The following is a 57,671-nucleotide window of genomic DNA, read 5'->3' as shown; positions in this document are numbered from 1 at the left end:
AAAAGATAAAAACATCCAACTCAAAGAAACCGAAGCCTTACTGCGACTTTCGGGCGGCGACGGACGCAAACTGTTGAATATTTTCGAATTAGTTATCAATGCATCTGCTGCAGAAGAAATTATCATTACCAATAATCGCGTTTTAGAATTAGTACAGCAAAACACGGTGTTGTATGACAAAACAGGCGAACAACATTATGACATTATTTCGGCTTTTATCAAATCCATCCGTGGAAGCGATCCAAATGGAGCTGTATATTGGCTGGCACGAATGATTGAAGGCGGCGAAGATGTAAAATTTATCGCCCGAAGATTGCTTATTTCGGCCAGTGAAGACATTGGAAATGCCAATCCAACAGCTTTAATTATGGCCAATAATACCTTTCAGGCAGTAACTACCATTGGTTATCCTGAAAGCCGAATTCTGCTCAGTCAATGCGCCATTTATCTCGCGACTTCTCCAAAAAGTAATGCTTCTTATATGGCTATCAATACGGCGCAACAAATTGTAAAACAAACCGGCGATTTGTCGGTTCCAATTCATTTGCGCAACGCACCAACCAAATTAATGAAAGAATTGGGTTATGGCGAAGAATACAAATATTCACACGATTACGCCAATAATTTTGCCGAACAGGAATATTTGCCTGAAGAAATAAAAAATACAGCTATCTATGTCCCCGGAAATAATTCCAGAGAAAATTCTACCAGAGAATTTCTCAAAAACCGTTGGAAAGATAAATATGGTTATTGAAGAAGTTGGAAGCAGGGAGTTAGAAGTTAAAAGTTTAAAAAAAATCAGATTCCAGACTAGATGAGTAACATTCTTAATCTGAAATCTGAAATCTGAAATCTGTCCCGATAACTATCGGGACTGAAATCTGAACTAAAACTTAACGTTTATTTTTTCAGAAACTAATTGGTCATTTTGATAAAATTCAAAAAACCACTGATTGTCTTTTTTTACTAAAACCCCTTGCTGACTTCCTTTTTGTGCTAAAAAAGAATTCGCATCCGAAGTTTTGAAAATTTTCATAATCACACTTGGTTTACTGTCAATTAACTGATAATTTCCACCTGCCAATGGTTGCGCAAAAAGCATTTCGTTTGGATCGACCACCGGATTAACAACTGCTTGAGAAGCCACTACCACTGCCGGAACAACTTCTTTTACTTTCTCCACTTTTTGTTCTACGGCTGCATTTTGACCTCCATTATATTGATATTCCAATTCATAAATAGAAGTAAAAGCCTTATTCAGGGCATCATTGTAAGCTACCTGAAAATCCTTCTCACGACTCATTCCTATTTCAGACTGATACACAATTTTGCCATAACAATCTTTAAAAGTCACATACAATTTAGTTGCTAAAAAAGCACCTTCTTTTACAATATCATAATTCAAAACCGCACAACGATTAATCCCATCCGGAACAACCTGATTAGAATAATACACATCAAAACCTACTTTATTCAAATTATATTTAGACAAAGTGGACATTCTATATTGATTTTCCGATTTTAAGAAATCAAATTTTAAAGGAACAATTACCGTTTTGTAATCATTTAAAGATTGGGCAAAGCTAAAGCCAGAAACCAGCAATAACAGTAACAAAAAATGTTTTTTCATAATTTATAAATAATTTTTAAGTTCTAACAAATGGTTGATTTGTTTAATATTGCTGTCTACAGCCTGATGATTTTCATTAAAATAAATCGCATCGATTCCAAATTCCAAAGCGCCTAAAACATCGGCTTCTATAGAATCGCCTATCATGATGCTGTTTTCTTTTTTGGCCGCAGCCAAATCTAAAGCATACTCAAAAATAATCGGATTTGGTTTTTTAACCCCCGCCATTTCCGAATTGGTTATCGTAGAAAAATAAGCATTCAAATTAGCATTTTTCAATTTCTTATCCTGAACCTGAGCAAATCCGTTGGTAATTAAATGCAATTTATATTTTCCACCCAAATAATCTAAAATTTCCAAAGTTCCGTCAAAAAGATGGTTATGTTCCGCGAGCAAATCGATATATTCCTGCGAAATAAAATCAATTTCCGAATCGGAAATCATGTAACCCAAAGCATCAAAAGACAATTTCAACCGATCGTATCGCAGCTGCTGATGAGTGATTTTATCATACTGATACAATTTCCAACAGGACTGATTTATTGGAATGTAATGCTTAATAAAATCATCAATGGCAACTTCAGGATGATTCTGAGCAAAAATTTTCTCAAAAGTAATCTTTGAATTTTTATCAAAATCCCAAAGTGTATGATCTAAATCAAAAAAAACATCTTTTATATTCTCAATTTTCATTGTTCTTCTTTAAAAAATCCCTTCATCAGCAAAGCTAAAATAGTTTCTTTCGGTCACAATCAAATGATCCAAAACTTTTATATCCAAACTATCTCCGGCGGTTTTTAGTTTCTTTGTAAGTTGCCTATCGGCATCGCTGGGAATCAAAGTTCCCGAAGGATGATTGTGGCACAAAATCAAAGCCGTTGCACATTTTTCTAGCGCCATTTTAAAAACTAACCGAACATCGACCAAGGTTCCGGTTATTCCTCCCACGCTCATTTGCGCTTTCGAAATGACTTTATTGGAATTATTCAGATACAAAATCCAAAATTCTTCGTGTGGCAATTCGCCAATAATAGGCTGCATGATTTCAAAAACCGACTTACTCGACGTAATTTTATCCAACTCCTGCGCTTCCTCTGCCCTTCTCCTTCTTCCCAACTCCATCGAAGCCATTATCGAAATAGCTTTAGCTTCTCCAATTCCTTTAAATTGCATCAGTTGCACCATCGACAATTTACCTAAAGCATTCAAATTATTCTGAACACTTCCTAAAATTCTTTTACTTAAATCGACTGCCGATTCATTCCGGCTTCCGGAACCAATCAAAATAGCAATTAATTCGGCATCGCTTAACGCAGCCTTACCTTTAAGCATTAATTTTTCTCTGGGCTTGTCGTCTTCTGACCAATTTCGAATGGGAAAATGATTGTTTTCCATAACAAAAGATTTAGTTTACAGCAAATTACTTTACGAATATAAGACTAAATCCTTTAATCAAAAACAAGTTTTCTTACACCAAAAATAAACGAATGAGATTTATTTATGCCTAAAAAAATCTTAATTTACTGCACTAATCCCTTTACTTCATCAAAATTTAATCCACCGTAATTTCCGGAACTCATCAACAATAAAGCCGAATTATCTAAATTTCTGCTGAACAAATAATCCTTAAATTCCTTTGGATTGGTATAAATAATCAAATCTTCACGATTAAAAGCCTTCGCAATTTGCTCATAAGTGACTTCTTCGAGTTGCTTAATTTTAACCGCATCCGGCGAATAAAACACAACTGCCACATCGGCATGATTTAGCGCACCTTCGTATTCTTTTAAAAATTCGGCGTTCAAACTACTGTAAGTATGCAATTCTAAACAGGCAATCAAAGTACGGTCAGGATACTGTTCTTTTACCGCCTTAGTTGTAGCAGCTACTTTGCTTGGCGAATGTGCAAAATCTTTATAAGCAACTTTCCCTTTTCCTTCGGCAATTTTTTCCAAACGTTTAGAAGCACCTTTAAAACTGGCAATCGCCTCGTAAAAATCAGCTTCATCAACTCCCATATTTTGACAAATCCATTTGGCTCCGGCCAAATTATTCAAATTATGCGCACCAAAAACTTCAATTGGCATATCGCCTTCGGGAGTTTCCAGCAAAGTTATACCGTTTTCAACTTTATAATTTGGCGTATGATAGGCTATTTTTCGAATTGGATTCGTCGCTGCTTCAGCTACGCGTTTTACTTCCGGATCATTTTCATTATAAACTAAAATTCCTCCATTTGTAATTTTGCCAATAAAAATTTCAAACTGTTCCACATAATTTTCATAGGTTGGAAACACATTAATATGATCCCAGGCAATTCCCGAAATCAAAGCGATATTAGGTTGATACAAATGAAATTTAGGTCGTCTGTCAATTGGAGAAGACAAATATTCATCCCCTTCCAAAACCATAAAATCATTTTCTTCAGTAAGGTGCACCATTGTATCAAATCCTTCTAACTGTGCACCCACCATATAATCTACTTCAATACCGTGATAATGCATCACGTGCAAAACCATTGAAGTAATAGTGGTTTTTCCGTGCGAACCACCAATAACTACGCGGGTTTTATTTTTAGACTGTTCGTATAAAAACTCCGGATAAGAATAAATTTTCAATCCTAATTCCTGTGCTTTCAACAATTCCGGATTATCGGCTTTGGCATGCATTCCTAAAATTACCGCATCAATATCGGCTGAAATTTTCTCCGGAAACCAACCTAATTCAGCCGGTAAAATTCCTTTTTTTTCTAAACGCGATTTGGATGGTTCAAAAATTGCATCGTCACTACCCGTTACCTGATACCCTTTATTATGTAAGGCTAAGGCCAAATTGTGCATGGCACTTCCACCAATAGCTATAAAATGTGTTTTCATATTAGTTATCGCTTATGCGCATTAATTATCATTTTTCTTTTTAAATTCATCTAAAACTGCTTGCGCCTTATCGGGTGATTTCATTTTATTGGCATACAAATTAGCTAGTTTTTGATAGGTTTTCTTTGAATTTCCCACGGCAATAGCCTTTTTATATTGTTGCTCGGCAGCGGTATATCTTTTAAAATATTCTTCAATATGACCTCTGGACAAATAACCGTCAACGGCTGAAATTTTAGACAACTCATTCGAATATTGAATGGCTTTTTTTTCACTTCCGCCTAAAATTCCCGGCAATTGTAAATTCAATTCAATCAAGGCCCATCTGGCTTCAATGTGTTTAGGATTTAATTCTATCGCTTTTTCAAAATTAGATTGTACTTCATCAATCATTCCTAAAGCTTTGAATTTACTAACTTCTAAAGCTTTCATTCCCAAAACCCCACCGTATTTAAAATAAAAATTAGCTTCTGAAGGTCTGGCTTTTTTTAATTTCCCATAATACAACAGCGCTTCATCCCAGTCTTTACTGCGTCCTGCAATATCTCCTAAATATTCGATTATTTTTATATTGGATGGATTTTTCTTCAGAAGCACTTCAAACATGGGCTTAGCTTGTTCTAATTTTCCTTCTTCAAATAATTGCTGGGCTTTCTCCAAATTTACCTGAGAAAAAACCAACATTGGGAACAAAAAAAATACCAGCAAAATATGTTTCATTTTCCAAAAATAAGCAAATTTAAAAGCATTCTACAAAATTTTATCTCTTATAAAAAACTTAAAAAAATAACGAATTAGCAATCTTAAATCAACTTTACCATAACACCGGCTTTTTAGTTTTGTATTATAAAAATGGGAAGCTGAATTTTAGCTTTCGCAAAAAGTACAAAATGTTAATTCTTGCATTTTAAGCTACATCTATGAAAATATTCTATGCCATTCAGGCAACAGGAAACGGCCACATTAGCAGAGCCACCCAATTGTATCCTTATCTTCAAAAATTTGGCGAAGTCGATTTTTTCTTAAGTGGCAGTAACGCCAGTTTAGACCTCAAATTACCTATTCAATACAAAAGCAAAGGTTGTAGCCTGCATTACAGCAGATGTGGCGGATTGAATTATTGGGAAATAGCCAAAAACATTCGACCACGCCAAATATATAAAGATGCCGATGCACTTCCGTTAAAAAAATATGATGTTATTATCAATGATTTTGATTCCATTACGTCTCTGGCCTGTAAGATACAAAAGGTTCATTCGGTGCAACTGGGACATCAGGCGAGTTTTATTTCCCCGAAAACTCCCAGACCGGAAAAAAAGAGCATTATGGGCGAAATGATTTTAAAACATTACGCTTCGGCTCCCAAAAATATTGGTTTGCATTTTGAAAAATATGATTCCTTTATACTTCCTCCTATCATCAAAGATGAAATCGTTCAGGCCCAACCTACTAATTTAAAACACATCTCCGTCTATTTACCTTCTTTTGACAAAGATTGTCTGGAAAAAGCTTTTAACAAAGTTTCTGATATTCACTTCCATTGGTTTTTACAGGGAATTGAATTCAAACACACCATAGGCAACATCACCTATTTTCCGGTAAATCAAAAAAAATTTAATGAAAGCCTTATTTCATGTGAAGGAATTATTACCGGAGGTGGATTTGAAACACCGGCTGAAGCTTTACATCTGGGCAAAAAAGTACTTTCAATTCCTATAAAAGATCATTACGAACAGGAATGTAATGCTGCCGCTTTGAAAAAAATGGGAGTTCCTGTTGTTTATGAAGTTGGAAAAAATTTCGACGAAATCATTAAAAACTGGCTAAACCAAAATATTATTTATCCTGAAATGGCTGCCAATAATATTCAAGAAACATTGGAATATTTATTTGACACCTATCGTAATTAAAATTGCAAAAAACTTATTTTAAAAATAAACCTACAAAAAAGAAGGCTTTTTCAAAAAAATAATTATTTTTAATGCTATTTTTCGCATTATTACCAACTGCTTGGGGAAAAATGTGCTCTATAGTATAAAAAGTTATTATGAAAAAAATCCTGTTACTCATCGTACTTATTTCAACATCTGTTTTTGCTCAAAAAAATCAAAAATCTTGGAATAAAGTAATCACCTTAGAAAAAGATGGAAAAATAAAATCGGCTAAGGAAATTGTAGATAGAATTTATGAAAGGTCAATTTCAAAAAACGATGAAGAACAATTGATAAAATGCTTTTTTTATCAATCTAAATACTTACAAACATTAGACGAAAATGCTCAATCCAAAATCTTAAACCATTTAAAAACGGATATTAGTAGAGTTTCTGCTCCTTCAAAAGCGATTTTGAATTTAGTTTACGCTAAATGCCTGAATGATTACCTTAATCAAAATAGGTATAAAAGAGAAAATATAACCACTACCAGCAATCCTGACAACAATTACCTTTTGTGGTCTAATGCTGAATTTGAAAACCAAATAGCAAAGTATTACAACAATAGTTTAATTGACAAAGCAAGTATAAAAAATACTTCTCTTGCGCAGTACGAAGCTATATTTGATTATTACAATCAGGAAATATTCAAAAGCGAAAATTTGTATGAATATTTACTGGACGAAAACATCAATTATTACAATTCAAAAATACAGCATTGGAATTTTAAAAAAAGTGACTTCAATTTCTTAAAAGAAAATTTATTTGGCAATTCTGTCTCTTTTAAAGAAATCAACTTCGACTTTGTCAAAGAAAAAAATCTTCAAAAAACCTTGCAATTATTTCAGGAGAGAGAACAAAACAATCCATCTGTAGAAAATCAGTTGAATCGAATTATTTTTTGCAAAAACCATCTTGTAAATGACAATGAAGCTTATCTAAAAGCGTTAACTAAGCTGCAAAAGCAATCAAAAACGGCCATCAGCCTACAAAAAATTCAATTCGAGAAAGCTACAATCTTTAACAATTTGGCTTCCAAAGAAACACATCCTGATTATAAGATAAAATCCATAGCTTTATTTGACAGTATTATAGCGATTCAAAATCATTCGAATACTTACAAACAAGCTCATCTAAGCAGACATAAATTATTAGAAAAAAACCTCAGCATCCAACTGGAAAAATACATTTATCCTAACCAAAATCACCGTGCTTTTATAAGTTTTAAAAATATAGACAGTGTAAAGATTAGCTTTTATAAAATAAAGCAAAGTGAGATGCAATTTTTGAATTTCAATTACACTAAAAAAGACAGTATTCTAAATGAATTTATATTACATCACATTCCAGTACAAACCGAAAATTATAGTTTAAAAAATCCAAAAGACTATTTTGACCATACAACAGAACTACTTTTACCTCAACTAAAAACAGGAATGTATCTTGCTATTTTTGAAAGTACTAGTACCAAAAAAGATGATAAAGCATATGGATTTGAAACAATTATAGCTACCAATTTCAGTCTGCTGTCCGAAACAAAAAAAGATAGAGACTACTATCATGTTTTAGACCGAAAAACCGGAACACCTATTGAAAATGTACAAATAGATTCGGAAGATTTCGTGGGTAAAACCGATAAAACAGGAACTCTTTTTAACACAAGAGGAAAAGACGAAAATTTTCAAAGAAATATTGTTTTAACTAAGGATAATGATACTCTTCCACTCTACACCAATTATATTAATATCTTAAATGAATTCGAAAAAAATAAAACAGTAAAAGCAAAAGTTCAATTCTATCTGGACCGAGCCATTTATCGCCCTGGTCAAACAGTTTATTACAAAGGCATCGCTTTACAGCAAAAAGCTAATGTGACTACAGTTGTTGCGAATACTTCTTTTAAAATTAATTTTGAAGATGTTAATAACAATACAATCAAAGAATTTGATGTAATTACAAATGAGTTTGGTTCCTTTTCGGGAGAATTTAAGTTACCCCAAACAGGATTAACCGGAAATTTCACTATTCAGGCAGAAGAACCTGATGATTATGAAAAAGACAGCATTTATGATAAAACAAAAGAGGAACATCCGTTTTGGGATAATGTAACTTTTGAAAATTCATATCTTTCTTTTCGCGTAGAAGAATACAAAAGACCTAAGTTTGAAATTACTATAAATCCTTTAACAGAGACTTATAAAGTCAACCAAAAGTTAACCGTTACCGGTAATGCAAATTCTTTTTCCGGAGCAAATGTCACTGATGCAAAAGTTACTTACGAAATTACACAGGAAACCTACAATACTGACCATTATAACTCTTATCAATGGTTCGGAGGAAAACAGGAAAGAATAGTTAAATCTGAAACCAAAACTGATAACCGAGGAAATTTTAGTATTGATTTTATTGCAAAACCCGACACATTAGCTATAAAAGAAAAATTACCCATTTTTAGCTATCGCATCAGAGTCACCATAACTGATATCAATGGCGAAACACAAACTAAGGAAGACTTAATTACTAATGTGGGCTATCATGCTCTAAAACTAAAAGCAGATTTTCCTAAAACCATTGAAACCAAAAACAAAACCAGTATAAAACTGGAAAGTAATAATCTCAACGACATCTCGGTTCCGACAAATGGAGAAATTAAAATTTACCGTATTCGAAATGCTGAAAATAAATTCAAACCAAGAGTTTGGCAAAAACCAGAAATAGAAATAATCTCAGATTCTGAATTTGAACAACTCTTTCCTTTTGAAAAAAATGAAAAACCAATTTCTGAAAAAGAAACCAGAGTTTTAGTTCATTCTTTGAAAGTAAACACTATAAAAGACAAAGAAATACCACTGGACTTTATGACGGATTATCCATCCGGAAACTACAAGCTTGTATTCTCGGCTAAAGATGCATTCGATAATCTCGTTGAAAACAGTTCCCATTTTGATTTGATACAGAGTAAGGACAAAATAAACCCTAACCAACTTATCACCCTGGAACAATTAAATTCAAATCCAAAAAAAGATGGTTTTGTAAAAATTAAAATTCAAAGTATCATTCCTGAACTCTATATTAATACAATTGCTAATTATAAATACTGGAATTTCTTAGACGAAAACCACTTCTTAAAAGACAACGAAATAACACTAAACATCCCACTCAAAGATGAATTTGAAAATACAGTAACTATAAATTGCACAAGCATTTATGAGAATACTGTTTTTAATCAAAGTCTAAATGTTACTCTAAAAAAAGAAGAACCTAAACTGGAATTTGAAATTGAAAGTTTCAGAAGTAAAATTGAACCTGGAAAACTGGAAAATTGGTCCTTTAAACTCAATGCTACCAACACAAAACTGGAATCTGAAATTTTAGCTTCGATGTATGACAAATCTTTAGATCAATTTGCTAATAAAAATTGGGATAATTTAGATTTCAATGACTACAATAATTATTATCCAACAAATTTTAAAAGCCCTTTTGGTTTCCAAAAAACCTTTACAAATATTAAAAACTTAAACAGCTATTTAGGCTATTTCAAAACAGAAAATGAGAAAATTAAATTAATGTGGTTTGGATTTAATTTCAACAATTCTCAAACTTATTTCTCTCAAAATGAATACCAAAAACACCTCCATAAAAACAGCAGTAGGCCACAAAACGCCAAACTAATTTCTGGAATTATCTCCAGTAAAAACGAACCATTGGCCGGAGTTAGTGTTTATATAAAGGGAACTAATCGAGTAACGACTTCAGACTTTGAAGGTTACTATCAATTAGAAGCAGCAGCAGGTGAAATACTTGTTTTCAGCTATGTTGGTTTCCTTGACAAAGAACTAAAAATAACTTCTAAACAAATAGACATTGAACTGGAAGAAGATCAAAATGCATTACAGGAAGTAGTTGTTGTAGGTTATGGCACACAGAAAAAGAGTAACCTTACAGGAGCTATTACGTCAATTAAAGATAAAAAAATAGGAGCTCAAACTATAAAAGGCGATCCAAACAATGTTATTGAAGAAGTAGACGACCAAGTTTACAATACAGCCGGAATATCAATTGCTTTACAAGGCAGAGTTTCTGGAATGATCGCTAATGACAGTTTAGCAGGAAAGAAATTATCAACAATTAAAGCGAGAACTAATCTTTCTGAAACTGCTTTCTTTTTCCCTAATCTAAAAACAAATTCCAAAGGAAAAATCAGTTTCAATTTTACTTCTCCTGAAGCTTTAACTTCTTGGAAGTTGAGATTATTGGCACACAATAAAAATGCTGTTTCAGGTTATTTAGAAAAAAATGTGATTACCCAAAAAGAGTTAATGGTTGTACCTAATTTCCCAAGATTCTTTAGAGAAAAAGACAGCATTACAATTAGCGCTAAAATTGCCAATATGACCAATGAAAGTAAAACAGGAATTGCCATGTTACAGTTTTATGATGCAACAACCATGCAGCCGATTGATAGCAAAATGCTAAATAGTAAAAACATCAAAAACTTTAGTATTTCCGCTTTTGGAAATACTACTGCAACTTGGAAAGTTTACATTCCCGAAGATTTACAAGGCGTACAATACAAAATAGTTGCCAAAGCAGGAAATTATTCGGATGGTGAAGAAAGCATTCTTCCTGTATTAACCAATAACATACTCGTTACAGAAAGCAGAGCGATTTGGGTTCGGGAAAATTCGACCAAAATTTATACTTTCGAAAATCTAAAAAACAATACGTCAACTACGCTCAAAAACCATCAATTTACTTTAGAATATACGTCTAATCCAACTTGGTTAGCCATTCAATCGTTACCGTATTTAATGGAATACGAACACGAATGCGCCGAACAAACTTTTGCCCGTTTTTATTCAAATGAACTAGCTTCTAAAATTATTTCAAGTAATCCTAAAATTGCTGCTTTATTCGAAACATGGAGAAAAAACGGAAAATTAAATTCCAAATTAGAAGAAAACGAAACCTTAAAATCGATTATTCTGGCTGAAACACCTTGGCTAAAAGATGCGCAAAGTGAGGAGGAGAAAAAGAAAAATCTAGCTTTATTATTTGATTTAGAGAAAATGAAAAATGCACAAGAGGCTACTTTCACGCTTCTAAAACAAAAACAAGATGTTTCAGGAGGATTTGCATGGTTTGAAGGCAATTATACAAACGAGTATATTACTCGTCATATACTAGCTGGTTTAGGGCATTTAGCGAAACTATTTCAGAGCGACGAAACTAATGATAAAGTAGCTGAAATTTCGAAAAAAGGAATTCCTTATTTAGACAATAAATTTTTAAAAAATCATGCTAACAGAATCAAAAACCTGAGCCCAACCGAAAAATTTATTTGGATCAATCCCTATTCTGATTTGCATTATTTATACACTCGTAGCTTTTATTTGGACAAATATCCACTTACGGATACTCTAAAAAAAGTAAGCAAGATCTATCTAGAAACTGCCAAAAAAGATTGGTTGCATTATTCTCTTTACGAAAAAGGACTAGCGGCTTTGACGTTAAATCGTTTTGGTGAAAAAGAAGCTGCTAAAACTATTTTAACGAGTCTAAAAGAAACAGCATCTAACAATGAAGATTGGGGAATGTATTGGATCGAAAACAAAGCAGGTTGGTATTGGTACCAAGCACCTATTGAAACCCAAGCTTTGCTCATTGAAGCTTTCTCAGAAATTTCAAACGACAACAAATCCGTAGATGCCATGAAAGTTTGGTTGTTAAAAAACAAACAATCTAAAAACTGGCCAACCACCAAGTCAACGACCGAAGCGGTTTATGCATTGCTACTACAGGGAACAGACTGGCTAAGTGTCAAAGACAACACCGTTTTCAAAATTGGTAATGAAAATATTTTAACGAAAAAATTATCTGAAAATGAAAAAGAAGCTGGAGCTGGTTATCTAAAACTCAACTGGCAAGCAAATGAAATACAAAAAAACATGGCTACAATTACTATTCAAAACAAGTCAAAAGTTCCTGGTTTTGGTGGTGTATATTGGCAATACTTTGAAGATTTGGATAAAATAAAAACAGATACAACTAAGGTCCTTGCTGTATCAAAAGAATTGTATCTTAAAAAAATTAACGCAAATGATGCTGTTTTGACAAAAATTGACTCAGAAAATCAATTACAAATTGGCGATTTAGTCACCGTAAGAATTTTGATAACAGCCAAAGAAAACATGGAATTTGTACATCTAAAAGACTTAAGAGCTTCCTGTTTTGAACCCGAAGATGTAATATCAGCTTATGATTACAAAGACGGTTTAGGCTTTTACAAAAGCACTAAAGATGCCGCAACTCATTTCTTTTTCGATAAAATAAATAAAGGAACTTATGTTCTGGAATATGATGTTCGAGTAAACAACAGTGGACATTTCTCAAACGGAATTACAACTATCCAAAGCATGTATGCTCCGGAATTTTCCAGTCATACTGAAGGAATAAGAGTTAAGGTAAAATAAAACCGAAGCACCTTTCTGATAAAAAAAACCACTAAGAAAATCTATTCCTTAGTGGTTTTGTATTTATTGTAAAGTAAGCTTTACTCGTTCAGCATTTTCCAAAGTTTATCTTTCAATTCCGTTAATCCTTGTTGAGCAACAGAAGAAATAAACATATATGGTATATCTTTAAAAGCTTCGTCTAATTCTACTTTCAATTCTGCTTTCAATTCGTCATCGAGCATATCACATTTGGTAATAATCAAAAGACGTTCTTTGTCGAGCATTTCCGGATTATACTTGGTCAATTCGTTAACCAAAATATCATATTCAGCCCTGATATCCGGCGTATCTACCGGAACCATAAACAACAAAGTCGAATTACGCTCAATATGTCTCAAGAAATAATGTCCTAACCCTTTTCCTTCGGCAGCTCCTTCAATAATTCCCGGAATATCGGCAATTACAAAAGATTGAAAATCGCGGTAAGAAACAATTCCAAGATTTGGTTTTAAGGTTGTAAACGGATAATCGGCAATCTTAGGTTTAGCAGAAGTCAAAACGGAAAGCAAAGTCGATTTTCCTGCATTCGGAAATCCAACCAATCCTACATCAGCCAAAACTTTCAACTCTAAAATCACGTCCATTTCCATTCCCGGCAATCCCGGTTGCGCATAACGTGGCGTTTGGTTCGTAGAACTTCTGAAATGCCAGTTTCCTAATCCACCTTTTCCTCCTTTGGCTAAAATTTTACGCTCGCCGTCCTCAGTAATTTCAAATAATACTTCTCCGGAATCTTTATCCCTCACCACAGTTCCCAGCGGCACTTCAATATATTTATCCTCTCCGTCTGCTCCGGTACTACGATCGCTACCTCCATCACCACCGTGTCCGGCTTTGATGTGACGGGCAAATTTTAAATGAAACAAAGTCCAAAGTCCTTTATTTCCCACTAAAACCACGTGTCCTCCTCGTCCTCCGTCTCCACCGTCAGGCCCTCCTTTTTCAATAAATTTCTCTCTATGTAAATGCGTAGAACCCTTTCCTCCTTTTCCGGACGAAACATATATTTTTACGTAATCTACAAAATTTCCCTCTGTCATTTCTTTTAGTATTCAGTTTACAGTGGTCAGTAGTCAGCTTGTTTACTGGACACGACCATTGATTACTATTTTTTTATTGCTTTTACCAGCACTTTATCAATCTTTACACCATCCATATCGATAACTTCCAACTCAAATTTGTGCCAAACCAATTTTTCTCCCTGTTTTGGAATATGTGATAATTCAGTCATGATTAAACCACTAACAGTAGTCACCTCATAATCACTTAACAATTCGTCTAATTCAAAATAAGTTAAAAAGTCATGTAAGGAATAATGTCCGTCAATCAGCCAACTTCCATCTTCTCTTTCAATCAACTGAAAATCTTCTTTATAAAAATCAGATGCATTTCCAACCAAAGCTTCTAAAATATCATTCAAAGTAATCATTCCCTGAAAAATACCATATTCATCTGCCACAATAGCATAATGAACTCCTGTCTTTTTAAAATTTTCCAAGGCGTTGTAAGCCGTGGTATGTTCCATCAGATAAGGAGCCTCGGTCATAATTTCCTGCAAATTGAAATTTTCCTGATCAATTTTTGCAAAAATATTTTTCAGGCTAACCACTCCTACAATTTCATCCAAATCATCCTTATAAACCGGATAAACCGAATGTAATTCGCGAAGCATAGATTCTTTAACCTGATTTTTATCGGCTTCCAAGGGCAACATCACCACCGATTTTCGGTGTGTCATCAACGAATTTACTTTGCGGTCCCCAATATGGAAAACACGCTCCACAATATCCTGTTCTATTTCCTGAACTTCACCTACTTCAGTTCCTTCTTTGATTATGGCCTTAATTTCTTCTTCGGTTACTTTACCGTCTGCCGTTGGTTTTATCTGAAGAATATCCAGTAAAAACTCTGTAGAATGTGTTAATAACCAAATAAACGGAGCTGTAACAATCGACACCATTTTCATGGGCATCGCCACAGCTTTCGCAATCGCTTCCGGATAATTTAATCCAATTCTTTTAGGTAATAATTCGCCTAATACTAAAGAGAAAAATGTCAAAATCACCACCACAATACCCACGGCTACTGAATGCGCATAGGATTTTAAAAATTCGAAACTTAAAATATAAGTTTCTACATCGGCAGTAATCTTATCCCCACTAAAAATACCGGTCAGAATACCTATTAATGTAATTCCTATCTGAACAGTTGACAGGAATTTATTTGGCGAATTGGCCAAATCCAATGCTATTTGCGCACTGCTGTTTCCTTTTTTAGCCGAACTTTCTAATCGGGATTTCCTTGCCGAAATCAACGCGATTTCCGACATCGAAAAAAGTCCGTTGAGTAAGATTAAAAAAAGAATAATAATTAGCTCCATGCTTATTTTGTTTGTTGTTTATGGTCTGTAAAAACTACAAACCATAAACTTAAACTTTTACAAATTATCAATTACACTGCTTAAACGCTCCGTGATTTCGGCAATAGAACCAATTCCGTTTACAGCATAAAATTTATTTTGTCCTTTGTAAAAATCAATCAAAGGTGCTGTTTTTTCGTTATATTCCTGATAACGGTTACGAATTTTCTCTTCGTCCTGATCATCGGCTCTTCCTGAAGTTTTTCCTCTTTCTAGTAATCTTGCAACAAGAATTTCATCATCAGCTTCTAAAGCTACGGTTGCAGTAATCACTTCGTTTTTAGTTGCTAAAAAAGCATCCAAAGCCTGAGCCTGAGCAATTGTTCTTGGAAAACCATCAAATAAAAAACCTGCCGAATCCGGATTAGCTTCCACTTCACTTTGCAACATTTTAATGGTTACTTCATCAGGAACTAACTCTCCGTTGTTGATATACGTTTGAGCCAATTTTCCTAATTCCGTTTCATTTTTGATATTAAATCTAAAAATATCACCTGTAGAAAGATGTGTCAAGTTGTATTTTTCTTTTAAAAACTCAGCCTGAGTTCCTTTTCCAGCTCCTGGTTTCCCAAATAAAACAATGTTAGTCATTTTTAATCTTTTAATTTTTATTTTTAATCTTTTAATTGATACACTTCCGGTAAATTTCGGCCTAAACCATCATAATCTAAACCAAAACCAACTATAAATTTATTCGGAATCTGAATCCCGATATAATCAATTTTTACATCTTTTTTATACGCATCAGGCTTGAAAAAAAGAGTCGCTATTTTAAAATGTTTTGGATTTTGCTTCTTAATTAACGTTTTTAGCTCCACAATGGTATGTCCCGTATCGATAATATCTTCAATGACCACTACCGAGCGTCCTGTTAAATCCTGATTCAATCCTATCAATTCTTTAACTTCATTGGTAGAAGTCAGTCCGTTATAAGAAGCCATTTTCAGGAAACTCACCTCACATGGTTTTGAATATTTTTTTACAAAATCAGAAACCACCATGAAAGAACCGTTCAAAACTCCAATAAAAACAGGAATTTCATCGGCAAAATCATCTTCAATTTGGGCAACCATTTTTTGGATGGCAAAGTCAATTTCTTCGGCAGAAATAAACGGAACAAATTGTTTATCGTGAAGTTGAACCATTATTTTTTATTTTAAAATAATGCGCAAAGATACTGAATTGAATTTTGAGTTTAACAATTGATTTCTAATTTGTACTTTTAAGGCTCTTTCTTAAAAATCCATGAACGAATTAGACACTATTATTAGCCAAACCACAGGATACAAAAAAAGTCGTCAGGTCACTGCCGATTATTTACTAACACATCCTGAACTTTTGGATGATTTTATGAAAATTTGTTTCGAAAATCAAAACCCCGACCATTACAAAGCTTGCTGGGCAATGGAATTAATAGCTTTAAAAAAGCTGGATTATTTAGAAAGACAACTCGCTTTAATTTGTTCCAAAAGCAAAATATTAACAAACGAAAGTGCTATCAGACCTCTTTCAAAAGTTATTTTCTTACTCATTGAAGCACATTATAAAACTTCAAAAAAAGAAATTAATTTCACTCAACACCAACTTCAGGAACTCATTGAAATTAATTTTGACTGGCTGATTACCAACACCAAAGTAGCTTCAAAAGTCTATGCTATGCGTAGTTTACAACTTTTAGGAAAAGAATTCGATTGGATTCATCCCGAATTAGAAATCATATTAGTAAAAGATTTCAGCTCACACACCGCAGCTTACAAATCGGTTTCAAAGCACATTTAGAAGAAAATAAAATAGCATTTTCCAAATCCATCATTAAAAAGTATCTTTGCGCCAATAAACTTTCGAGACAATGAATTATTTTTCTTCTGATTTTAAATTAGGAATTCTGGGAGGCGGACAACTGGGAAAAATGCTCCTATTCGACACTAGAAAATTTGATATACAAACTTACGTTCTTGATCCAAGCGATGAAGCCCCATGCAAAATTGCCTGTAACCATTTCTTTCAAGGTGATTTGATGGATTTTGACACGGTTTACAACTTTGGAAAAAAAGTCGATGTACTGACTTTCGAAATCGAATTGGTAAATCTGGAAGCCTTAGAAAAATTAGAAAGCGAAGGTTTAAAAGTATATCCTTCACCAAAAACGCTGAGAAGTATTCAAAACAAAGGAAGACAGAAAGATTTCTACACCCAACATGCAATCCCTACAGCTCCTTACCACCGTTTTAATGATTTAAAAAGTCTTGTTGTTGCCTTTTTAGATTCCAAGTTAAAATTGCCGTTTGTATGGAAATGCACTGAATTTGGTTACGATGGAAATGGCGTAAAAATCATTCGTCAGGCTTCCGATTTAGAAAGCCTTCCAAATGTAGAATGTATTGCCGAAGAAATGATTCCGTTCAAAAACGAATTGGCCGTGATTGTTTGTCGCAATCCTTCGGGCGAAATCAAAACCTATCCGGTGGTTGAAATGGAATTTCATCCGGAAGCCAATCAGGTGGAATACGTAATTTGTCCTGCCCGTATTAACGATGCTGTTGCCGAAAAAGCCAGAGCTATTGCCTTAAAAGTTTCTCAAAACTTCAACCACGTTGGTCTTTTAGCTGTGGAAATGTTCCAAACTCAAGATGATGAAGTGATTGTAAACGAAGTTGCGCCTCGTCCGCACAATTCCGGACATTATTCAATCGAAGCCAGTTATACTTCACAATTTGAGAACCACTTACGCGCTATTCTGGATTTACCTTTAGGAGATACGGATAGTAAAGTAGCGGGAATCATGGTGAATTTAGTGGGTGCAGAAGGTCACTCCGGAAATGTGGTTTATCAAAATATCGAAAAAATATTAGGCTGGAACGGAGTTACACCACACATTTATGGTAAAAAACAAACGCGTCCTTTTAGAAAAATGGGACATGTAACGATTGCCAACGAAAATATGGCCGAAGCAAGAAAAATTGCTGAGGATGTAAAAAATACAATTAGAGTAATTAGTGAATAATTAAAAAATTTAAAGATTGAAACATTTAAAGATGCAATTCAAATTTTTAAACCTTTCAATCATTTAATCTTTAAATAATAAAAAATGAAAGTAGCCGTAATTATGGGAAGCATCTCTGATATGCCAGTCATGCAGGAAGCCATCAACATATTAAAAGAATTTGGAATCGAAACGGAAGTAGATATTGTTTCGGCTCACCGTACACCTGAAAAACTTTTCGATTTTAGCAATAACGCTCACAAAAGAGGAATTGCAGTAATTATTGCCGGAGCCGGTGGAGCAGCGCATTTACCTGGAATGGTTGCTTCGATGTCGCCACTTCCTGTAATTGGAGTTCCTGTAAAATCAAGCAATTCTATCGATGGTTGGGATTCGGTTTTATCTATTTTACAAATGCCGGGCGGTGTTCCTGTAGCCACTGTAGCTTTAAACGGAGCAAAAAATGCCGGAATCTTAGCCGCACAAATCATCGGAAGTTCAAATGCTGACGTATTAAACAAAATTGTTGCTTACAAATTAGGTCTGAAAGAAGCCGTTATTAAAGCTTCTGAAAGTTTAAAATAACAAATTAATTTCACAGAGATTCGCAAAGAAGACACAGAGACTCAAAAAAATTTAGCGTCTCTTCGTTGATTTCCTTTGCGAATCTTTGCGTAACAAAACATATCAACATGAGTATTTTAACACAGCACTTTAATACCAAACACAATACAGCGCCTTTTTCGCAAATCAATATCGAAGATTATTTCCCAGCTTTCCAGGAAGGAATTGCTTTGGCAAAAGCCGAAATTGATGCGATTGTTAATAATCCTGAAGCGCCAACATTTGAAAACACCATCGAAACGATGGATTATGCAGGAGCTACTTTGGATAGAATATCAAGTATTTTTTTCAATCTGAATTCGGCCGAAACGAATGAGGAAATGCAAAAAATCGCTCAGGAAATTTCACCATTATTGTCTGAATTCAGCAACGATATTACTTTAAATCCGGAACTTTTTGCCCGAATCAAATCGGTTTATGAGCAAAAAGAAAGCCTAACCTTAACTCCGGAGCAAAGTACTTTATTAGATAAAAAATACAAAAGTTTTTCCCGTAACGGAGCAAACTTAGTCGAAGATCAAAAAAATCAGTTGCGCGAAATCGACAAAGAATTAGCGAAGTTGAGTTTGCAATTTGGCGAAAATGTTTTAGCAGAAACTAATGCTTTCCAAATGTATCTAACGGATGAAAAGGATTTGGCAGGACTACCGGAAGGAACAATCGAGGCCGCGCGCACTTTGGCGAAAGCCCAAGAAAAAGAAGGTTGGATTTTTACCTTGGATCATCCAAGTTATATTCCATTTATGACTTATGCGGATAACAGAGAATTGCGTAAAAAAATGGCAATTGCTTTTGGTGCCAAAGGGTTCCAACAAAACGAATTCAACAATGAAGCAATCGTTTTGAAAATTGTCAAATTACGTCAGCAAAGAGCTAATTTATTAGGATATCAAACACATGCTCATTTTGTTTTGGAAGAAAGAATGGCCGAAAGTCCGGAAAAAGTGATGGCTTTTGAAAATGATTTATTGACGAAAGCAAAACCGGCTGCAGTAAAAGAATTTGAACAATTAAGCGCTTTCGCAAAAGAATTAGACGGAATCGAACAATTGGAAAAATGGGACGGTGCCTATTATTCTGAAAAATTAAAACAACAATTGTTTAATTTGGATGATGAAAAATTGAAACCTTATTTTCAATTGGAAAAAGTCTTAAATGGAGCTTTTACCATCGCTGGAAAATTATACGGCCTGACTTTTACCGAAGTATTTGACATTGACAAATACCACGAGGAAGTGATGACTTATGAAGTGAGTGACGAAAACAATAATTTGGTTGCCATATTCTACGCCGATTTCTTCCCAAGAAAAGGAAAACGCAACGGAGCTTGGATGACATCCTTCAAATCACAATATGTGAAAGATGGTGTAAACGAAAGACCGCATATTTCCAACGTTTGCAACTTTACCAAGCCTACTGAAACCAAACCATCTTTGTTAACTTTTAACGAAGTAACGACCTTATTCCATGAATTTGGACATGGCTTACACGGCATGTTGGCTGATACAATTTACCCAAGTTTATCCGGGACATCGGTGTATTGGGATTTTGTAGAATTACCATCTCAAGTGATGGAAAACTGGTGCTACGAACCGGAAGCATTGGCTTTGTTTGCCACACATTATCAAACCGGCGAAGTGATTCCGCAGGAATATGTAGAAAAAATAAAAGAAAGTGCCAGTTTCCAAGAAGGTTTAGCTACACTTAGACAACTAAGTTTTGGCTTGTTAGACATGGCTTGGCATGGACAAGACCCAACAGCCATAAGCGATTTAAAAGCATTTGAAACTGAACAATTCAAAAATACCCAATTGTATCCTGATGTGGCCGAAAATGCCATGAGTACAGCCTTCTCTCATATATTTCAAGGAGGTTATTCATCTGGTTATTACAGCTATAAATGGGCAGAAGTTCTGGATGCTGATGCTTTTGAATACTTTAAAGAAAATGGTATTTTCAACAAAGAAATTGCAACCAAATTTAAAGACAACGTATTGTCCAAAGGTGGTACCGAACACCCGATGACTTTATACAAACGTTTTAGAGGTCAGGAACCAAAACCAGATGCTTTATTAAGAAGAGCTGGGTTGATTTAGAACGTAGAAAACGCTCTTCAGAATACAGATAAAAACCGTCACGTTTTACAACGAGACGGTTTTTCATTTTCATATTGTATCGGAAAAATAATATGCATAAATTTGACCAGAAATGTACGCTTAATATTCCATTAAAGAATATAACTAGTTCAATTTATACGTATATAAACGGGTTAGTAGTAATTGCTCGGAACGCAAAATAAATTAATGAAAAAAATCAATAATATCACTACAGAAAGTGCTAAAAGTATATTTTCAGTTGACAAAGTAGTTGCTGGAATTGATGAGTTAAAAAACTACAATTGGCCAAAATTTACTGAAGAAGATGATATTGATTATTTTGTTGAAAAAATCCACAAAATTATTACCTCAAAACTTGGTCCATTCCCAAATTTAATACGCTCGATTTCACAAGAAAAAATTGACTTTCCAATTTTCAGAGCAAGAGAAGTCGAACAAGTAAAAAACAACCAACTTTTTGCTGAATTTTCAAATCCACCAATCCCATTCACAACTATGGGTAGATGTAATTTCCCAAAACATCCTGTTTTTTATGCATCAAACAGCCCATTAGTTGCAATGCTTGAAGTACTTCGAACATCTGACTTTAGTAATCAAAAGATTTATCTTTCTTCATGGAGTATTATTCCTAATGAAGATAATTTTTATTTCGAAACGTTCTTAAAAAATGGCTTAACAAAAGAGAGTCTTTATCATGGTTTCAATAAAGACTTAAAACAAAATATAGACAAAACATTTGAGGGACTAATTACTGATGAACAAGTATTAGGAACAATTGAATATTTAAAGTTCTTAGACCAACAATTTATTTCAGACAATAACTATTCATTATCTGCAGCATTAGCTCATAGACGACTTTATGTCAAAGGTAACTTTGGTAGTGATATCATAATGTATCCTAGTGTACAGAGCAAAGGAAATGAAGTTAATATGGCAATAAATCCAAATTTTGTCATGAATAATATGAAACTTAATAGGATTTATGTCGTATCTCTCCAAAATTACAATTTAACAACAAAACAATATTCTCTAACTTTTCACCAATATGGCCAAGTGAGCAAAAATGCAATCTTATGGAGTAATGACATGAAAGATGAAAATTTTAAAGAAGCTGCAGCTGCAGATTTTGGAAAATTTGAATTGACTGAAATTTAACGCGATTCCTTTCGCATGAAGATTATGCACGAAACACCCAATGACGCTATACAAACGTTTTAGAGGTCTGGAACCAAAACCAGATGCTTTATTAAGAAGAGCGGGATTGATTTAGATTGCAGATTTTAGAATTCAGATTTCAGATATAAACCGAAGTAGTAATGCTTCGGTTTTTTTTTATTTTACAGCAAAACCACCAAAAGCCACCAAATAACAGGAATACTTTCCACCCAAAAAGACGAATAATATTTAGACCTTTTTTCATTGGAAAAAACCAAAAAGACAGAAAGCATTAGCACTAAAATCAAATTGACCAACAGCTGTTTTTCGACAAAATTAATTTTTAAAAACTCCAGAAAATAAAAAGGAACAAGCAATAGCAATCCTAATAATTTGGTGCGCTTCACGCCTATTTGCTGTGGAACGGTTTTAAGATGCGGATCATCGTTATTCAAATCGATAATTTCGAAAACCAAAATCAAATCGAAAACCAATATAAAACGCTGCACACACTTAATAAAAAAATCCTGACCTAAAGCATGATGCGCATTAACCAATGGCAACATCAAAGTGACTCCTACCCAACACAAAGCAACTATGTAAATTTTCACCCCAGCCCAATTTCGTGCGTTTCTGCGGTTTGGGAAAAAAGGAAGTGTGTACAACAAGGTAAGTATCAATACAGCTACAGCAACTATTTGAGTAACTAACTCCAGTTGAAAGAAATAAAAACCTACCGCCAGAAAAGATATAAAGCTCAAAAAAGCAATCAATTTTAACTCATTTCGCATCATTCTTTTTTTGGCTCTGGCCAAAGCATCGTATTTTACGAAATTATATCCTACAATTGTCCCGAAGAAAGCAAAAAAAGCAATGGATTCATCATAAGGTATTGCAAACATGTATTGTGTCATTCGCACCAACGCATAAACCGACAAAGCAACGTGAATGCTGGATTTTAGATAAAAATCAAAAAGGCTCTGAATACGAATCATCTAACAAATATAAATATTTAAGGGTAATATTTATTAATTTTTCATTGAACAAATAAAATGAATCCTAAAATGCATTATTTTGATTAGAATTATACTTATTTTTGCGCCACAAAAAAACAGAAACTTTTTTACAGTTAGATGAAAACAGATGCTTTTGCTTTAAGACACATTGGGCCAAGAGAAACTGACCTAGAACATATGTTCAAAACAATTGGTGTAAATGATATGAGCCAATTACTTTATGAAACGTTTCCGGACGGAATTCGTTTAAAAAATGATTTAATACTTGACCCGGCGATGACCGAATATGAATACGCCAATCATATTCAGGAATTAGGCAAAAAAAATAAAGTTTTCAAATCATACATCGGTTTGGGATACCACCCAACGATTGTACCGGCGGCTATTCAAAGAAATATTTTTGAAAACCCGGGATGGTACACAGCTTACACTCCTTATCAGGCAGAAATTGCTCAAGGTCGTTTAGAAGCGATTTTAAATTTCCAAACTATGGTGATTGAATTAACCGGAATGGAAATTGCCAATGCTTCTTTATTAGATGAAGGTACTGCTGCTGCTGAAGCGATGGCTTTATTATTTGACGTTCGTTCTCGTGAGCAAAAGAAAAACAATATTTGTAAATTCTTCGTTTCTGAAGAAATTTTACCTCAAACATTATCCGTTTTACAAACGCGTTCAACTCCAATCGGAATTGAATTAGTTGTAGGAAACCACGAAACTTTTGATTTCTCCAATGAGTTCTTCGGAGCTATTTTACAATATCCTGGAAAATACGGACAGGTAAACGATTATACAGCTTTTATCGCAAAAGCAGCAGCAAACGAAATCAAAGTAGCTTTTGCTGCCGATATTTTATCTTTGGCAACTTTAACTTCTCCGGGAGAAATGGGAGCTGCAGTTGTTGTGGGAACTACACAACGTTTTGGTATTCCAATGGGATATGGAGGTCCTCACGCAGCTTATTTTGCCACGAAAGAAGAATACAAGCGTTCTATGCCGGGACGTATCATCGGTGTCTCTATCGATGCTAACGGAAACCGTGCTTTACGTATGGCTTTAGGAACGCGCGAGCAACATATCAAACGTGAAAAAGCAACTTCAAACATTTGTACAGCACAAGTATTATTAGCTGTTATGGCTGGTATGTACGTGGTTTATCACGGCCCAAAGGGATTAAAATATATCGCCAACAAAGTTCACGCTTCTGCTGTTACTACGGCTGATGCTTTAAACAAATTAGGCGTTTATCAAACCAATACCGCTTTCTTTGATACTATTTTAGTAAAAGCGAATGCTCAAAAAGTAAAAGCTGTTGCTGAAAGAAACGAAGTTAACTTCTTCTATGTAGACGCTGAAACGATTTCGATTTCGTTCAACGAAACAACTTCAATTGCAGACATCAACCAAATCATTGCGATTTTTGCGGAAGCAACTGGAAAAGATGCTTTCACCATTTCTGAATTGTCAACTGCATCTCAATTACCGGCTTCTTTAGAGAGAACCTCATCTTTCTTAACGCATGAGGTTTTCAACAACCATCATTCTGAAAGCCAGTTGATGCGTTATATCAAAAAATTAGAACGAAAAGATTTATCATTGAATCACTCTATGATTTCTTTAGGTTCTTGTACCATGAAATTAAATGCTGCTTCTGAAATGTTGCCATTATCCATGCCAAACTGGAACAGCATTCACCCATTTGCTCCAATCGAACAAGCTGAAGGTTACATCACGATGCTTAAAAAATTAGAAGAGCAATTAAATGTAATCACTGGATTTACTGGTACAACTTTACAACCAAACTCAGGAGCTCAGGGAGAATACGCCGGTTTGATGGCAATCCGTGCTTACCACATGTCTCGTGGTGAAGGTTACCGTAATGTATGTTTGATTCCATCATCTGCTCACGGAACGAATCCGGCTTCGGCAGCAATGGCGGGTATGAAAATCATCGTAACTAAAACTACTCCGGAAGGAAATATTGACGTAGAAGATTTAAGAGCAAAAGCTATTGAACACAAAGATGATTTATCTTGTTTAATGGTAACATATCCTTCAACTCACGGAGTTTACGAATCAACAATTATCGAAATCACCAAATTAATCCACGAAAACGGAGGATTAGTATATATGGATGGTGCCAATATGAACGCTCAGGTTGGTTTAACAAATCCTGCAACTATTGGAGCGGACGTTTGTCACCTGAACTTACACAAAACATTCGCTATCCCTCACGGAGGTGGCGGACCTGGTGTGGGACCAATTTGTGTAAACGAAAAATTAGTTCCGTTCTTACCTACCAACCCAATCTTAAATGTAGGCGGAGAGCAAGCCATTACAGCTATTTCTTCCGCACCTTACGGATCAGCTTTAGTTTGTTTAATTTCTTACGGGTACATCACGATGATGGGAGCTGAAGGATTAAAAAGTGCAACTGAACATGCTATCTTAAATGCAAACTACATGAAATCTCGTTTTGAAGGACACTACCCTATTCTTTACACTGGAGAATGCGGAAGAGCTGCTCACGAAATGATCTTAGATTGCCGTGCTTTCAAACAAAACGGAATTGAAGTAGGTGATATCGCTAAACGTTTAATGGATTACGGTTTCCACGCGCCTACGGTTTCTTTCCCAGTTGCGGGAACTTTAATGATTGAACCTACAGAATCGGAAGATTTGGCAGAATTAGATCGTTTTTGTGATGCACTGATTGCTATTAGACAAGAAATTGAAGCAGCCAATGCCGATGACAAAAATAATGTCTTGAAAAACGCACCTCATACTTTAGCGATGTTAACCGCAGACACTTGGAATTTCCCATATTCTCGTGAAACGGCTGCTTATCCACTGGATTATATTGCAGAAAACAAATTCTGGCCATCAGTTCGTCGTGTTGATGATGCTTATGGAGACAGAAATTTAGTTTGTTCTTGTGCGCCAATTGAAGCGTATATGGAAAGCTAATTAACACAAAATATTCATTTAAAATGCCTCGGTTTATCGGGGCATTTTTTTGCCCAACAAATCTCGAAAAGCCTAAATATTTAATTATTAAAGAACTTTCTGTAATTAAAAATTAAAGCAGGCTGAATTTAATTTTCTTAAAAAAATATCAGTATTTTTGCCAATTGCATAGCATTTAGTATTCTTCAACCGATTGATGAAATACAAACCTATTGCCGCCCTTTTTAACAGAACTAATCTAATGAAAATAAAGATAACCGGAACAGGTAGTTACATACCCGAAAGAGTAATTTCAGACAAATACTTTGAACTTCATCAATTTTTAAACGACGATGGAACTCCCATCAAACAATCGAATGAAGTTATCATTAAAAAATTCAAAGCAATAACAGGAATCGAAGAAAGGCGCTATTCAGAAAGTCATCATAACACTTCTGATTTAGCTTTTCTGGCTTCACAAAAAGCAATCGAAAGCAGCGGAATTGATCCGGAAACTTTAGATTATATCATTTTTGCACACAATTTTGGAGATGTAAAATTTGGAAGCAATCAATCGGATATGATTCCAAGTTTAGCCAGCCGTGTGAAACATAAATTAGGAATTAAAAATCCTAAATGCGTGGCTTACGATCTTATCTTTGGATGTCCGGGCTGGGTTGAAGGTGTATTGCAGGCCAATGCTTTTATCAAATCAGGAATGGCGAAAAAATGTCTGGTAATTGGTGCCGAAACGCTATCGAGAGTGGTTGACGATCACGACCGCGATTCGATGATTTATTCTGACGGAGCCGGAGCCACTGTTATTGAAGTTTCAGATGATGAAACCGGAATGCTTTCTTATGAAACAGCTTCTTTCACAGAAGAAGAAGTTGGCTTTTTATTCAACGGAAAATCCTATCATCCGGGCTTAGACCAAAACATTAACTACATCAAAATGTACGGTCGAAAAATTTACGAATTTGCTTTAAGCAACGTTCCTTTGGCCATGAAAGAATGTTTAGACAAAAGCGGTATTTCGATAGATGAAGTCAAAAAAATCCTGATTCATCAGGCGAATGAAAAAATGGACGAAGCTATCGTGGATCGTTTTTACAAATTATACGACAAAGAAGCTCCTGCCGACATTATGCCTATGAGTATTCACGATTTAGGAAACAGCAGTGTAGCAACTGTCCCTACTCTATTTAATTTAATCCTGAATGGTCAGATTGAAAATCACGAAATCAACAAAGGAGACATTCTTATTTTTGCTTCTGTAGGAGCAGGGATGAACATCAATGCTTTTGTGTACAGATACTAATTTTTTCAGAATCTAAAATACAAATCCGCAACCTAAACTATTTTTAAGTTGCGGATTTTTTTATGTAAATCAGAAACGAAATGTAAAATATTCAACCGCAAATTCGCAAATTATTTCAGTCCTTAACTGTTTTATAATTTGCGGTATAAAAAACACTAAAGAAGCGATATATCTTTGTACATTTGCAAACAAATTTTTGGACAACTATTAAACATAAACGAACGAAAAATTGCTTCGTTCCCAGCAATAACTATGTACGAAAAAACTTTTCCTAATAAACGATTCAAACACACCTTAGATTTTTTAAAAAAACACGTTTCAACTTCTGAAACCATTTTTGACTTAGGAGTTCCAAATCCGTTTTCCAAAATTATGCAGGAGAATGGTTATCAGGTAAAAAACACTGGCGGAGAAGATTTAGACAAAGACCAATCGGCTTTACAAAAGGAAACTTATGAGGTTTTTACCGCTTTTGAAATTTTCGAACATTTATTGAATCCGTACACCGTTTTAGAAAATGTAAAATGCGATAAATTAGTCATCTCAATTCCGCTACGCTTATGGTTCTCTCCGGCATACCGAAGCAAAACTGACATGTGGGACCGCCATTATCACGAATTTGAAGACTGGCAATTGGATTGGCTTTTAGAAAAAACTGGCTGGAAAATTACCGCCAGAGAAAAATTTACTCATCCGGTAAAGAAATTTGGTTTCCGACCTTTATTACGATATTTCACTCCACGATATTATATTGTATTTGCTGAGAGAGTAAAAAATTAAGATTATTGATTAACGATTTTTGATTTTTATATTTTAGACAATTACAAATCTGAAATCTAAAATCTGAAATCTAAAATTTCATAAATGAACTACTATCTGGTTATTCCTGCACACAACGAAGAAGAATTTATTGCTTTAACCTTAGAATCTCTGGTTTCACAAACACTTTTACCTAAAAAAGTAGTCATTGTAAACGATAATTCGACGGATAAAACGGCCGAAATTGTTCAGGCTTTCGCCAAAGAAAATCCGTTTATTTCTTTAGTCGAAAAAAAATCAAGTGCGATTCATTTACCCGGAAGCAAAGTAATTCAGGCCTTTCAAACCGGTTTTGAAACTTTGGATGATGATTATGATGTGATTGTAAAACTGGATGCCGATTTAATTTTTCCAACGAATTATTTCGAAACCATCACCAAGCATTTTCAATCCGATGAACGCATTGGGATGGTTGGCGGATTTTGCTATATTGAAAAAAATGGCGAATGGGTTTTAGAAAACCTAACCGATAAAGATCATATTCGAGGCGCTTTGAAAGCTTACCGAAAAGAAACTTTCAAGCAAATTGGCGGTTTGCGTCCACAAATGGGTTGGGACACTGTTGACGAATTGTTATGTAAATTTTACAATTGGAAAGTCGTTACCGATGCCTCTTTGAAAGTGAAACATTTAAAACCTACCGGAGCTAACTACAACAAAACAGCGCGTTACAAGCAGGGAGAAGCTTTTTACACCTTAGGTTACGGATTTTGGATTACTGCCATTGCTTCAGCAAAACTAGCGATGATGAAGAAAAAACCATTCTTATTTTTGGATTACATCAAAGGTTTTTTAAAAGCAAAATCCGAGAAAAAACCGTTGTTAGTCAATGAAGAACAGGCAAAATTCATTCGTCAATACCGATTAAAAAAGATGAAAGAAAAGCTATTTTAAAGATGCACTAATAATTCAAACCATATAAGCCATATAAGTTTTTTTTAACTCACATATTAAGACAAAAAGTTGTTTAATTAAAAGTCCAAGTAAGTTCAAAACAAATGGTTTTAATTATTTTGTCAATTAAAAAACTCACAACCCATAACTCATAACTCATAACTTCTTTTTATTTTAGCCAATATTCAAAAACTATGATGCTCATTCGATATTTATCCCAAATAGGAAGATACTTTTTAATGCTCAAAGAGATTTTTAGCAAACAGACCAAATGGTCGATGATGCGAAATCTTATCTTTAAAGAAATTGACGATTTAATCATTGGTTCACTTGGAATTGTTGCTTTTATTTCCTTTTTCGTGGGTGGAGTTGTTTCCATTCAAACCGCATTAAACCTTACCAATCCTTTGATTCCAAAATACCTGATTGGTTTTGCGACACGTCAGTCAGTAATTCTGGAATTTGCCCCTACTTTTATTTCGGTAATTATGGCCGGAAAAATGGGATCTTTTATCACTTCCAGTATTGGAACCATGCGTGTTACCGAACAAATTGACGCTTTGGAAGTAATGGGAGTTAACTCTTTAAATTACTTGGTTTTCCCGAAAATTATCGCTTTACTATTGTATCCGTTTGTTATTGGAATCAGTATGTTTTTGGGTATTTTTGGAGGATGGCTGGCTGGCGTTTACGGTGGATTTACCACCAGTACCGACTTTGTTACCGGTGCGCAAATGCAATTTATTCCGTTTCACATTACCTATGCTTTTATCAAAACCTTCATATTCGCTATGCTTTTGGCTACTATTCCGTCATTTCACGGCTATTATATGAAAGGCGGTGCACTTGAAGTAGGTAAAGCCAGTACGGTTTCCTTTGTCTGGACCTCAGTTTCCATTATTCTTTTCAATTATATATTAACACAGTTATTATTAGGCTCATGATAGAAGTTAAAGACGTTGAAAAATCATTTGGCGAAAGCAAAATTCTGAAAGGAGTCAGCACTGTTTTCGAAACCGGAAAGACTAACCTGATTATTGGTCAAAGTGGTTCCGGAAAAACAGTATTATTAAAAAGTTTGTTAGGAATTCACCAGCCTGAGGTGGGTACTATTTCTTTTGACGGACGTATTTATTCCGACTTAAGTGACGAAGAAAAAAGAGATTTACGTACCGAAATTGGGATGGTATTCCAGGGAAGTGCCTTATTCGACTCGATGAGTGTGGCCGAAAATGTGGCTTTTCCATTAAAAATGTTTACTAACAAAAGTAAATCGGAAATCAACGACCGTGTTGATTTTGTTTTAAAAAGAGTAAATCTAATCGATGCTCATAACAAATTACCTTCTGAAATTTCAGGAGGAATGCAAAAACGTGTGGCTATTGCCCGCGCTATTGTGAACAACCCAAAATATTTATTTTGTGACGAACCCAACTCGGGACTGGATCCAAACACTTCCATCCTGATTGACAACCTGATCAAAGAAATCACCGAAGAATACAATATTACCACCGTAATCAACACGCACGATATGAACTCGGTAATGGAAATTGGCGAAAAAATTCTTTTCCTAAAAAACGGCATAAAAGCCTGGGAAGGAACTAAAGAAGAAATTTTCCGAACCGACAATGAAGCTGTAGTTGCCTTTGTGTATTCTTCCAACTTATTCAAAAAAGTGAGAGAAGCCCATTTGAAAGGCTATTAATTCACAACTTTTCAAAAGAAAACCCCAAATTCCAATTACTTCGACAAGCTCAGTGTAACAATTGGAATTTGGGATTTTTTTTAATCTCTAATGAGTTCCACCTCAGCATTCGGATTAAACAAATACAATCGTCCGGAATTGATTTCCAAGCATTCAAAACGTTTGGTACGCACAGCTATCTTTTTAAAAACCTTTCCATTTTTAATTCGGAAGACGCTGCCGTAGGGAATTTCGAAAACATAATTTTTATCGTTTTGTTTATCAAATTGTTTTAAAGCAAGCGACAAAGTAGTATCTGTATCGCTGCTGGCGCTTGGATTTCTAAAATGTCTTGCTAACAATGGCAGTAATTGATTGGGAAAAATTTCAGGTCGAATGTAAGGCACCATCAATTGCTGAAAAACATATTTCCATTCGTTTCCATGTGGTTTGATGTTGCGACCAAATTTTTCAAAAGCCACTAAATGCGCAATCTCATGAATAAGCGTAATTAAAAAACGGTACTTATTCAAACTGCCGTTTACAGTAATTTCATGTTTTCCGTTCACCGCTTTTCTATAATCACCATGACGGGTTGCTCGTTCGTTAACAATTTTTAAATGTACCCTGTTTTCTACAATCAACTCAAAAACCGGTTTGACTGCATGTTCAGGAAGATATTTTGCTAAAGTGTCGCTCAATTCTTTTTAAGTTATGGGTTAGAAGTAGAAACCTGCAATACTTTTCCGTTGAAATATTTATTTCCGTTTAGGGTGAAATCAAAAATATAGTTTGCCATTCCTTCCGCTGAAATTGGCGCCTGATAACCCGGAAAAGCTTCTTCTAACATTTCTGTCTGAACTGCTCCAAGTGCCAAAACATTAAAAGCGACACCTCGTTCTTTGTACTCTTCGGCTAATAATTCCGAAAGTGTAATCACGGCTCCTTTACTGGAACTATAAGCAGCCAGTCCTGCAAACTTTAAACTTCCCTGAACGCCTCCCATCGAACTGATAGTTACCACATGACTTCCTTTTTGCAAAAACGGAATACAAATGCGAGTCAAATTGGCAACCCCAAAAACATTGACTTTATATACATTTTCAAAATCAGTTTGAGTTAGGGTTTCGAAAGGTTTACAAATTAAACTTCCTGCATTATGAACCACAGCATCTACTTGTTTCCAAGTGGAAGAAAGAAATTGTTCTACTTGTTCTAAATCGGATTCGTTTGCTAAATCTACTGAAAGACAAGTAATATTTTCATTTGCAATTAATTCCTGAGGTGTTTTTCTCGAAATGGCTAAAACCTGATGTCCTGCATTGGCGAACTTTAAAGCCAATTCAAATCCGATTCCCCTACTCGTTCCTGTGATAATAATTTTCTTCATGGAACAAAAATAAACAAAAGCAAGAGAAATGTTCTTATCAATTTCAGGATTAAACCGTTAAACTTCTCGAAATTACAATTTTTTGGATTTCAGAAGTTCCCTCATAAATTTGAGTAATTTTAGCATCGCGCATCATGCGTTCCACATGATATTCGGAAACATAACCATTTCCCCCATGAATTTGAACCGCTTCAACCGTCACATCCATAGCGGTTTGGGAAGCAAATAATTTTGCCATCGCACCAGATTGTGTGATATCCATACCGGCATCTTTTTCGGAAGCCGCTTTCAAACACAGCATTTTGGCAGCCATGATTTGAGTAGCCATATCCGCCAGTTTAAAAGCGATAGCCTGATGTTGAAAAATTTCTTTCCCAAACGATTGGCGTACATGCGAATATTTCAGAGCCAATTCATAAGCTCCCGTTGCAATTCCCAAAGCCTGAGACGCAATTCCTATTCGGCCGCCATTTAAAACCGCCATGGCAAAATGAAAGCCAAAACCATCCTCTCCAATTCGGTTTTCTTTTGGCACTTTGACATCATTAAATAGCAAAGAATGTGTATCTGAACCACGAATACCCATTTTCTTTTCTTTGGGACCAATTTCAAAACCATTCCAACCTTTTTCAACAATAAAAGCATTGATTCCTTTATGTCCTTTCTCGGGATGTGTTTGCGCCATCACAATATAAGTCGATGCCGAAGAGCCATTAGTTATCCAATTCTTTGTTCCGTTTAACAAATAATAATCGCCCTTATCAATCGCTGTTGTTTTTTGCGAAGTAGCATCCGAACCCGCATTAGGCTCCGAAAGACAAAAAGCGCCAATTATATCTCCTTTTGCCAAAGGCACTAAATATTTTTGCTTTTGTGCTTCATTGCAATATTTTTCTAAACCAGCACAAACCAATGAATTATTAACCGACATAATCACCGCCGCCGAAGCATCAACCTTAGCAATTTCGGTCATTACTAAAACATAAGAAACCGTATCCATACCCGAACCGCCGTATTTAGGATCGACCATCATTCCTAAAAAACCCAATTCAGCCATTTTTTTGACTTGCTCCGTTGGAAATTTAGCCAATTCGTCTCTTTCGACAACTCCAGGAAGCAATTCGGTTTGCGCAAAATCTCTTGCTGCCGCTTGGATCATTTTTTGTTCTTCGGTCAAATTAAAATCCATAATTCCATTAATTTGTAAATTCAATTTTCATTTTGAATTAAAAACTGAATTTGGGTTCAAAAAATAGTTCAATATTCAATACCTAATTTTCGGTTATTGATTTTGTGTTTTCTAAATTTACTTACTTTTATTTTAAAAAAACAATTTAGGCTTTTAATATTTTTCAGCTTATACATGAAACAAAATTTCTACAATGTAATTGGTATAATGTCAGGGACTTCACTCGATGGAGTGGATTTAGCTCACATTCAATTCGAAATAAAAAAAGAACAGTGGCATTTTAAAATTTTGGAATGCGAAACGGTTCCTTACAGCCCGGAATGGATAAACCAATTAAAAATAGCTGTTGGTTTTTCTAAAAAAGAATTGGAAATTCTAAATCAAAACTACACCCAACTTCTTTCGAAAATCATCTCCGTTTTTATTGAGAAACATCAAATCACTAACTTAGATGCCGTTTGTTCGCATGGGCATACTATTTTGCACCAACCGCAAAACGGTTTTACACTTCAAATAGGGAATTTGCCGGAAATAGCCACTTTAACCCAACAAAAAATAGTTTGCAACTTCAGGTTTCAGGATGTACAACTGGGCGGACAAGGCGCTCCTTTGGTTCCTATTGGCGACCGAATTTTATTTTCTAATTACAATTATTGCCTGAATTTAGGAGGGTTTTCGAATATTTCTTTCGAAGAAAATAATCAAAGAATTGCTTTTGATATTTCTCCGGTCAATACCGTTTTAAATTTTTACGCTAATCAATTAGGATTGAATTATGACGATAAAGGCACGATTTCCAGCACCGGAAAAATCAATTCGGCATTATTTGAAAAACTCAATCAATTGGAATTTTACCAACTCAAGCACCCTAAATCGCTTGGATTTGAATTTGTAAAAGAAATTATTTTACCATTAATAGACAATTTCCCAATTCCCATTGAAGACAAACTCTGCACTTTTACGGAACACATTGCTTTACAAACTGCTTTAGCCTTATCCATTAAAAAAGGGAATATGCTAATTACCGGCGGTGGCGCTTATAATACCTTTTTAATTTCCCGAATTCAGCATTATTTGCCCGAAATGAAAATTGTAATTCCCGAAAAGAAAATTCTGGAATTCAAGGAAGCACTCATTTTTGCATTACTTGGTATTTTAAAATTAAGAAATGAAATCAATACTTTGAGCAGCGTCACCGGAGCGCAAAAAGACCATAGCGCCGGAGTAATTTATCCTTAAAAAAGAAAAATTAACAACCATTTGTTTCAAATTTTATCCCATAGAATCGCAATTTTTATAATATCTTAGCGTTTCAATAAACAAAGAAAAAATTATATGAGTATATTGTTACAAGCAGACACCCTGTCTGTTGCAGGCGAAAACTTAGCCGAAGCCGTTCCAGTTGAAAAAACCTTATCCATTATGGAGCTCCTAACCAGCGGAGGATTAGCAGGTCAAATCATTATGGTTGCCTTATTTTTAATGCTTTTTGTTGCTTTATATCTTTATTTTGAGCGTTTGATGGCCATCAACGCAGCCTCAAAAATTGATTTGAATTTCATGGGATTGGTAAAAGACAATATCAAAAACGGCCGTATTGACAGCGCTAAAATGGCTTGTGCTCACTCACAATCTCCGGTAGCCCGATTGATTGAAAAAGGAATTTCCAGAATTGGCAAACCTTTAAGTGACATCAATACAGCTATTGAAAACGCCGGAAAACTTGAAATAAATAAATTAGAAAAAAATGTCAGCATGCTGGCTACAATTTCAGGAGCAGGACCAATGACCGGTTTCTTAGGAACGGTTGTAGGAATGATTCAGGCTTTCCACAAAATGGCTACCGGAGGTGGTCAGATTGAAGTTGGCGCACTTTCTGAAGGTATTTACACAGCCATGACCACTACCGTTGTCGGACTGGTAATTGGTATTATTGCTTATGTAGGCTACAACCATCTGGTAGTAAAAACCGACAAAGTAGTTCACCAAATGGAAGCTAATGCAGTTGACTTTTTAGACTTATTAAACGATCCGGCATAATTATGAATTTAAGAGGAAGAAATAAAGTTAGCGCTGATTTCAATATGTCGTCCATGACGGATATTGTTTTTCTGTTATTGATATTTTTCATGTTAACCTCCACGATGGTTACTACTAACGCCTTGGACTTAGTATTACCAAAAGCCAAAGGCAAAACCGACAGCAACAAAAATATTGCGGTAAGTATCAATAAAAAACTGGAATATTTTATTGATAAAGAAGCCGTTCCGGAGAGCGAATTAGAATCTAAATTACTGGCAATTGTTGAAGCTGATAAAAATAAAGCAATCATTCTAAGAGCCGAAGAAGGTGTACCAATTGAAAAAGCCGTAGGCGTTTTGGACATCGCGAACAGAAATCAAATTAAAGTTGTTTTAGCCGTAAGACCTAAATAATTCCTGCCGACTTTCAAAAAAACAGCGTTATTCTACATGAAATATTTAGAAACAGAAGAAGAAAAAAAATCATTTGCTATCACAACGGTTATCTTTGTGATACTTTTTATTTTGTTCTTATATTTAGGCCTTACCTCTTTAGATCCACCTCCCGAAAACGGAATTGCCATTAACTTTGGCACAACCGAATTTGGCAGTGGCAACATTCAGCCTACAGAAGCCATCCAATCGGCACCAAAACCTACGACTTCCAAACAGGCAACGGCAAGCAATGACGATGTATTATCACAAGACATTGAAGAGGCTGTTGTAATGAAACAGTCCAAAAAAATTCAGCCTAAAAAAGACATCGCCAAAGAAGAAGTAAAGGAAAAACCGAAAGAAAATCCAAAACCTTCAAAAAGTACAACCGACGCTTTATCAAGTTTGATAAACGGACCAAAATCTGATGGAAAAGTCAAAGGCGGCGAAGGTGACGACGACAAACCAGGAGACAAAGGAAGCCTTAATGGTAATCCTTACGCCAACACCTATTATGGTTCAGGTGGCGGAAGCGGAAGCGGAACTGGCTGGGGCTTGAACGGAAGAAAAATTAGCAGCAGAGGAAAAGAAGTTCAAAAATGTAACGAATCCGGAACCGTTGTGGTTCAAATTACCGTAAACCAAAACGGAAACGTTATTGCAGCAAAATACACTAAAGGAACAACCAATACTAATCCTTGCCTGATTGAACCGGCATTGGCTACAGCCAGAAAATACAAATGGCAGCCCGACCCTAATGCTCCGGAAGCTCAAATTGGTTTTATTACCGTTAATTTCAAATTAGGAGAATAATTTTGAAACAATTTTGAAACAATTTTAAAACAAAAATGAATTATCAAGAAACTACTGCCTGGATGTTCAACCAACTTCCTATGTACCAACATCAGGGTGCTTCGGCTTACAAAAAAGACCTGACAAACATCCAATTACTAATTAAACATCTTGATAATCCGCATCAAAATTTAAAATTTATTCACGTAGCCGGAACTAACGGTAAAGGTTCTACTTCTCACATGCTCGCCTCCATTTTAAAAGAATCGGGTTACAAAGTAGGATTATACACTTCGCCGCATTTAAAAGATTACAGAGAACGCATTAAAATCATCAGCCCGGAATCTTCCGAAGAAATCAGTGAAGACTTTGTGTGCGAATTCATTCAGTCCAATAAATCTTTTTTTGAATCAAACGATATTAGTTTTTTCGAAATGAGCGTCGGATTAGCTTATGCCTATTTTACTAAAGAAAAAGTAGATATTGCCATCATCGAAGTTGGCATGGGCGGACGACTTGACGCTACTAATATCATCACTCCTTTAGTATCTGTAATCACAAATATCGGTTTCGACCATACGCAATTTTTAGGAAACACTTTAGAAGCCATTGCAGCCGAAAAAGCCGGAATCATCAAAGCAAATATTCCGGTCGTAATTGGCGAATATACTAACGAGACCAAAAATGTTTTTTTGGTCAAAGCCAATGAAAATAATGCTGCTATTTATTTTGCTTCCGATTTAATTCAGGAAAATCCCGCTTCTGATTTAATAGGAGATTATCAAATTCACAATAAAAAAACCGTTTTACAAACTATCAAGGTTTTAAACACGCAAAGTGATTTTAAAATTAGTCCGGATAATATAAATTCCGGTTTACTGAATGTGGTAAAAAACACCAAACTCATGGGCAGATGGCAACAATTAGTCGATAAACCTAAAACCATTTGCGATACAGCTCATAACAAAAACGGACTTGAAATTGTTTTAAATCAAATTCAAAAAGAAAAATTCAATCAATTACACCTAGTTTTAGGAGTAGTCAACGATAAGGATTTAAACGAAATTTTGCCTTTATTTCCTAAAAACGCGATTTATTATTTCTGCAAACCTAATTTGCCACGCGGTCTTGAAGCAACAATTTTGCAATCAAAAGCGGCCGATTTTGGCTTAAAAGGAAACACCTTTGACTCAGTTTCAAAAGCTTATGCCGCAGCTAAAAATTCAGCTCTGGAAGACGATTTTATTTACTTGGGCGGAAGTACATTTGTTGTTGCCGAAATACTTAGTTAAGTAGTCTTCTCACTTTTATTCTGTTTTTTTTCAAAAAAGCAAAAAAACCATAAGATTCTGATATTTAAAGTGTTAAATTTATACATTATAAAATTAACCCTTAAATACAAAATTTATCATGAAAAAGAACAGAATTTTAGTATTTGGATCGTTAATCATTTTAACCCTCCTGATGAGCTTAAAAACACAAGCTCAAGAAGAACCTCAAACTGTTTACATCACCCTTACAACTATGCATCGAAATCTGGATGCTGACAAAAAAGAGTGGATGAAAGCTGAACAGGAATTTTTTGACAAAGTTACCAGTAAAAATGAGCTGATAATAGGATCAGATGTCCTCACTCATTATTTTACTGAAAACAGCTCAGAGATTTTGCATGTTTCAGCGTATAAATCCTGGGAAGACATTGAAAAAGCTGAAAAAATAACTGACGACTTAATCATGAAAGCCTGGCCTGATGAAAAAGACAGAAAAGCTTTTTTTGAAAAATACCGAAGCTTTTACACACCAATGCATTCTGATGAAATCTACGTTTCGGTACTTGAACCTAAAATGTTAGAAAATCCACCTAAAGACCCTATGGTAGTTTACGTTAGAAAATCGCAAACGGCTTCCCGAAAACTAAGCGACAGACTAAAGGAATACAATGATAAAATAACTTTCAAAAATCCTTTCATCAAAGCTTATTATCCGCAACGCCATTATTGGGGCTCAGACAGCAGAGATTTTGTAGAAGCTTTTTTCTTTAACTCATTAGCTGATTTGGAAAAATCACATGATAAAGAAGAGGAACTAATCAAAACAGCCTGGCCCAAAGAAGAAGATCGAAAACTATTTTTTGACAATTTAAAAACATCTTTTACCGGAATTCATGGAGATTATATCTACTTAAACGTCCCTTCACTTGCTAAATAAAAAGGTAAACAGCCTTAAACTTTAAAATTTATAGCAATTTGAGTTTAAGGCTGTATTCTCTAGCCAAGGCAACATACTATATTCCAACCACATAAAAATTAATTCGAAAAAACATTAAAAATAATTCGAAATAAATTTTGCAGAACTCTAAAAACAATATATATTTGCACTCGCAATCAGCAATGACAGCAAAACAAAACAGGGCGATTAGCTCAGCTGGTTCAGAGCACCTCGTTTACACCGAGGGGGTCGGGGGTTCGAACCCCTCATCGCCCACCAAAAAACTCCTTAAGAAAATAAGGAGTTTTTTTATACCTAAACCGAAACCATATAACTCTGAGCCAATTTCCGAAAAGCAATTACTTGCTCTCGTTCCCACAACTCATCTTTAAACAACAAAGAAGCCATAATTTGAGCTACAACAGGCGCCACCTCCATAGCCGCTTTAGCATCCAAAAAAAGCAATCGGATTCGTCTGGCTAAAACATCTTCTACTGTTAAAGCCATTTCTTCTTTGACAGCCCAAACCACTTCGGCTTTTGTATAAGGATATTCCGGATGAATTTTTTCCGCCAAAGCCACATCTTCCCTCATCATTTTTTCAATCAACAATTCGTCCGAACCATATATTCCAAGATGTGAATTAGATTTTTCACTAACAAAACCATGAATTTTCAAACGCTTGGTTTGACACGGAACAAATGTCAAATCAGCAATCTTGACCACCTTATCGATAGTTTGCTCAGCCATTTTTCGATAAGTCGTCCATTTTCCTCCGGAAATATCCACAACACCCGAAGGAAACACTTTCAAACTATGTTCTCTTGACAACACAGCCGTTTTTTGTTTAGAGCCCGATTTAACCAAAGGTCGTAAACCCGCAAAAACAGAATTTATATCCGCGTATTTGATTTTAACTTTAGAATAGAAATTAAAATGATTTACTATGAAATCTACTTCTTCTTTCAAAGGTTTAGGTTCTAAATCCACTTGCTGCATTGGTGTATCAGTTGTCCCTAAAAGCAACTTATCATGCCAGGGAACCACAAACAACACTCTCCCATCGGAAGTTTTAGGGATTAGCATTGCAGAAAAATTTTCAAAATAAGATTTATTCAAAACCAAATGAATCCCCTGAGAAGGCGCAATTGTTTCCTCAGCATGTCCTTCAGATTTTTGCAGCAAAGTATCTGCAAAAACACCTGTTGCATTAATCACAACCTCCGTTTTTATTTCATACAACTGTCCCGACAATACATCTTTCATCACCAAGCCTACAACTTTGTTTTCCTTTTTAACAAAATCAATAACCTGACAATAATTCAAAACCAAAGCTCCTTGCCCAACAGCTGTTTGCGCTAAATTCACAGCCAAACGACTATCATCAAACTGTCCGTCGTAATACAAAACTCCGCCTTTTAAATTCGTCGTATCCAAACCCGGCAAATACCCTATTGTTTCATTTTTAGAAAGTATTCTGGTTTTTCCGAGACTAAATTTACTTGACAGAAACTCATACAACCACAAGCCAAAACCATAAAAAAACTTATCCCAATAATGATAAACCGGAACTACAAAAGGCAATTTATAACAAACATGAGGTGCATTTCTCAATAAACGACCACGCTCCAACAAAGCCTCCCGAACCAAATGGATATTTCCCTGTTGCAAATAACGAACACCTCCGTGAATCAATTTCGTTGACCTGCTTGAAGTTCCTTTCGCAAAATCACATTGTTCCAAAAGCAAGGTTTTATAACCACGACTGGCTGCATCTACCGCACAGCCCAAACCTGTAGCTCCTCCACCAATTATTACTATTTCGAATTCGGGATTTTCACGAAGTTGGTTTAATTTCTCTTCTCTATTCATCAAAAAAATAACTTTAGATTTGGGGCTACTATCTTGTAGCTACAAATCTAAAGTTAACTTATTCCAACGGAAAACTATCTTTTGTTCCGTTTTTTTTATTCTATATAATCCAAGGTTCGCTCTAAAGCCATTCCTCTGGAACCCTTAATCAATATCGTATTATTCTCAAATTTCATCTCTTTTAATCTTTCCGCAAAAGAATCAAAACTATCATAAAAATGGAAATTATCTTTTGCTAATTGACACTCATAAAACGCTTTTCCAACAAAATAGCACTGCGCTTCCTTTTCATTTTGTAAAGAATCAACTAAAGCACTATGCTCTTTATGACTTTCGGCTCCTAACTCAAACATATCTCCTAAAATCATTATTTTATTAGATTTTTCAAGCTGAATGAAATTCGTAATCGCTACAGCCATGCTACTTGGATTTGCATTATAAGCATCCAGAATAATTTCATTAGTTCCTTTAAGCAAAATTTGCGATCTGTTATTAGCCGGAACATAACTCTCCAAAGCTTCTTTGATAGCCACCGAATCGACTTTAAAATATTTCCCGATTGTCAGTGCTGCATTCACATTATTTGCATTATACAAACCAATCAAATGCGTCTTTACATCAAATGATTCGAAACTAATCTCTACAAAAGGATTGGCTTTAATATTCGAAACCACAATATCAGCATTCGTTTTATCAACACCAAAAGAATAATGCTTTAGAACTTTTGATTTCTCCACCTGAATCGGATCTTCCAGATTAATAAAAGCCAATTTATCATTTTGCAAAAGATATTGATACATTTCACTTTTCCCTTCAATTACTCCCTGAACACCACCAAAACCTTCCAGATGCGCTTTTCCAAAATTGGTGATATATCCGTAATCCGGTTGCGCTATTTCACAAAGAAATTCAATTTCTTTTTTGTGATTAGCCCCCATCTCCACAATACCAATTTCAGTATCTTTATCAAATAACAATAAAGTCAACGGAACTCCAATATGATTATTCAGATTCCCAACAGTCGCTTTTGTCTTATATTTTTTTGCTAAAACTATACTAATCAACTCTTTAGTAGTTGTTTTTCCGTTACTACCGGTTAGTGCCACAATAGGCAATTTTAAATAATTTCGATGAAATTTTGCCAATTCCTGCAAAGCTGCCAAACTATCTTCCACCAAAATAGTCCGCTCATCAATATAATACGTTTTATTATCAATAATAACAAATGAAGCTCCTTTTTCTAAAGCTTCAGCAGCAAAAGTATTAGCATCAAAACGTTCCCCTTTAATCGCAACAAAGAATGAACCTTTTTCTATTTTTCGGGTATCAATCGAAACCCCTGTAGATTTTAAAAATAAACTATGAATGTAAGCAATATCCATATAAAAATGATTTAAAAAACAAAAGCCCTAATGAAAGGGCTTTTATCTGTTATGTGTTGAAAAATTAATTTCTTGGTGTTTTTCTCTTATCTGATTTCGAACCTACTCTTGACATTGCACATCTGAAACCAATGTAATCAGTTGCCATATCCTGAGGAAAGTATCTTCTTTGAGCCGGATCTAACCAATACGCTCTATCTCTCCAGGAACCACCTTTATAAACTCTGATTTTATCATTTATCAAAGTAGTTCGCTTACTTGATCTGTCGTATTTTCTAACCATTTTACCCAAACTGTCCGTGGTAACATTATGAACAGGTGAGTTATACATTTTTTCGATTTCTTTTTGCTTCGCATCATCTGAGTCAGAAGAACCAAAATCATAATATCTAGAAGACTGCTTATCCCCGTCTCTGTAATTGATATTATTACTCTTATCGAAATTTTGTCTCAAATAAGTTTCTTTTTCATCAACAGGAACCTGAGCAATCTGACCAGGAAAATTTCTGGCGATAACTTTACCATTACTTAAAGTATCATATTTCATATTCTCAGCAGTAATCAACTCAACTTTACCATCAGCACCTATTTTATTTTTATAATAAACGTTACCTCTGAAATAGTTGAAATCATTAGCTTCATTATCAACAATTGGTCTGTAAACATCCGCAACCCATTCAGCAACGTTACCGGCCATATCATACAATCCAAAATCATTTGGCGCATACGATTTTACAGCATTTGTAATATCCGCTCCGTCATCTGACCAACCAGCAATCCCGCCATAATCACCGTTACCTTGTTTAAAGTTAGCTAATTGATCTCCACGGTTTTGTCTTTTCCCTGAACGGGTATATTCACCAGACCAAGGATATTTTTTCTGTCCTTTATAAATATTATATTCTCTTTGTCCTACATCAGCTGCTGCGGCATACTCCCACTCTGCTTCTGTTGGAAGTCGGTATTCCGGCATAATAATTCCGGACGAACGTTGTGCATATACATTTTTTTGTTCTTGCACATTTCCGTCTTTACCTTTCACTGCTCTCCCTTTCGGTCTTTGCAAAACAATCTCTTCACTTCCGCCACGGGCAGTAGATGGCGACATTAAATAAGCTTCTGTACTAAATGCGTTATCTGCTGTAACATCCTCTGTTTTAGCATTCTTTTTCAAATAGCCATTTTGCTCTAAAACAGCCTCATTCACACGATCCGTTCTCCATTTAGCAAAATCAACAGCCTGAATCCAGTTTACACCAACCACAGGATATTCAGCATAAGCAGGATGTCTCAAATAGTTATTAGTCATGGTTTCATTATACCCTAATCGATTTCTCCAAACAAGAGTATCCGGCACAACTCCATCATAAATATCTTTATAATCATCCGGAGGAAAAACTGCCTTAACCCAGTCCAAGTATTCTAAATACATAAAATTAGTCACCTCAGTCTCATCCATGTAAAAAGACTGAACGTGTTGTTGCGTTGGGCTATTATTCCAATCATGCATTACATCATCCTGAACTTTACCCATGGTAAAAGTTCCTCCTTCTACAAAAACTAAACCAGGCCCTGCCTCTTGTTTTTTAGCAGCTTTCTTATTATCTACATTCCAACCAGTTGCTCGCGACGCACTCTTAGAACTAGACTTCTTACTACAACTAGCAAATCCTATCATCATTACTAACGACAACAGCAATCGGAAAACTACATTTTTACTTACTTTCATATTATTTTAAAATGGTGATTTTGGGTGGTGCAATATAATAATTAAGGATTAATCTACAATAGTATTTTTAATTATTACAACCTCTTTTTCCACTAAACTTTAACGCAAATTTATACTTTTTATTATTTATTAGCACACTTAACGCTTTTTTTTTAGCCTTTTAAACTTTTTATTAAATTCCTCATTACTTTCTCTTCACCAAAACTACAATTCTCCATTTTTTTACACCAAAAAAAGCGAATAATTAAATACTCCTTTAGCACAATATTAATCAGAATTAATAGTTATAATTAATCAGAATCTTAACACTAAGCTCAAGATAAAACATAAAAAGCAACACTTATCCAACACTAAAGACATTCAAAGAGAAAAACTTGCAACTTTTTAATAAAACACTATATTTGTTGAATCAATTTTCCACTAACCAATGAAAAAAACTATACTCTTAACCCTCTCCTTGTTTTCTTTCTCACTAATACAAGCACAACAAGAGAGACCAATTACAACAGCAGTTCCTTTTCTGACTGTTGCTGCCGATGCCAGAGCTGCCGGTATGGCCGATATAGGAGTTGCCACTTCAGCCGATGCTTTTTCACAGCAATGGAATCCTGCTAAATATGCTTTTGCCTTATACAAACAAGGAGCAAGTGCCAGTTACACCCCTTACCTGACCGGTCTTGCCAATGACATTTCCTTAGGACAGATCACTTATTACAATAAAATTTCCGACCGAAGTGCCTTTGCAGGAAGCATCCGTTATTTTGGTTTTGGAGATATTGAACTCAGAAAAACCGGAGATCCGGAGGAACAATTTGCTACTGTTGCTCCAAACGAATTTGCAATTGACGGATCCTATTCTCTTAAATTAAGTGAAAAATTCTCAATGGCCGTTGGCGCAAGATTCATTCACTCCAACCTAAAAGTAGCCACCGACAATACTGACGCAACAGCTGCAAGCACCTTTGCCATTGACGTAGCCGGATTTTACCAATCAGAAGAGATAGCCTACAACAGCTTTAACGGAAGATGGAGAGCCGGGTTCAACCTCCAAAACTTAGGACCTAAAATCAGTTATGACAATGACGAGATAAGTTCCAACTTCATACCAGCCAACTTAAAACTTGGAGGTGGTTTCGACTTCATTTTAGACGATTATAACAAATTAGGCGTAAATCTCGAATTAAACAAATTATTAGTTCCAACTCCCAAAGTAGGTTATAACAATGGTTCTTATTCAGGAAAAGACATGAATGGAGACGGAACCGTTGACGAAACCGACTACGACTTAGCCTACAACGACTACCGTAAAACAGGCTGGGTTTCCGGTCTTTTCAAATCTCTAGGCGATGCTCCTGACGGTTTCAAAGAAGAACTAAAAGAAGTCATGTATTCTGTCGGTGCCGAATATTCTTATCAGGATGCTTTTGCTATGCGATTAGGATACCACCATGAAAACATCAGTAAAAGCGGATTAAGATATTTTTCTTTAGGAGCCGGATTCAAATATACTTCTGTAAAAGTTGATGTTTCCTATTTATTTTCTGCTTCAAAAATCCCAAATCCTTTGGAAAACACACTTCGTTTTTCTCTAACTTTTAATTTTGGCGATAAATACGAAGAATATTAATAACAGATAAACAGACAATATCAAATCCAAATTTCTACCTGATGAAATTTGGATTTTTTTTACCTTTAAATAAAATGGAAGAAATTATCATAACAAGCAAATTCTCCATCTTCAACAACACAGAAGAACTACCAGAGGGAATTCAGAAATTATTCAAAAAAGCCATTACAGCACAAAAAAATGCCTATGCTCCTTATTCTAAATTCAGAGTTGGAGTCGCAATTGCTTTAGACAACGGTGAGATAATTTTGGGAACCAATCAGGAAAACGCGGCTTACCCATCCGGACTTTGCGCCGAAAGAGTCGCTTTGTACCAGGCTGCATCGAATTTCCCTAATTCAAAAATCGAAACAATTATTATAACCGCCAGTTCTGAGAAAACCAATACCGCTTCCCCTATAACACCTTGCGGCTCCTGCCGACAATCCATAGCCGAATACGAAGCAAAACAAGAGAGTCCGATTGCAATTTATTTCATGGGAGAAATAGGCAAAATTTACAAATCGGAATCTTTAAAAAACCTGCTCCCTTTAATATTTAACAAAAAACTGCTCTAATAAAACTAAAAATTAGCATTATAATTTTAGTTCTTAGATGGAATGTTCTATTTTTGCATTTCGCAAATTTGACCTAAATAAACAATTTTGCAAAAAAGTACTAATTGACAACACAATAAAAACTTTAGTAAAAGAACACTTGAGATGAAAGAAGTTACAAAAGAAGTATATTTGAAGTGGTATGAAGACATGCTACTTTGGAGAAAGTTTGAGGATAAACTAGCTGCATTATACATCCAACAAAAAATTAGAGGTTTTCTACATTTATATAATGGTCAGGAAGCGGTACTTGCAGGAGCATTGCACGCGATGGATTTATCCAAAGACAAAATGATTACTGCTTACAGAAACCACGTTCAGCCAATTGGTATGGGAACTGACCCAAGACGCGTTATGGCTGAATTACTTGGAAAAGCTACTGGAACTTCTAAAGGAATGGGTGGATCAATGCACATTTTCTCAAAAGAACACGGTTTTTATGGTGGTCACGGAATTGTGGGAGCTCAAATCCCTGTAGGAGCCGGAATCGCTTTTGGTGACAAATACAACAATACCGGAGGAGTTACTTTAACTTATTTTGGTGACGGTGCTGCGCGTCAAGGTTCTTTACACGAAGCTTTCAACATGGCAATGTTATGGAAATTACCAGTAGTTTTCATCGTTGAAAATAACGGTTACGCTATGGGAACTTCAGTTGAAAGAACAGCTAACCACACTGATATTTGGAAATTAGGTTTAGGATACGAAATGCCTTGCGGGCCAGTTGACGGAATGAATCCTGTAAAAGTGGCTGAAGCAATGCACGAAGCCATTGAAAGAGCTCGTCGTGGTGACGGACCAACTTTCCTTGAAATGAAAACATACCGTTACAGAGGACACTCTATGTCGGATGCGCAATTGTATCGTTCTAAAGAAGAAGTAGAAGAATACAAAAAAATCGACCCAATCACTCAGGTTTTAGATATTATCAAAGACAAAAAATACGCTACAGAAACTGAAATCGAAGCTATCGATGAAAGAGTAAAAGAATTAGTTCAGGAATGTGTTGATTTTGCTGAATCATCTCCATACCCAGAATTAGAGCAATTATACGATGTAGTATACGCACAAGAAGATTATCCATTTACACCTCATAAACTATAAAAATATTATGGCGATAAAAGTAACAATGCCTCGTTTGAGTGATACCATGACGGAAGGAACGGTAGCAACTTGGCTTAAAAAAGTAGGAGACAAAGTAAGCGAAGGAGATATCCTTGCAGAAATTGAAACTGACAAAGCAACGATGGAATTCGAATCCTTTAACGAAGGAACTCTTTTACACATTGGTATTGCTGAAGGAGAAACTGCTCCGGTAGATTCATTATTAGCAATCATAGGAAATGAAGGTGAAGATATTTCTGCTTTATTAGCCGGAGATGCTGCACCTGCTGCCGCCGCTCCTGCTGCAGTTGAAACTAAAAAAGAAGAAACAGCTGCTCCTGCCGCTAAACCGGCTGCTGCATTACCAGCTGGAGTTATTGTGGTAACTATGCCTCGATTGAGCGACACCATGACTGAAGGAACAGTTGCAACCTGGTTGAAAAAAGTAGGTGACAAAGTAAGCGAAGGAGATATCCTTGCTGAAATTGAAACTGACAAAGCAACAATGGAATTTGAATCTTTCAACGAAGGAACCTTATTATATATCGGAATTCAGGAAGGAAACACAGCTCCTGTGGATAGTTTATTAGCTATCATCGGACCTGCAGGAACTGACATCAGCGGAATTGCTGACGGTTTTGTTGCCGGAGCCGCTCCACAAGCTGCCGCTCCTGCTGAAGAAGCTAAAGCTGCTGCACCTGCTCAGGCTGCTGCTGCTGCTGCTGCTGCTCCAGTTGCTCAGGAAGCTCCTGCTGACGGAGGAAGAATCCTTGCTTCTCCATTAGCTAAAAAAATTGCTTCTGACAAAGGAATCCAATTGAGTCAAGTGAAAGGTTCTGGAGAAAACGGACGTATCGTAAAAAGTGATATTGAAAACTTTACTCCTGCTGCTGCCGCTCCACAAGCTGCTGCTGCTAAAGCAGAAACTGCTGCTGCACCTGCTGCTAAACCTTATGTCCCAGCTGGAGAAATTGCCACTGAAGAAATCAAAAATTCGCAAATGCGTAAAATCATTGCGAAACGTTTATCAGAATCTTTATTCACAGCACCTCATTACAACTTAGTAATCGAAGTTTCTATGGATGAAGCGATGAAATCAAGAGCAACTATCAACACCGTTCCAGATACAAAAGTATCTTTCAACGATATGGTAATTAAAGCTTCTGCTTTAGCTTTGAAAAAACACCCAAAAATCAACTCTCAATGGTCTGCTGATGCCATAACAATCAACTACCATGTAAATATTGGTGTGGCTGTTGCTGTAGAAGACGGATTAGTTGTACCTGTATTACCTTTTACTGATGGTATGAGTTTATCTCAAATTGGTGCAAGCGTAAGAGATTTGGCTGGAAGAGCTAAAAGCAAAAAATTATTACCTTCAGAAATGGAAGGAAGTACGTTCACTATATCTAACCTTGGAATGTTTGGTATCACTGAATTCAATTCAATTATCAACCAACCTAACTCAGCTATCCTTTCTGTAGGAGCAATCGTTGAGAAACCAGTGGTTAAAAATGGACAAATCGTTGTAGGAAACACAATGATGTTATCTCTTGCTTGTGACCACCGTACTATCGATGGGGCAACCGGAGCTCAGTTCTTACAAACATTAAAACAATACATTGAAAACCCAGTGACTATGCTTGCATAAACACTCATTTTAAATACTTAAAAAAGCCGTTTTGAAAAATCAAAACGGCTTTTTTTATACTTTATTCTTCTCCTCAATCCATTTCGACATATACTTGGTACTTCTTAAAGTATGATGTTGCAACAACTCTCCCATAAAATTATTTAAACGATGCTGCTTGATATTCGAAACTAAAAACTCAATTTGCGTAGCAAAACCATCTTCATATAAAACTCTCAAATAACGTTGCTTGATTATTTCCAGACCATTTTTTTGAGCCTGTAACCAAAGGTCTTTATCCTGATATAATTGAACCGCTTTTTCAGCGAAAAATTCCGGCGTATCTTCTACAAAACCATTCCAATTCAAACCTCCTTGCATTGATTCGGCTCCAATCGAAGTTGTAACAGATGGCGTTCCACATTGCATGGCTTCCAATAATTTACCCTTTATTCCTGCACCAAAACGTAAAGGTGCTAAAACCACTCGAGCATTTTCGACAACTTCATTAGCATTTTCAGCTCTACCCAAAATCAAAAACCCTTGTTTGGAATTATGCAATTGCAAAACTTTTTGCGAAGGATAAGCTCCATAAACGTTCAAAACAGCTTCCGGTAATTGCTTTTTTATTAGCGGCCAAATCGTTTCTTTTAAATACTGAACCGCATTCCAATTGGGTTCATGGAGAAAATTACCTATAAAAACAAAATCTGTCCTTTCCTCAAAAGAAGGCAATTTTTCCAAATCAGGAATTACATTCAATTCTAACAAAAGCGGTAAATAACACAATAAAGCTGAATCTATTTTAAAAGTAGTTGCTAATAATTCCATTTCATATTCGGAAATCATCAACGACAAATCGCAACGCAAAATACTGGCAATTTCACGTTTAGCAACTTCCTCAACTAATAAATCTGTAGTTTCAAATATTCGCTTTTCCTTAAATGCTTTTTGTCTGGCTGTTCTCAAACAATGCAAATCTTCGGTATCTAAAATTCGTAAAGCATCCGGACAATTTTCGGCCACACGCCATCCAAATTGCTCTTCGACCATAAATCGGTCAAACAAAACAATTGACGGATTCAATTCTTTGACAAAGACATCAAAACTGGAACAATTTAAATGTATCGTTTGCTTCACAACATCAAATCGACTTAAATCAACCATAAAATCGCTATCCTGAGCCGGACTCGCAAAAGTAATTTCATAACCCTGTTTTTGAAATAATGAAATTAATTGCATCATTCTCCCACCTGCTGCCGAAGAATTTGGCTCTGGCCATACAAATCCGATAATTAATAAGTGTCTGTTCTGATTCATTGAATGTAAAAATGCGGTAAAGTAACGGTAAAATAACAGCAAAGGTCGAAAATATAATAGAATACGAAGCAAAAAACTTAATTTTGTAGCCTAAATATAAAATCATGTTAGGATTAAAATTAGCCACCGACCCAAGATGGGTAAATATCGTAGAAACTAATATCGAAGAAATTTTAACCGATCATGCCTGGTGCGAACAAAAAGCAGCTTCAAACGCCATCAGTTTGATTACCCAAAACTCTGAAAAAGAAGAATTGGTAAACGAATTAATCCTTATTGCTCAGGAAGAAATGGAACATTTTAAAATGGTTCACGACCTGATTAAAGAAAGAGGACTTACTTTTGGTCGTGAACGCAAAGACAGCTACGTAAACGAACTTTTTAAATTTATGAAAAAAGACGGAAGCCGCAATGATGCTTTATGTGAGCGACTGCTTTTTTCAGCTATGATTGAAGCCAGAAGTTGCGAACGTTTTAAAGTATTATCCGAAAACATCAAAGATCCGAAATTATCTAAATTTTATCGTGATTTAATGATTAGTGAAGCCAATCATTACACCACTTTTTTAGGTTTTGCCCGTAAATATGCCGACAATGTTGATGTGGACAAACGTTGGAAGGAATGGATTGAATATGAAACATCCATTATGGTCAATTATGGCAAAAACGAAACCGTTCACGGATAATATTATATACAAAATCACGTTCCTATTTTTTTCACAAACACCTCTCAAAATCATGTCTCAAAAAAAAGCTATATTTTTTAAAATAGTAAAATATATAGGAATTGCATTGGTCAGTATATTGGCTTTTTTATTCATTGCCCCTTATGTTTTTGCAGACAAGATAAATGCAGAAATAAAAAAAGTAGCCAATCAAAAACTGAATGCTAAACTGGATTATTCGGAATCCAATGTTTCTTTTTTCAATCATTTTCCGTCATTGACCGTAAGTTTGGAAAATTTCAAACTGAACGGTTCGGCCCCGTTTCAAAACGAAAAATTAATTACTGCCAAAGAAATTGCTTTTGGTATTGATGTACCGAGTTTGCTTTTTGGAAAATCAGTTAACATCGACAAAATTTTTCTTTCTGAAGCCGATATTAATGTAAAAGTTAATCAGGAAGGTTTTGCCAATTACAATGTTTACAAATCCGAAAAAACCAAAACAGCAGAAAAAGACGGCGATAATTCGTTGAAATTAGAAAAAATCGAAATCAATAACAGTAAAATTATTTACGATGATTTATCAACAAAACTGCATTTTGATATTTTTGGCTTCAACTATTTAGGAAAAGGCGATTTGAGCAAAGCCATTTTTGATTTGTCTTCAAAAGCTCAAATTTCCAAATTAAATCTGCTGTATGACAACGAACCTTATTTGATGAATAAAAAAGTGAATGCTTCGTTAATTACCAAAGTTAATGTTAACTCGCTTTCGTTTATTTTCCAACAAAATGATTTAAAAATAAATAATTTAGTAGTTGATTTCAAAGGGAAATTTGACTTCCTGAAAGAAGGTTACAACATGGATTTTCTTTTAAAAACAACTAACAGTAAGCTAAACGATTTTTTTACTGCTTTTCCTCCAAAATTCATCACCTGGCTGGATAAAACACAATTAACCGGAAATACCAATTTCAATTTAGCATTGAAAGGGAAATATATCGCTTCGCAAAATATTGCTCCAAATCTTAGTTTGGATTTTAAAGTAAAAGACGGAAGCGTTAATTACAACCAAAGTCCGGCAACGATAAGTAATTTGAACGTTGATTTTTCAACTGAATTACCTTCATTAAATCCGGATTTATTAATTGTTGATTTAAAAAATCTTTCACTGAACATCGATAAGGAAACACTAAAGGCCAAACTGTACAGCACCGGAACAGAAGTACTCAACATTGATGCTGCTTTGCAATCCAAAATAGATTTGGAAAAATTGAATCGTGCTTTGGGAATTCCTGATTTAGAACTCAAAGGAACACTAATTACCGACGGAACTTCTAAAGGAAAATTTGATAAAAAAAATGGATTATTTCCTGTAACTAATGCCGTAATCAATTTGAACAGCGGTTATTTAAAAACAAAATATTACCCAAATCCGATAACTGATATTTCGGTTGTTTCAACGGTTTCTAATCCTAAAGGAACTTTTGACAATTTAAAAGTAATTTTGCAACCGGCTCAATTTACCTTTGAAGGAAATCCGGTTTTTGTTAAAGCCAATCTTAGTAATTTTGATAATCTTATTTATGATATTCAGGCCAAAGGGACTTTAGATATTGGAAAAATCTATCAGGTTTTTTCTCAAAAAGGACTTGAAGTTAATGGTTTTATCAAAGCGGATTTAGCCTTGAAAGGAAAACAAAGTGATGCCGAAAAAGGAAACTATTCCAAACTTAAAAACAGCGGAACTTTAGAAATCAAAAACATCGAATTGGCTTCGGAATATTTGCCTAAAAAATTCTTAGTCCGTGAAGGGATTTTTAAATTCAACAACGACAAGATGCTGTTCAATACCTTCCTGGCTTCTTACGGTCAGTCGGATTTTAAATTAAATGGCTATTTGCAAAATGTATTTAACTTTATTGCTGCCAAAGACGGCGTTTTACACGGTTCTTTTTCATTAAGTTCAAAATACATCAATGCGGATGAATTTATGTCAAATACTACGGTAGCAACTCCTGAAACAGAAAGCAAAACTTCGACAGAAAACACCAATACCACAACGGAAACAGGAGTAATTGTGGTTCCGCCAAATTTAGATTTACGCTTCAGAGCCAATGCTCAAAAAGTAGATTTTAACGGATTAACACTTAAAAATGCCAAAGGAAGTCTGAAAATGAAAAACGGATTACTCAGTATGCAAAATACAGGTTTTGATTTAATTGGCTGTACCGTTGCCATGAATGCGACCTACAAAAGCGTCAACCCTAAAAATGCGCTTTTTGAATATCAAATCAAAGCCAATGAATTTGACATTAAACGTGCTTATAATGAAGTAAAAATATTTAGAGAAATGGCCAGTGCCGCCGAAAAAGCGCAAGGAATCATTTCACTTGACTATTCGCTTAAAGGACGTTTGAATCAAAACATGGAGCCGGTTTTGCCTTCTTTATCCGGAAACGGAGTGGTTTCGATAAAAAATGTCAAAATGTATGGAATGAAAATGTTTAGTAGTGTCGCTAAAAAAACGGACAAAGAAAGCATTAAAAATCCTGAACTGAATCAGGTAGATATTAAAAGCTCTGTTAAAAATAATATTATTACCATTGAACGCTTCAAATTTAAATTTGCCGGATTCAGACCCCGAATTGAAGGAACTACCAGCTTAGACGGCCGACTGAATCTAAAAATGCGTTTAGGCTTACCTCCGTTGGGAATTCTTGGAATTCCATTAACTATCACAGGAAATAAAGACAATCCTAAAATTAAAGTAGGTCGAAAAACAGAAGATTTAGAAGAAACGAAAGACAGCATTCAATAAGCGCAAAACTAAAAAGAGCCATCGTTTGATGGCTCTTTTCTTTCCTAGTTAATAAGTACTTTAATATGATTATTTAAATCTTCCCCAACCACGTGAAGGATATAAACTCCCGGCAATTGTCGCTCCATTAAATGAACTTTAAAATTACCTCTGCTGTTTCCGTTATTCTCTAAAGTTTTATCAAAAATAATATTCCCGCTCGAATCAATTAAAGTTGCATTGATATAAGGCGAATTATACGATGGAATATTAATATTAATTTGCTCCTTAACCGGATTAGGATGAATCGCTATTTCATTGGTTGTGATTCTAAAACTCCAAACATCTCCCGTAGTAGTTCCGTAATCATTAGTCGCATCAACTCTCCAGTAATAATAGACTCTGGAAGTTAAAGTTGTTGGCAACTGAAACGATGGATTCTCAGAATAAGAAACTTCCCCAATCGGACTAAGATTATTTGGATCAGTACCAAAATAAACGGTGTATCTGGTTGCATCAATTTTGCTGATCCAACTTAAATTGAAATTTTCAACCGGCAATTCTAAGAAATAAGATCCGTCAGCAGGATTTGGATTTATCACTTTTGCAGGAGCCGGAGCCACCGGTGTTGTCAATTCTAGAGTATCCGTAAAATTTGAAGCATCTGTATTATTAGTTGCTGCTAATCGATAAAAATATTTCGCATTTGGGTCAACAGTATTATCTGTATAAGTGATGGTATTAGCATCCAATTCTGCTATTTGTTCAAAAGAAATTCCATCCGTTGAACGTTCAATTACAAAATTAGCTTCATTATTAGAATTGTCATTCCAGTTTAAAACAACAGAACTGGAAGCCGATGGTGTTGCAATAGTATTTGCTTCATAAGTAACATTTGATGGAGCATTAATAACTGTGGTATTATATATTTCAACAACCTCAGAAGCAGAAAGTGCATAATTGAATATCTTCAATTCATCTAACTTCCCTTTATAAGGAGCCGGTGCTGTTCCTGATTCCAATTCCAGTTCTCCAATATTTCCTAAAATTAAATCTGTTGGCTCGCCAATTCCTGTAACTCCTGTTTCACTAATTTCACTAATAAGAGTTCCGTCACGATACAAACGCATTTTATGAGCGGCAATATCACGCATAATCACCACATGTACCCAACTTCCTTTAAAGAAATCTGTAGCCGATACAGACAATTCTTTTTTGGTTACATCATCATCAATTGCAAAACGAAGTTGACTGCTTTTAAATTCAACATTATAACGTTTTCCTGTAGCACCTGTAGTTGCATTTTTAGTAAAAGATCCTTTGCATAATAAATAAGTACTAGAAGTACCTGTTGGCATCAAATTAGCTGCCGCATTCATCCAAAAAGATATTGAAAAAGAACTGTTATTCAGATAAATTTGATCGGCATTTGGAATACTAGCCATATAACTATTATTCTTTGAAGTCGAAAAATCCAAAGCGTTATTAGCTTTCCCTACAATTTTTACATTCGCATTATCAAAATCAGAATCTAATTTTCCATTATTAGCATATTCAGATAAATCAATAATATCATCACCTTCTCCGGCTGCTTCTCTAAAAGGCCAATGTCCTGTCATCCCGGAAGGAAATTCAGCAATAGTTCTAAAATTCCATACTGTTCCGGTTGCAGTACCTTTAGCATTAGTAGCATCCACCCTCCAGTAATATTTAGTTCCTGACACTAAATTCGAAACTTGGTAAGATGGACTTACTGCGTAATTAACATCCGCTACCTTATTCAAACTCGATGCATCTGTACCTAAATAAATGGTATAAACCGTTGTATTAGAACTTCCGGTCCATTTTAGCGTTAACTTTCCAGCAGATAATTCAGCATAATCAAATCCATTTGCAGGAGTTGGATTGGCCGCTTTAGCCGGTGCAGTTGGAATAGCCGGTGTGGTTACCGAATTGACATCGCTATAACCGGAAGAATCATTTCCTGTCATTGCTTTTACTCTGTAAAAATACTGAGTATTAGGAGTCAAATTTGTATCTGTATAAGTTGTTGTATTGGCAGTAACCTGAGCTACTTGTGTAAATGTAGTTCCATCTGTAGAACGCTCAACAACAAAATTAGTTTCGTTGTCTGAATTATCTTTCCAAGTCACAATTATTTTACTCGATGGAGTAGGTAATTCAACTGTGCTGGCATTAAAAGTAACTTCGGTTGGTGGGATAATAAATTCAGGTGGCGTTGTATAAATCAACCCATTAATATATACTTCAATATTAAAATATTCTGGAGCAGATTTACTATATTTTAATGCATCACTTGGATTGCTTTTATCCAATCCGTTAGCATCTTCCCAGGCATCCGGCATACCATCATTATCGGTGTCAACCGGAGAAGGTGCACCATAAACATGACCGGCACCTCCATTTATAAACCCAAATTGTTTAGTCAAATCTGTTTGAACATAAACATAGGTTCCCGTCGTTCCTTTTGACATCAAATCTGAAATCATTAAATTATCTACCTGATCTCTTCTTGGGTAAGATGCTCCGGCACTTTGTATAATTTTATTATAGGCATCTAAAGCGGAAAGCGTTGTGTTTTTCATCGGATAATCATAAGGTGTCGATAAAATACTTGCAGCATCTCCAGTAGGATAACCAGTTAAATCCTGCGGAACTAAACTACCGTCTAAAACACCATTTCTATTATTATCAAAATAATTTCCTGAGCCGTATAAATAAAAATTAGAATTTCCTCTGTTAAATGGTGTAGAAGTAGTTGTACTTGTATTTGGTCCTCCTATAAAATAATTATTGATAATGTTCACATCAGATTGTCCCGCAGAATCACCTCCCATAATATAGGCTTCACCAGATTCAGTATGTCCGTATATGTTCCCATAATTCCCCCAATTGTAAACTACATTATTTACAAATTCATTAACCCCTTTTACTTTAGGATTTCGGGTTTTATTACTTATATACAAATTCCCTATTAAACTAATTTTCCCCCCGGAAGGCTGAATCAAACCACTTGCCGAATGATTATGACGATGTAGTCCCTGACCTATTATTGAATTTTGAATCGTAATATTATCCGGACTCAAACCTTTGCTATCCCAATTGATAGAAAAAACTTCATCTGTTCCCCAGGTAAAAGTCATGTGATCAAATATCATATTAGCCCCATTTGCTAAACCAGATGCATCCTGATTTTGAGAAGTACCGCCATATCTAATACGTAAATAACGGGCAATAGTGTTACTTGCCCCTGTAAATGTAACTCTTGGACCTAAAAAAACAATTCCTTCTCCCGGAGCTGTTTGACCTGCAATAGTAGTATTTTTAGCAACTACAACCTGACTTAACAAGTTGACTATACCACCTACCTTAAAGATAACGAAACGTCCTTCCTGACTCACAGCATCCCTAAAAGATCCGGGACCACTGTCATTCAAATTAGTTATGAAATAAATCTGAGGATTCGCCGCTCCTCTGGCTCCTGTTGTAAATCTACCAAAACCTTGCGCTTCTGGAAAAGCTAGTGTTTGAGATTTCACATTAACAGAACTTAGCACAAGACCACAAAGCAATAAACTTTTAGGAACTTGTTTAAAAAGTAAAGTTTTAAAATTCATAAATAAACAGTTGATTGGTTAATTAAATCAAAACTACTTATTTAACAACAGAAGATCATCCTGCCCTATCCTGTTCTGTACAAAACATCAAAATCAGCATTCATAAAAGCAGGAAAAACATTGAATACTCTAGGAATAACATTCGAAACTGTTCTGCTTTCTTTCTTGAGGTTTAATTATTAGACAAAATATAAAGCCATAACCATACCCCAAAAAACACCTCCCAGTATCCTTCCTACACATCTATAAAACAAAAACCCTATCCGAATTGGATAGGGTTTTCAAAGACCCGAGGGCGTTAGCCCGAACGGAGCGAAGCTAAAGGCGACGAACCGAGGCTTTA

General features: G+C 35.3%; 44 protein-coding genes and 1 tRNA gene (1 of these 45 running past the window's edge). 27 read left to right on the top strand and 18 right to left on the bottom strand.

Translation table 11 applies throughout. The features are described from left to right. A protein-coding gene (locus B6A10_RS10355; protein ID WP_188220840.1) for a replication-associated recombination protein A crosses the window boundary here: on the top strand, nt 1–754 show its 3' portion. It extends 524 nt beyond the left edge of the window; 754 of the gene's 1,278 nt are visible here — the last part of the coding sequence; the start codon falls outside the window, past its left edge; the stop codon is at nt 752–754. A 132-nt stretch (nt 755–886) separates the two neighbouring features. Here B6A10_RS10355 and B6A10_RS10350 read toward each other — a convergent pair whose 3' ends face one another. From B6A10_RS10350 to B6A10_RS10330, 5 genes are all read right to left on the bottom strand, one after another. After that, on the bottom strand, nt 887–1,630 hold the full coding sequence (locus B6A10_RS10350) for a hypothetical protein (protein WP_188220839.1): 744 nt from the start codon (nt 1,628–1,630) through the stop codon (nt 887–889). Nucleotides 1,631–1,633: 3 nt separating this feature from the next. Continuing rightward, nucleotides 1,634–2,323 (bottom strand): YjjG family noncanonical pyrimidine nucleotidase, encoded by a 690-nt coding sequence (locus tag B6A10_RS10345; RefSeq protein WP_188220838.1) that lies wholly within the window; start codon nt 2,321–2,323, stop codon nt 1,634–1,636. 9 nt (nt 2,324–2,332) lie between these two features. Next, nucleotides 2,333–3,025 (bottom strand): RadC family protein, encoded by a 693-nt coding sequence (gene radC / locus B6A10_RS10340; RefSeq protein ID WP_188220837.1) that lies wholly within the window; start codon nt 3,023–3,025, stop codon nt 2,333–2,335. Between the two features lie 125 nt (nt 3,026–3,150). Further along, nucleotides 3,151–4,506 carry a UDP-N-acetylmuramate--L-alanine ligase gene (locus tag B6A10_RS10335; protein WP_188220836.1) on the bottom strand — a complete coding sequence of 452 codons (1,356 nt, stop codon included), beginning with the start codon at nt 4,504–4,506 and terminating at the stop codon, nt 3,151–3,153. A gap of 21 nt (nt 4,507–4,527) precedes the next feature. Next, nucleotides 4,528–5,226 carry a tetratricopeptide repeat protein gene (locus B6A10_RS10330; protein ID WP_188220835.1) on the bottom strand — a complete coding sequence of 233 codons (699 nt, stop codon included), beginning with the start codon at nt 5,224–5,226 and terminating at the stop codon, nt 4,528–4,530. Nucleotides 5,227–5,426: 200 nt separating this feature from the next. Here B6A10_RS10330 and B6A10_RS10325 point away from each other — a divergent pair, with 200 nt between their 5' ends. Both B6A10_RS10325 and B6A10_RS10320 read left to right on the top strand, forming a co-directional pair. Next, entirely contained in the window at nt 5,427–6,416 is a 990-nt protein-coding gene (locus B6A10_RS10325) for a glycosyltransferase family protein (RefSeq protein ID WP_188220834.1), read from the top strand. 137 nt (nt 6,417–6,553) lie between these two features. Continuing rightward, nucleotides 6,554–12,910 carry an alpha-2-macroglobulin family protein gene (locus B6A10_RS10320; protein WP_188220833.1) on the top strand — a complete coding sequence of 2,119 codons (6,357 nt, stop codon included), beginning with the start codon at nt 6,554–6,556 and terminating at the stop codon, nt 12,908–12,910. Nucleotides 12,911–12,990: 80 nt separating this feature from the next. On the opposite strand, the gene obgE is transcribed toward B6A10_RS10320, so the two are convergent. The 4 genes from obgE to hpt all read right to left on the bottom strand — a co-directional run bounded on the left by obgE (nt 12,991) and on the right by hpt (nt 16,516). Continuing rightward, complete coding sequence (obgE, locus tag B6A10_RS10315; RefSeq protein WP_026714664.1) at nt 12,991–13,992, bottom strand: GTPase ObgE; 1,002 nt, start codon at nt 13,990–13,992, stop codon at nt 12,991–12,993. A 65-nt stretch (nt 13,993–14,057) separates the two neighbouring features. Beyond that, on the bottom strand, nt 14,058–15,332 hold the full coding sequence (locus B6A10_RS10310; protein WP_188220832.1) for a hemolysin family protein: 1,275 nt from the start codon (nt 15,330–15,332) through the stop codon (nt 14,058–14,060). Nucleotides 15,333–15,389: 57 nt separating this feature from the next. Beyond that, nucleotides 15,390–15,962 (bottom strand): adenylate kinase, encoded by a 573-nt coding sequence (locus B6A10_RS10305; protein ID WP_055090656.1) that lies wholly within the window; start codon nt 15,960–15,962, stop codon nt 15,390–15,392. A 23-nt stretch (nt 15,963–15,985) separates the two neighbouring features. Then, a complete protein-coding gene (gene hpt, locus B6A10_RS10300; protein ID WP_188220831.1) occupies nt 15,986–16,516 on the bottom strand; it encodes a hypoxanthine phosphoribosyltransferase in 531 nt (176 codons plus the stop codon). A 100-nt stretch (nt 16,517–16,616) separates the two neighbouring features. Between hpt and B6A10_RS10295 the strand changes: the two genes are divergently transcribed. From B6A10_RS10295 to B6A10_RS10275, 5 genes are all read left to right on the top strand, one after another. After that, the gene (locus B6A10_RS10295) at nt 16,617–17,150 is read left to right on the top strand and encodes a hypothetical protein (RefSeq protein WP_188220830.1); all 534 of its coding nucleotides are present in this window, start codon (nt 16,617–16,619) and stop codon (nt 17,148–17,150) included. Between the two features lie 70 nt (nt 17,151–17,220). Next, nucleotides 17,221–18,375 (top strand): 5-(carboxyamino)imidazole ribonucleotide synthase, encoded by a 1,155-nt coding sequence (locus B6A10_RS10290; RefSeq protein WP_188220829.1) that lies wholly within the window; start codon nt 17,221–17,223, stop codon nt 18,373–18,375. Nucleotides 18,376–18,459: 84 nt separating this feature from the next. Further along, on the top strand, nt 18,460–18,939 hold the full coding sequence (gene purE / locus B6A10_RS10285; protein ID WP_188220828.1) for a 5-(carboxyamino)imidazole ribonucleotide mutase: 480 nt from the start codon (nt 18,460–18,462) through the stop codon (nt 18,937–18,939). Between the two features lie 107 nt (nt 18,940–19,046). After that, the gene (locus B6A10_RS10280; protein WP_188220827.1) at nt 19,047–21,074 is read left to right on the top strand and encodes a M3 family metallopeptidase; all 2,028 of its coding nucleotides are present in this window, start codon (nt 19,047–19,049) and stop codon (nt 21,072–21,074) included. Nucleotides 21,075–21,281: 207 nt separating this feature from the next. Beyond that, entirely contained in the window at nt 21,282–22,250 is a 969-nt protein-coding gene (locus B6A10_RS10275; protein ID WP_188220826.1) for an RES domain-containing protein, read from the top strand. Nucleotides 22,251–22,432: 182 nt separating this feature from the next. On the opposite strand, the gene B6A10_RS10270 is transcribed toward B6A10_RS10275, so the two are convergent. Next, entirely contained in the window at nt 22,433–23,245 is an 813-nt protein-coding gene (locus B6A10_RS10270; protein ID WP_188220825.1) for a hypothetical protein, read from the bottom strand. Between the two features lie 138 nt (nt 23,246–23,383). Here B6A10_RS10270 and gcvP point away from each other — a divergent pair, with 138 nt between their 5' ends. From gcvP to B6A10_RS10240, 6 genes are all read left to right on the top strand, one after another. Continuing rightward, nucleotides 23,384–26,233 carry an aminomethyl-transferring glycine dehydrogenase gene (gene gcvP / locus B6A10_RS10265; RefSeq protein ID WP_188220824.1) on the top strand — a complete coding sequence of 950 codons (2,850 nt, stop codon included), beginning with the start codon at nt 23,384–23,386 and terminating at the stop codon, nt 26,231–26,233. A 241-nt stretch (nt 26,234–26,474) separates the two neighbouring features. Beyond that, a complete protein-coding gene (locus B6A10_RS10260) occupies nt 26,475–27,533 on the top strand; it encodes a 3-oxoacyl-ACP synthase III family protein (protein WP_188220823.1) in 1,059 nt (352 codons plus the stop codon). Between the two features lie 252 nt (nt 27,534–27,785). Then, nucleotides 27,786–28,313 carry a methyltransferase gene (locus B6A10_RS10255; protein ID WP_188220822.1) on the top strand — a complete coding sequence of 176 codons (528 nt, stop codon included), beginning with the start codon at nt 27,786–27,788 and terminating at the stop codon, nt 28,311–28,313. Between the two features lie 84 nt (nt 28,314–28,397). After that, entirely contained in the window at nt 28,398–29,246 is an 849-nt protein-coding gene (locus tag B6A10_RS10250; protein ID WP_188220821.1) for a glycosyltransferase, read from the top strand. Nucleotides 29,247–29,440: 194 nt separating this feature from the next. After that, nucleotides 29,441–30,190, top strand: a complete 750-nt coding sequence (locus B6A10_RS10245) for an MlaE family ABC transporter permease (protein WP_026714680.1) — start codon at nt 29,441–29,443, stop codon at nt 30,188–30,190. Then, nucleotides 30,187–30,951, top strand: coding sequence for an ABC transporter ATP-binding protein (locus tag B6A10_RS10240; protein ID WP_055090632.1), 765 nt, complete (start codon nt 30,187–30,189; stop codon nt 30,949–30,951). The genes B6A10_RS10245 and B6A10_RS10240 overlap by 4 nt, the downstream gene beginning before the upstream one ends. 80 nt (nt 30,952–31,031) lie before the next feature. On the opposite strand, the gene B6A10_RS10235 is transcribed toward B6A10_RS10240, so the two are convergent. The 3 genes from B6A10_RS10235 to B6A10_RS10225 are packed head-to-tail and all read right to left on the bottom strand — an operon-like array spanning nt 31,032 to nt 33,509. Beyond that, the gene (locus B6A10_RS10235; protein WP_188220820.1) at nt 31,032–31,631 is read right to left on the bottom strand and encodes a SprT-like domain-containing protein; all 600 of its coding nucleotides are present in this window, start codon (nt 31,629–31,631) and stop codon (nt 31,032–31,034) included. Between the two features lie 11 nt (nt 31,632–31,642). Beyond that, nucleotides 31,643–32,320 (bottom strand): SDR family NAD(P)-dependent oxidoreductase, encoded by a 678-nt coding sequence (locus B6A10_RS10230; protein ID WP_188220819.1) that lies wholly within the window; start codon nt 32,318–32,320, stop codon nt 31,643–31,645. Between the two features lie 49 nt (nt 32,321–32,369). Beyond that, entirely contained in the window at nt 32,370–33,509 is a 1,140-nt protein-coding gene (locus tag B6A10_RS10225; RefSeq protein WP_188220859.1) for an acyl-CoA dehydrogenase family protein, read from the bottom strand. A 174-nt stretch (nt 33,510–33,683) separates the two neighbouring features. Between B6A10_RS10225 and B6A10_RS10220 the strand changes: the two genes are divergently transcribed. The 7 genes from B6A10_RS10220 to B6A10_RS10190 all read left to right on the top strand — a co-directional run bounded on the left by B6A10_RS10220 (nt 33,684) and on the right by B6A10_RS10190 (nt 39,244). Beyond that, complete coding sequence (locus tag B6A10_RS10220; RefSeq protein ID WP_188220818.1) at nt 33,684–34,748, top strand: anhydro-N-acetylmuramic acid kinase; 1,065 nt, start codon at nt 33,684–33,686, stop codon at nt 34,746–34,748. A 96-nt stretch (nt 34,749–34,844) separates the two neighbouring features. Further along, the gene (locus tag B6A10_RS10215) at nt 34,845–35,549 is read left to right on the top strand and encodes a MotA/TolQ/ExbB proton channel family protein (protein WP_026714686.1); all 705 of its coding nucleotides are present in this window, start codon (nt 34,845–34,847) and stop codon (nt 35,547–35,549) included. 2 nt (nt 35,550–35,551) lie between these two features. After that, a complete protein-coding gene (locus B6A10_RS10210; protein ID WP_026714687.1) occupies nt 35,552–35,944 on the top strand; it encodes an ExbD/TolR family protein in 393 nt (130 codons plus the stop codon). Between the two features lie 36 nt (nt 35,945–35,980). Continuing rightward, entirely contained in the window at nt 35,981–36,778 is a 798-nt protein-coding gene (locus tag B6A10_RS10205) for an energy transducer TonB family protein (RefSeq protein ID WP_188220817.1), read from the top strand. 35 nt (nt 36,779–36,813) lie between these two features. Beyond that, complete coding sequence (locus B6A10_RS10200) at nt 36,814–38,049, top strand: bifunctional folylpolyglutamate synthase/dihydrofolate synthase (RefSeq protein ID WP_188220816.1); 1,236 nt, start codon at nt 36,814–36,816, stop codon at nt 38,047–38,049. A 118-nt stretch (nt 38,050–38,167) separates the two neighbouring features. Beyond that, a complete protein-coding gene (locus B6A10_RS10195) occupies nt 38,168–38,965 on the top strand; it encodes a hypothetical protein (protein WP_188220815.1) in 798 nt (265 codons plus the stop codon). A 201-nt stretch (nt 38,966–39,166) separates the two neighbouring features. Continuing rightward, a tRNA-Val gene (locus tag B6A10_RS10190) sits at nt 39,167–39,244 on the top strand. Between the two features lie 36 nt (nt 39,245–39,280). Here B6A10_RS10190 and B6A10_RS10185 read toward each other — a convergent pair. The 3 genes from B6A10_RS10185 to gldJ all read right to left on the bottom strand — a co-directional run bounded on the left by B6A10_RS10185 (nt 39,281) and on the right by gldJ (nt 43,948). Continuing rightward, nucleotides 39,281–40,837 (bottom strand): glycerol-3-phosphate dehydrogenase/oxidase, encoded by a 1,557-nt coding sequence (locus B6A10_RS10185; RefSeq protein WP_188220814.1) that lies wholly within the window; start codon nt 40,835–40,837, stop codon nt 39,281–39,283. Between the two features lie 95 nt (nt 40,838–40,932). Next, nucleotides 40,933–42,219 (bottom strand): UDP-N-acetylmuramoyl-tripeptide--D-alanyl-D-alanine ligase, encoded by a 1,287-nt coding sequence (locus B6A10_RS10180; protein WP_188220813.1) that lies wholly within the window; start codon nt 42,217–42,219, stop codon nt 40,933–40,935. Between the two features lie 64 nt (nt 42,220–42,283). Continuing rightward, on the bottom strand, nt 42,284–43,948 hold the full coding sequence (gene gldJ, locus B6A10_RS10175) for a gliding motility lipoprotein GldJ (protein ID WP_055090614.1): 1,665 nt from the start codon (nt 43,946–43,948) through the stop codon (nt 42,284–42,286). A gap of 427 nt (nt 43,949–44,375) precedes the next feature. Between gldJ and porV the strand changes: the two genes are divergently transcribed. The 4 genes from porV (at nt 44,376) to B6A10_RS10155 (ending at nt 48,926) form a co-directional block, all read left to right on the top strand. Next, nucleotides 44,376–45,575 carry a type IX secretion system outer membrane channel protein PorV gene (gene porV, locus B6A10_RS10170; protein WP_188220812.1) on the top strand — a complete coding sequence of 400 codons (1,200 nt, stop codon included), beginning with the start codon at nt 44,376–44,378 and terminating at the stop codon, nt 45,573–45,575. 74 nt (nt 45,576–45,649) lie between these two features. Continuing rightward, a complete protein-coding gene (cdd, locus tag B6A10_RS10165; protein ID WP_188220811.1) occupies nt 45,650–46,132 on the top strand; it encodes a cytidine deaminase in 483 nt (160 codons plus the stop codon). A gap of 144 nt (nt 46,133–46,276) precedes the next feature. Next, nucleotides 46,277–47,275: a pyruvate dehydrogenase (acetyl-transferring) E1 component subunit alpha gene (pdhA, locus tag B6A10_RS10160; protein WP_188220810.1), complete on the top strand. Its 999-nt coding sequence runs from the start codon at nt 46,277–46,279 to the stop codon at nt 47,273–47,275. A 7-nt stretch (nt 47,276–47,282) separates the two neighbouring features. Beyond that, nucleotides 47,283–48,926: a dihydrolipoamide acetyltransferase family protein gene (locus B6A10_RS10155; protein WP_188220809.1), complete on the top strand. Its 1,644-nt coding sequence runs from the start codon at nt 47,283–47,285 to the stop codon at nt 48,924–48,926. A gap of 54 nt (nt 48,927–48,980) precedes the next feature. Here B6A10_RS10155 and B6A10_RS10150 read toward each other — a convergent pair whose 3' ends face one another. Continuing rightward, entirely contained in the window at nt 48,981–50,225 is a 1,245-nt protein-coding gene (locus tag B6A10_RS10150) for a glycosyltransferase family 4 protein (RefSeq protein WP_188220808.1), read from the bottom strand. A 104-nt stretch (nt 50,226–50,329) separates the two neighbouring features. Between B6A10_RS10150 and miaE the strand changes: the two genes are divergently transcribed. Together miaE and B6A10_RS10140 are read left to right on the top strand one after the other, a co-directional pair. After that, nucleotides 50,330–50,911 carry a tRNA-(ms[2]io[6]A)-hydroxylase gene (gene miaE, locus B6A10_RS10145; RefSeq protein WP_188220807.1) on the top strand — a complete coding sequence of 194 codons (582 nt, stop codon included), beginning with the start codon at nt 50,330–50,332 and terminating at the stop codon, nt 50,909–50,911. A gap of 52 nt (nt 50,912–50,963) precedes the next feature. Next, nucleotides 50,964–53,711, top strand: coding sequence for an AsmA family protein (locus B6A10_RS10140; protein WP_188220806.1), 2,748 nt, complete (start codon nt 50,964–50,966; stop codon nt 53,709–53,711). 44 nt (nt 53,712–53,755) lie between these two features. On the opposite strand, the gene B6A10_RS10135 is transcribed toward B6A10_RS10140, so the two are convergent. Then, the gene (locus B6A10_RS10135) at nt 53,756–57,328 is read right to left on the bottom strand and encodes a LamG-like jellyroll fold domain-containing protein (protein WP_188220805.1); all 3,573 of its coding nucleotides are present in this window, start codon (nt 57,326–57,328) and stop codon (nt 53,756–53,758) included. Between the last annotated feature and the right edge of the window lie 343 nt (nt 57,329–57,671).

Origin of the sequence: Flavobacterium pokkalii (genome assembly GCF_014596575.1) — a bacterium.
Lineage (GTDB): Bacteria > Bacteroidota > Bacteroidia > Flavobacteriales > Flavobacteriaceae > Flavobacterium > Flavobacterium pokkalii.
Note: the sequence above shows the minus strand (reverse complement) of the source record. Positions and strands in the feature narration are given on the sequence as shown.

Coding starts and splice junctions, on each gene's coding strand:
- B6A10_RS10350 (WP_188220839.1), bottom strand. CDS start 1,630: ATGAAAAAACATTTTTTGTTACTGTTATTGCTGGTTTCTGGCTTTAGC.
- B6A10_RS10345 (WP_188220838.1), bottom strand. CDS start 2,323: ATGAAAATTGAGAATATAAAAGATGTTTTTTTTGATTTAGATCATACA.
- radC (WP_188220837.1), bottom strand. CDS start 3,025: ATGGAAAACAATCATTTTCCCATTCGAAATTGGTCAGAAGACGACAAG.
- B6A10_RS10335 (WP_188220836.1), bottom strand. CDS start 4,506: ATGAAAACACATTTTATAGCTATTGGTGGAAGTGCCATGCACAATTTG.
- B6A10_RS10330 (WP_188220835.1), bottom strand. CDS start 5,226: ATGAAACATATTTTGCTGGTATTTTTTTTGTTCCCAATGTTGGTTTTT.
- B6A10_RS10325 (WP_188220834.1), top strand. CDS start 5,427: ATGAAAATATTCTATGCCATTCAGGCAACAGGAAACGGCCACATTAGC.
- B6A10_RS10320 (WP_188220833.1), top strand. CDS start 6,554: ATGAAAAAAATCCTGTTACTCATCGTACTTATTTCAACATCTGTTTTT.
- obgE (WP_026714664.1), bottom strand. CDS start 13,992: ATGACAGAGGGAAATTTTGTAGATTACGTAAAAATATATGTTTCGTCC.
- B6A10_RS10310 (WP_188220832.1), bottom strand. CDS start 15,332: ATGGAGCTAATTATTATTCTTTTTTTAATCTTACTCAACGGACTTTTT.
- B6A10_RS10305 (WP_055090656.1), bottom strand. CDS start 15,962: ATGACTAACATTGTTTTATTTGGGAAACCAGGAGCTGGAAAAGGAACT.
- hpt (WP_188220831.1), bottom strand. CDS start 16,516: ATGGTTCAACTTCACGATAAACAATTTGTTCCGTTTATTTCTGCCGAA.
- B6A10_RS10295 (WP_188220830.1), top strand. CDS start 16,617: ATGAACGAATTAGACACTATTATTAGCCAAACCACAGGATACAAAAAA.
- B6A10_RS10290 (WP_188220829.1), top strand. CDS start 17,221: ATGAATTATTTTTCTTCTGATTTTAAATTAGGAATTCTGGGAGGCGGA.
- purE (WP_188220828.1), top strand. CDS start 18,460: ATGAAAGTAGCCGTAATTATGGGAAGCATCTCTGATATGCCAGTCATG.
- B6A10_RS10280 (WP_188220827.1), top strand. CDS start 19,047: ATGAGTATTTTAACACAGCACTTTAATACCAAACACAATACAGCGCCT.
- B6A10_RS10275 (WP_188220826.1), top strand. CDS start 21,282: ATGAAAAAAATCAATAATATCACTACAGAAAGTGCTAAAAGTATATTT.
- B6A10_RS10270 (WP_188220825.1), bottom strand. CDS start 23,245: ATGATTCGTATTCAGAGCCTTTTTGATTTTTATCTAAAATCCAGCATT.
- gcvP (WP_188220824.1), top strand. CDS start 23,384: ATGAAAACAGATGCTTTTGCTTTAAGACACATTGGGCCAAGAGAAACT.
- B6A10_RS10260 (WP_188220823.1), top strand. CDS start 26,475: ATGAAAATAAAGATAACCGGAACAGGTAGTTACATACCCGAAAGAGTA.
- B6A10_RS10255 (WP_188220822.1), top strand. CDS start 27,786: ATGTACGAAAAAACTTTTCCTAATAAACGATTCAAACACACCTTAGAT.
- B6A10_RS10250 (WP_188220821.1), top strand. CDS start 28,398: ATGAACTACTATCTGGTTATTCCTGCACACAACGAAGAAGAATTTATT.
- B6A10_RS10245 (WP_026714680.1), top strand. CDS start 29,441: ATGATGCTCATTCGATATTTATCCCAAATAGGAAGATACTTTTTAATG.
- B6A10_RS10240 (WP_055090632.1), top strand. CDS start 30,187: ATGATAGAAGTTAAAGACGTTGAAAAATCATTTGGCGAAAGCAAAATT.
- B6A10_RS10230 (WP_188220819.1), bottom strand. CDS start 32,320: ATGAAGAAAATTATTATCACAGGAACGAGTAGGGGAATCGGATTTGAA.
- B6A10_RS10225 (WP_188220859.1), bottom strand. CDS start 33,509: ATGGATTTTAATTTGACCGAAGAACAAAAAATGATCCAAGCGGCAGCA.
- B6A10_RS10220 (WP_188220818.1), top strand. CDS start 33,684: ATGAAACAAAATTTCTACAATGTAATTGGTATAATGTCAGGGACTTCA.
- B6A10_RS10215 (WP_026714686.1), top strand. CDS start 34,845: ATGAGTATATTGTTACAAGCAGACACCCTGTCTGTTGCAGGCGAAAAC.
- B6A10_RS10210 (WP_026714687.1), top strand. CDS start 35,552: ATGAATTTAAGAGGAAGAAATAAAGTTAGCGCTGATTTCAATATGTCG.
- B6A10_RS10205 (WP_188220817.1), top strand. CDS start 35,981: ATGAAATATTTAGAAACAGAAGAAGAAAAAAAATCATTTGCTATCACA.
- B6A10_RS10200 (WP_188220816.1), top strand. CDS start 36,814: ATGAATTATCAAGAAACTACTGCCTGGATGTTCAACCAACTTCCTATG.
- B6A10_RS10195 (WP_188220815.1), top strand. CDS start 38,168: ATGAAAAAGAACAGAATTTTAGTATTTGGATCGTTAATCATTTTAACC.
- B6A10_RS10185 (WP_188220814.1), bottom strand. CDS start 40,837: ATGAATAGAGAAGAGAAATTAAACCAACTTCGTGAAAATCCCGAATTC.
- B6A10_RS10180 (WP_188220813.1), bottom strand. CDS start 42,219: ATGGATATTGCTTACATTCATAGTTTATTTTTAAAATCTACAGGGGTT.
- gldJ (WP_055090614.1), bottom strand. CDS start 43,948: ATGAAAGTAAGTAAAAATGTAGTTTTCCGATTGCTGTTGTCGTTAGTA.
- porV (WP_188220812.1), top strand. CDS start 44,376: ATGAAAAAAACTATACTCTTAACCCTCTCCTTGTTTTCTTTCTCACTA.
- cdd (WP_188220811.1), top strand. CDS start 45,650: ATGGAAGAAATTATCATAACAAGCAAATTCTCCATCTTCAACAACACA.
- pdhA (WP_188220810.1), top strand. CDS start 46,277: ATGAAAGAAGTTACAAAAGAAGTATATTTGAAGTGGTATGAAGACATG.
- B6A10_RS10155 (WP_188220809.1), top strand. CDS start 47,283: ATGGCGATAAAAGTAACAATGCCTCGTTTGAGTGATACCATGACGGAA.
- B6A10_RS10150 (WP_188220808.1), bottom strand. CDS start 50,225: ATGAATCAGAACAGACACTTATTAATTATCGGATTTGTATGGCCAGAG.
- miaE (WP_188220807.1), top strand. CDS start 50,330: ATGTTAGGATTAAAATTAGCCACCGACCCAAGATGGGTAAATATCGTA.
- B6A10_RS10140 (WP_188220806.1), top strand. CDS start 50,964: ATGTCTCAAAAAAAAGCTATATTTTTTAAAATAGTAAAATATATAGGA.
- B6A10_RS10135 (WP_188220805.1), bottom strand. CDS start 57,328: ATGAATTTTAAAACTTTACTTTTTAAACAAGTTCCTAAAAGTTTATTG.